We start from the raw sequence: 57,671 nt of genomic DNA, 5'->3' as shown, positions 1-57,671 counted from the left end.
TTGGTATAGCCATACAGAAAATAATGATAGCCTTTTCGCCCAACGTTATAAAGCTGATGGCTTAGCTTATGGTACAGAGTTTCAAATCAGTTCAGCAACAGGAGGCAGTCAAGGAATTCCCACAGCGATAGGTTTAAATAATGGTGGTTTTGCACTTGCGTGGAGTGAAAACAATAGTATTTATACTCAACGTTATCAAACTGATGGTTCACTTGATGGTTCAGTTTTTAAAGTGGCATCGGCAAACGCGCAGTGGTTACCAAGGGCACCTGTTATTAGCAGTTTAAATAATGGGGGGGTTGTTATTGCTTGGTTAATGGATAAAGAGGATTGGAGTGAGTCTAAAGTTTTTGCTCAAAGTTTCAAAGCAAATGGTTCAGTTAATGGAGATGCATTTTTAGTTAATACACGTTCACTTAGCTCTCCAATGGCGTGTGTGATCAGTACACTTAATAATGGAAATTTTGTTATTAGCTGGAGTAGTTATTTTGAAGTGTCGGATACTTTTGGTGTTTCTGCTAAATCTTATAATGAAAATGGTTCAATTATTGATGAGGAATTTAATGTTAACTCAACGGTTGGTTTACATATGTTTCCAGCGATAAGTACATTGGATAATGGAGAGTTTATGGTTATTTGGCAAACGCTTGATGCATTATCAAGCATTTCAGTTCGTCGGTTTGTTCCAGCCCAAGCATCTGTAACAGTATCATTACCTTAGCGTTTTAATTGTTTAAAAACACCTCACCTAATATGAGGAGGTGTTTTTTTAACGAAATTTGAAAGAGTTATTTTGTGTTTGCCATACACCCAGGTTATTTATAGATTGACTGGCACTGGTGACCAGCGTGGCTCATATACTGTGAGTTCACCGATAATAACCCCTTCATTATTTGTTTCTTCACTTACTCTCGCCATGCCTGACTTTCGATTTTCATCACCGACTTCAAATATCATAAAGTGACCATCAGGTGAGATCGCAGGCGCTGATACTTCATGTGTTATGCCTGAAACATATAATTGGCGTACTGTTTTTTCTGAAAAATCAAAATAAGATAAATCAAGAAAAGTGAGACGTTGACCTTCAAAATCGAAAATAGGTTGATCTTTATTTTCAGCAATGAGTTTATTATCAATACCGCTTGCTTTAATAGTGTACACATGGGTATAGGAAATATCGTCTTCATCATATCGCCAAGTTTTGCTATACGCCAAAACAGGTAAACCATCATCGGATGAAATTTTAGGGTTCCAGTTTAGTTCTTCATACCAAAATTGCTCTTGTGCAGGTGAGCTGACTAAGACAGTCATATCTGATTTTGTTATTTGATTTCCTTGTGACCAAATATCTTCAGCGGATGACATATCTATTATGTATATATCGGTGTGAAATTGCGTTAAGTTATCATTGTTATCGCCTAAATTTGAATTACCATTCATTATTGAAATCGCGAGATAGCGACCATCAGGAGATACAGCAAGAGAGCGTACATCTTCACCAAATAAAGACAATTGCTCTAATTCTTTGGTTTCAATATTGACTCTAAAAGCTTCCCATGCACTGTGTGCTGGACCTTTAGCACTCGAAAAATAGACATATTTAGCCTCTGGGCCCCATGAAACATAACCTGAAACTGGTCCGCCATCGGCAAGTTGGGTCACTTGTGTGCCATCTGGGTTCATCATCCATATTTTTGAGGTATCTCCATAGGCAATTTTATAACCTGTATTAGCCGCACTGGCTGATTGCAATATTTCATGGTCACTGTCGCTTCCTCCTGTGTTAGTACCAGTGCCTCCATTAATCATAAATTTAGTTGCATGATATTTTCCATTGGGTAAAACACGTGCAAGTGCATAAGATGGATTAGTTAAAATGCTATAAACACTTGGATCTTTCATTTCAACTTTTTCTTTTGTATTAAGTGTCCATTCATGACTAATCTCTTCTAATCGACCAGTGAAATTTTGTGCCCCAAGAATCGATGTCAACGACCAATAAGTATATTCAGTTATCATGCAGCTATAATCGCAACTTTTGTCTTTGTAGCTATACCAGGCGTTTTCAGGGTAATTGTCTGGCATACTTTCAAATTGTCCACCACGGGCTATATCCATGGCATCAGCTATAGCTGAGTTGGATTTTTCACCAAATATCTCAGGGTAAACACCAGCATAGCCGACGTGGGTAATTAAATGTAAAACTTCTTCTAATGTTGCATCAAACTCCCCAGATCCAGCACCATCTGGCTTAATTTCATCAACTAATAAATCTTGATATGCATCGTTTGGTTTGAGGTTTTTTGTAGCTGACTCGAATGCTGCACTATTGCTTGCCATTAACAATGTTGCACCTTGAGCTAGCATTTTATCAACTACAGCTTGGTTGTCAGCTATGCCATTTTCATCATTATCTAGGTATTGTGCCATCACATTAGCTGCGTGAAGCATAGCTTCTTTTGAAGTACCCAAAGTACCACGTATGGGAATGTTAAATACTTGTGTATACAGAGGGAAAACTGTCAATAAATCATTGTTTTTCACTGTTGTTGGTGCCGTCACTTCTTCGGTTGTTCTACTACTATCACTATTACACCCAGCAAGCCAACCGCTCATAAAGAGTGCAAAAAGGCTAGCTGACAATGGATGCGTTTTTGTTAACTTCATAAATTCTCCAAACATGATTAATTCATTTTATATAGAGCACTTATTATTAATGAAAAACGCCATGTTTCGGGTAAGCTCACGTAAGCAAGTGTAAGCTGGTTATATGATTTAAATTCAATTGCTTAGCGTAATTTGTTGACTCATTTAAATGATTGAACACTTAATTTAACCACTTAACGATTGTGTGCTTACTGGCTCTTACAAACACCATTGGTAAGTTTTTATACACTAAGCTCACTTTGTAAAATAATGAGCGTTTATTTATGGGAATTGATAATAAGATATTGAGTGTAATTTTTGTTGCGAGTTTTATCAGCGCTTGCGGTGGTAGTAAGACTAGCGAAAGCGCTGCTATAGTTTCACCTAGCCAAGTAATAGCGCCTATACCAACAAAAAATACTTTGGGTATTTCATCCGTACCAGAATCATTAAAAGCGATTTATACCCGGGCATTAAAGTTTGATCGTTATACTAAAGTTGATACACCAAATGGCGGATCGATTCATATTATTGCTCAAGATGGCATTACTGAGAATCAAATTGTTAGGTCTCGTGCCATATTACAGCATTATTTGAGTGATTATCCTGGCTCTATTTATGGGGCTGATAAAAGCGCAATCGCAAATAAAATGGCACAAAACAATGCAACCTTGTTATTACTTAACGGTATTGATGATGGTACTAATCCCGCATCAAATTTAGAAGGGCAACCCTTATATTATGGTGAGATGCAAGTGGAAGGTCATACTTGGTATATAAATCAAGACTATAGTCATCGAGATGCATCTTTTGAAGAAATTTTACATATGGTGCATGACACAGGTATTGGGGTTGATCAAAGTGAAAGTTTTGATGGCGTATTAGCTGAGTTTCAGGGTGAAATCAGGGCTGCGCAAATTAATGCTTTATCAAGCAATTTATGGGGCTTAAATGCCAGCGAGTGGATAGCTGAATTAACGACTGAAAATAGCCTAACACAAGAATACTTAGCTGCAATAATCGATGTTTATTATGGGTTATGGGGTGCTGATAGGCAAAGCCAAACTCATGGTATGAATGAATTGTATGTTGCAAAAATGCGACCTGATATTGTGACTGAAGATCCACAAGGTTATGCAATTATGGATAATAAATTTTTTCATCCTTATTTGACCTATAACGCACGTATAGATGAAAATTTTATGGGTGATTTTAGTTTATCGTTCAATTTATCATTACCCTATACACATCATTCTCAATATCTTAAAGATGTGACTCTTACAGGAGTTAAACAGAGTAATGTCATTGTTAACCAATTTAATAACAGGATCACAGGTAACGCTGCAATTAATACAGTGATATTCTCTGGACCATCATCTGAGTACCAAATAAATAACGACAACGGCAATGTCATTGTTGAAGACATGCGAGATAATCGCGATGGCTTAAATAGATTAATAGCAATTGAAAAAATTCAGTTTACTGATACAACACTTGAGACATCAAGTATTTAAGTTTTGTTGGCAATAAAAAAATGTTGTATTAGAAATTTATTTTACGAGGTTTAACTGAATATTAAAGTTGTTAGCCTGAAGGCCAAGCCACAGCTATAAATTTGTAGGTAAGACTTTGCCTACGAGGATGTAAGTATTAGAGCAATTGCCTGCAGTCTTACAAGGTATAACAAATTTTAAAATTGTTAGCCTAAAGGCCAAGCCACAGCTATAAATTTGTAGGTAAGGCTTTGCCTACGAAGATGTAGGTACTAGAGCAATGCAGGAGCAATTACCTGTAGCCTTACAAGGTATAACAAATTTTAAAGTTGTTAGCCTAAAGGCCAACCCACAGCTATAAATTTGTAGGTAAGACTTTGTCTACAAGGATGTAGGTCCTAGAGTAATTGACTGCAGTCTTACAAGGTATAACAAATTTTAAAATTGTTAGCCTAAAGGCCAACCCACAGGTATAAATTTGTAGGTGAGGCTTATGGTTTATTTATTTTTAGTCATAGCACTAAGTACTTGGTCTTTTCTGATGAATTTGTGATACAAAACGGCTCCTATATGCAGTGTTAGTAAAATAAAAATTAGTTTTATGCCTAATTCATGTACTAGGCGTAAGGTTTCAAAATATGTTTTATCAAATCCTGAAACTTGTGTTTGGCTTAAATTAAAAGTGCCAAATAGTTTTACGGGTAACTCATGCGCTCGAGCTGCTAAATACCCGCTCAAGGGAATTAATGCCATGCAAAAATACAAAGCAATATGCACCACTTTCGACACATTTTTTTGCCATTGATTTAAATCATGTATGGGTCGCTTAGATTTTATGATAAACCTTTTACTCATACGCATAATCAATAAAATACTAATAACTGTACCTATGCTAGAGTGCCCAATTAACATGACCATATGTTCATCAATAGATGTGATACTGGCAAAACCTTCTACGGCAAAAAACATCAAAAATATTAAAATGGCCATGAGCCAATGTAATATTTTATAGCCCAAATCATAGTGACTTGGCGAGCTTACTTTATAATTATGCTGATTCATTACAACTTCTCCTTTACTAAGTTGTACAATTATATTTGTTTGGTATTATTTAATAATCACCTATTTTTATACAAGACTGTTTTATATGCAGAACAATGATCTAAACCAAATTCGTATCTTTATAAAAGTAGCCCAGCTGAAAAGTTTCACTAAGGCTGCAGAATTTTTAGGAATAGAAAAATCAACGGTAAGTTCAAAAATAAGCCAGTTAGAAAATAGATTAGGCATTAGATTATTACAGCGAACGACACGATCAGTTAGCATGACTGAAGCTGGTGTGGAGTATCTAGGCTACTGTGAGCAAGCACTACACACGTTACAAATGGGCGATAATTACATTGCAGAATTGAGTCATACGCCAACAGGTCGACTAAAAGTATGCGCGCCTCATAATCTTATTGATTTCATTATGGGTATTGTTATCACACCATTTTTACAGGAATTTCCAAAAGTAGAATTAGAAATAATACAGTCAAATAAGTCAATTAGTTTAATAGAAGATAATTATGATGTTTTAATTCAATCTCAAAGCGAACAAGTTGCAGATAGTAGTTTTGTATATAGAAAAATATATCATTCTGAATGGATACTTGTCGCTAGTAAAGAGTTCATTGAGCTGCATGGACTTGCAAAAACACCTGATGAACTGAAACTTCTGTCTAGTGTCGGTTTAGCTCAGACAGAAGGAAATTTCCGGCTCAATAATAAAATTAGCTGGAATAATGAGGTATTAAGTTTAAAACATCGGTTTTCTATCAATAATATGACAAGCATAATACTGGCAATCAAAGCAGGGTTAGGTTTTGGTATTGTGCCAAAAAAAATGGTTAGTAATGAAATGAAACAAGGGATCTTAATTGAAATTAACGATAAAATTAAAGTTGAACCTTCATCACTTTATGTTGTATATCCAACTAGAGCAGGGCAGCCAGAAAAAACAAAAGCATTTGTTGAAGCGCTAGTGAAGTGGGGAGATAGTAGAAAATAATTTTTAAACTATGTGGTTAATCGTGATACTGAAAGTGATTTAAAAACGATAGTTTAAAAAGCTCTAAAATTAGTTTCTTTGAAAGAGCCAAAAAGATTATAGTTAAAATTTAAGTCAGCTTAGTAAAGAATAAGTGTAATGCTGTTAGATCACACTTATTAAAAATTTCTATAGTATTTAAGTGTTTGCTAAATATACTCCAACTATTGATACCAACGGTTTTGGTAGGCTTTACTGCCAAAAATAACATTGGCTTTAGCTTCCAAAGCCAATTTGGGGTTGTGTTCTTTTGCTTTAAGCTGTTTTTGTAGATATGCAAAATGTAAAGGTGCTTTTTGTGGTTGCAGTATAGTGACTGAGTCATTTTTCATATACGCAAAGTTTTTATCATATTGCATCATAGCTCTGAGCTTATCTTTGGGAATATCTGTTGTCATGTCATGACCTAACATAGGCGTTCTTCCACTGGCACCAATTAATGATAATAGTGTGGGGGCTAAATCGATTTGGCTTATTAGGCGAGAATCGTTTCTTGGTGTAATATTTTCACCTAAGATCACACCAGGTATTTTGAAATGCTCTATGGGGACTAAACTTGCGCCTGCAACCCTTGAATCGTGATCTGCAACAACTAAAAAAATAGTATCTTTCCAGTAATCAGACTTTTTAGCTTTTTCTAAAAACTCTCCCAATGCATAATCAGCATATTTAACGGCATTATTTCGAGTATTTTTTTCATCATCATAAAGCGTTATTTTGTCATCGGGAAACTCATAAGGGCTGTGATTTGAGCTGGTAAATATTAAACTAAAAAAAGGCTGTTTTTGTTTGGCTAGTTTATTCAATTCAATATGTGCTTGATCATATAAATCTTCATCAGATGCGCCCCACGACCCTTTAAAATCAATTTTATTGAAACTTTCTGAGTCGACTATTTCTTGAATACCATTGCCTAAAAAGAAGCGCTTCATATTATCAAAGTGACTTTCCCCGCCATAAATAAATTGAGTATGGTAGCCTTTGTTTGCTAAAAAACCTGCAATTGTAAAAAAGTTTTCTTGTGATTTATCAAGCTTAACAACTGAACGGGCGGGTGTTGGTGTAAATCCTGTGATCACAGCTTCTATACCACGTACCGAGCGAGTTCCTGTGGCATATAAATTTGTAAAATTCCACCCCTCACCCATTAAATTATCAAGATTTGGTGTTAATGGTAATCCACCTAAAGCGCCAACATAACGAGCACCAAGGCTTTCTTGTAATAATATAACTAAATTTTTGGGTTTTCCTTGATAACTGGCTTGGCGATAAGATGAAGTTGGATGTCTCTTATCTTTAAATTGTGTCTCAGTGAATACGGTTGAGTTTTGTACAAGTGAAATTACTTTTTCATTAGACATTTTGCCATAATATTCTTCGCTAGATTGCTCATTCAGCATATGTTTAATGGCGCATGCAACTGAGTAAGTTGAATTTAAAGTTAAATCATTCAGTAAATGATCGGTTGAAAAGGCCATCATAGCTGGATTTAATGGTCTATGGCCTAAAGATGAGCGAGAACCTGAAAATATTAGGATCACCACTAAGCTTGTTGATACACATTTAAATAAAATTGTTGTTTGATAGTGTGCTTGCCAATGTGATTTAAAAAAATGAGTTGAAAACTTATAAACTGAAAATAAAGTGAGTGAACTTAATAATATCTCTATTTTATAACCCGTCCAGAGCATTGATAAAACCTCTTTTGGATAAATTATGTATTCAATAAATAACCTGTTTGGTCTGAGATCATATTCTAATATAAAGGTAGGGGTGATCACTTCCATGTACATTAAAACTGTGATCATAGTGATCAACCAGATACGTAAAAACCAATAGAGTAAGCTTTTTCCTTTATTTAAGAACATTATAATTGTGCTTAAAATGACAGGAATGACTAATAAATAACTTATGCTAGATATATCGACTCTTAATCCGTTTATAAGTATTTTAAATCCGTCATTGAATGTGCTAATGCGCTCAGCTTGCCATATCATGAGTGAAACACGACATATAGATAAAGCGACAATAGCAAGTATAAAAAAACATACCATAGTCCAAAGCGGGCCAAGCTGATATTTAAAAATGCTCAGTTTAGAAAAAGGACTTTTGATAACTTGTTTAACGATGTTTTTCATAGCAAGAGACCCCAAGTCTGAACAACTAAAATAAAGCCGAACATGGCAGTAATAATGAATCTATAACGCTGTCGTACTTCTTTTATAATTGGTTGATGGTGTATTTTAATATAAGAAAATATAAGTGATGGGAGTAAACCTATGCATATAAAGTAGGTAGTTAACTCTTTGTTAAAATAAGATAAAGTGCTAGCGGAACTGGGAGGGAATGTATTTTCAATGGTGACATAATTACTAATTAAACTGTCATTAATTCCAATATAAAACAGTAAAGATAAAATAAGGTATTTTGAAATCAAATGAGGTTTAAAAGTTTCATCGAATAAAAACAAAGTGAAAATAAATAAAATTAAAAAGGACAAAAACAGTGGCACTGAACATAAAAATATAACTTTATATTGCTCGGTTGAAACAAATGGATGACCAGAACTGCTCAAGAAAAATAAATTTAATACAACAGTATAATAGAGCGTAGTTAAAATAATGGGCTTATTGGTGGAAATACTGCTGGTCAAAATATTTGAATTAATTGTTTGCGTTATCAAGCTAATCATCCCATTTTTAATTTGAAGTAGATGTTAGTGTTTGTTTCTTAGGAAACTCTTAACATCAGGTATTTTTTCAGACTAACAGGGATAAATGACTTACAAAGTAAGGCTGTGTAAGTGAAAAATTGGCTATGTAAGCAGATGTAAGCAAGTCTTATATTAATGAACTTTTCTAAGTAAAATCAGTCGTGATTTGGAGGTATGATGAAAAAAATTAAAATATTGATTATTGAAGATGATGCAGAAATATCTCGTCTGACGGCCATGTATTTAGAAGTAGAAGGTTTTGAAAGTAAAATTGTAGATGATGGTGAAAAAGCGCTCGCTACTATTAAGCATTATTTACCCGATTTGATTATTCTAGATTTAATGCTTCCAGGTATGACAGGCATTGAAATTTGTAAGCAATCAAGGGCGTTTTATCAAGGTCCAATATTAGTTTTAACGGCTTGTGACGACGATGTAAGTGAAGTGAGTTTATTAAAATTGGGTGCTGATGACTTTTTGACAAAACCCTTAAAGCCTCATGTATTGGTTGCAAGAATTGAAGCTCTGATGCGAAGATCAAAACCAAATATGCCAATAGATGTTCATACAGGTCATAGTAAAATACACATAGATCAAGCAAGTCAGCAAGTCATTTTTGAAGAAAAAGAGCTGATATTAACGAGCTCTGAATATGAAATGTTGGTATTACTAGAAAGAAATATTGGCAATATTGTATCTAGGGCTGACTGTTGCCAAGCTTTAAGGGGCATTAACTATGATTTTAATGACAGATCTATTGATATGCGTATTTCAGGGTTAAGAAAAAAACTAAATGATGATCACATGCCCTATAAAATAATTACAACAGTCAGAAATAAAGGATATATGTTATTTAATGGCTAATATTTCTCCATCATTATTTACCCGTCTATACATCAGTATTATTTTTGCTGTTGTAATTAGTATTATGCTAACGCAATATTTTGTTGACGGTTTATTTGAACAAGATGCAATTAACGATTTTGTCAGAGATACTGACTATATATACAATGAATTAAAAAAACAGGTTGAGAACGACCCAAGTATCAATTATCAAAATCTGAATTCTAATTTCCCTTTTGCAGATGAATTCATTATTAGTTGGCGACCTTTTAAACCTGCATTTTTACCATGTATAGATTGCGAATTTTTAGGTGAAGCTGATGGCATTAATGTTTATCAACTTGAAAGCGATAGGTTACGGGTTATTTATCATTTCCCTAAAATAAATGCACTTTTATTTATTTCAGACAAAATGGAACCACAGCTTTTTTCACCAGAAAATGACTCTGATATTGATGAAATTGCAGGGTTAAATGTAGAAGAAATCGCATTTTATTTATTTACAATTATTGTATTGTTGGTGATAGCAGGAACAATTTATTGGCCTGTTCGTCAGTTACAAAAACAAATTAATGCTTTAGTTGATGTTAACCACCTATTTGGCGCTGGCGAGCTTAATGTAAGAGCGCAAGAGCAGTTAACTAAGCCATTAAATGAATTAGCATATAGCTTTAATGTCATGGCAAATTCGATTGCTGATACAGTGAAAGAAAATCAAATATTTGCCCAGGCTGTACCTCATGAAGTTCGTACGCCACTAAGCAGAATTCAATTGGCTGTAGGATTATTGAGGAAAAAAAATACGAATAAACAGGCAATGCAGCTACTTGAAAATATCGATACTTACATAGATGATATAGATGAACTGATTAGTCAGGTTGTTTCTTTTTCAAAGCTCAACTCTGTTATTGATGAAAATGGCGCTGACTTATATCAACGCATTAATTTTTCAGCCTTTATTAAGTCTCGATTAAACGCTGTAAAATTAGATGAACTCATAAATATTCAAACATCACTTGATGAATCGCTAGAAATAACAACAAACCCAATATATTTACGTTTATTAATAGATAACCTGTTAAAAAATGCCATCAATCACGCAAGATCTCAGATAATGGTTTCATTGTGCATGATAAATGACAAGGTTAAAATATCGATTGAAGATGATGGCCCTGGAATTCCAGCTCAATTTACGGAAACGATTTTTTTTCCTTTTGCACGTTTAGATAAAAGTAGAAGTCGTAAAACAGGAGGCTTAGGCTTAGGTTTATCAATTGCAAAAGCAGCGAGTAAAAGAATGAATAGTGTTTTGTCTGTAGAAAACAACCAAAACGGAGGAGCAAAATTTAGTTGTAAGTTTCATTAGAGCCAGTTGTTCTTTGAAGAAAAGAGTCGGAAAAGCTTATGAATACTGATCCTGAAGAGGTTGAAGTGTTTCGAATTCGCTTTAACCCATCTAATTATTACAGTTCAAAAAAGGTTTGGCTGATAACATGATGTTGATCAGGCCTTTGGTATTTTTATATCGATAACTCTTTGACTGTCAAATTGTTTTATATCAACGAGTCAATGATAAATCGTTAATCAATTATTTTTACTTACCTTTTCTATCATGCTGATACATAGCACTTATCACTACATACAACGCGTGAGCGATAATACTTTATACGCTTGAATTAAAGTTAAACGCATTGAGTTCTATGATGAGGTGTTCTATATAAACTATAGAGTCCATCGAATTTCATTAAATATGAAATAAAGAGGCGTCATGTCTAACTGTTTACATCTTGCTATTCCTGCTGGCGATTTAAAAATAGCTAAAAAGTTTTATTGTGATGTATTTGGCTGTAAAACAGGTAATAGTGAAGAAGGGCATTGGGTGGATATCGATTTTTGGGGTAATGAATTAACACTTCATCAAAGTGATGAGCGCTTGCCTAAAATACGACATGATGTAGACATGGGGGCCGTGGCGGTTCCTCACTTTGGTGTACATTTACCAGAGAAGGAATTCCAAGCTTTAAAGCAGCGCATTGAAGAAGCTAATCTTACTTATTTAGATAAACCTTATCGTCGGTTTGTGGGGAGTAAATATGAACAGGAAACATTTTTCATTGAAGACCCAAACGGCAATGTGCTTGAAATGAAAACCATGGTTAATCCACAAGTATTATTTGAAGTTGATTGAACAGGTTTTAGTGTATTATTGTCCTCAATGTATCAAGCTTGATTAAGTCTGACTATATTCATATTTTTTCTAATTAACTTCTATAGTTATAAAGTATATGGCTAATATTGTTAAATCTTGTAGGAGTTAAATCTTGTTAAAATTGATATTTTTATCTTTTTTTTTAATTAGCTATAGCTTAACCGTGTTTGGTGAAACAATTGTTTGGCAAATGAATCATGCGCCACCGGCTACGATAGTGGAGGGAAAATATAAAGGAGAAGGTTTTTTAGATTTGATTTTAAAGCAACTGATAACAGCATTACCACAATATGAGCATCAAATTATAGTAAGTTCTATGGCACGTTCGATATTTGAATTACAAAAACAAAAAAATGTTTGCTTACCTGCTTTGTTTGTTACAAATAAAAGAAAAGAATTTGTATATTTTTCAAAAGCATCAGTTGCACACCCGAGTCATAGAATTGTTTTCAATCGTAAAATAAATCTTTCACAAAAAAATGAATTGTCATTACGCGGTTTACTTGAAAATAAAACCTATGTACTTGGACTTGATAATGGACGTTCGTTTGGCAATAAAATAGATGGTATTATCACTCAAAAACCTTATTTAGATAATGTATATTTCTTCAGTTCTGAGTCACCTAACAGATTGTTACATATGGTAAAAAAGGGCCGGGTTGATTACACAATAACGTACCCTTTTCAAGTGTCATATTATAATAAGTATAATGATTTCAATATCGATGAATTTAAGATATTTAAAATATCGGGTGCTAAGAAATATGTTACTGGGCAAGTTGCTTGCCCCAAAACAGTATGGGGCAAAAAAGTGATTAAGGATATTGATATCGTTTTAAAAAAGTTAAAGCCTACAAAAAATTATTATCAGGCCTTAAGTAAATGGTGGGAAACTGAGGCTCATTCTGATGATTTTATAAAGTATTATAATGATGTCTTTCTAGAAAATTAATATGAAATGCGTGGTAATGCGGGTTGTTAATAATAAACCCGTAGTGTGATTAATGGAAAAACTTTGATAAGTAACAATGATTAAGCCAACCTGTTGATTTAATTGTAAAAACCAATCAAAGGCAAGTGAGGGTAATGTATTGTTCTTGTTGTTTATCTCATATATCCTAACTAGCCTAAAATTATGTTTGTGTTTTTAATTGTGAATTATTTTTTATTTTTTATTTTTTATGTTTTATTTCTTCTTTTCTTATTATTCTATTTACACCTGTACATGCAGCCACTTTTGTTTATGTAGGTAATGCCACTAGTAATGAAATATCAATCCATCAATTAAATCCAACAAATGGAGATTTATCTTTAGTTAATAAAATAAAAATACCGGGAGTGATTGAGCCTGGGATATCATCACCTATGGTTATCAGTCCTGATCAATGTTTTTTATATATCGTTTCTCGAGGGAAGCCTTATATGATCAGCAGCTTTAAAATTGATGCAATGACGGGAAAATTGAGTCATATTGATAATCAAATGATGAACGCTAATATTGCTTATATATCCATAGATCTGACTGGACAATATTTAATAAGTGCTTCTTACCCACACCATAAAATTATTGTCAATCCAGTTTCTAAAAATGGTGATATTTTAAAACACCAATATACCTTAAATGGCTTCCCAAATGCGCATGCTGTTCTGATAGATAAAACTAATCGATATGTACTGGTCCCTACTTTAGGGGATGATAGGGTTTATCAATTTGAATTTAATGTAAATTCAGGAAAAATGAAATTGAATGATCCACCTTATATTGATTTAAATAAAAATAGTCTCAAAAAAAAAGTGGGGCCACGACACATTGTATTTCACCCTAATGGTCAATATATTTATGTTATTGGCCAGTTTGATGCCTCAATTCACCTGTTTGATTTTAATCCAAAAACGGGTGTTCTGAATGAGAAACAGAACATCTTTACGCTCCCAGTAAAATACAAATACAAACGTAAAGCTGCGGCAGATATTCATATAACACCAGATGGTCGATTTATTTATAGTTCAGACCGAGTCTCAAGTACGATATCAGGATTTGAAGTAGATGCTGAATCAGGCTTTTTAACGTCAATTGAAGTGATTGAAACTGAAAAAAGTCCGCGTGGATTTAACATCGACGCATCGGGCAAATACCTGCTAGTGGTGGGGGAGCTTTCTAATGAAATGTCTATCTACAGGATCAATAAAATATCTGGAAGACTTATTAAATTAAAAAGCTATTTAATGGGAATAAATCCAAACTGGGTTGAAATAGTGACTTTCCCATAAAATACATTAATGGAGACTTAAACATAAGTTTAGCAATTATTTAAAATATACCACTGAAAAGCATTAAGCTAAAATGACATAGAAAAAATGAGCGAGTAGTTTCTTTCTACTTGTGGCATCACAGAGTTATGAAATCCGCCAGAACGCACTAAATTACCATTGGCATATCTCGCTAAATTTCCTTTTTCGTCTAAGGAGACGTCCCCAGAATTTGCTTGTACTAATCCTGGATGGTAATACGCTGTGTTAAATAAGTTATTGACCGCGAGATCAAGTCTGATGTTCTCAAATTTAATGCCAATATTGGCATTAAAAACCATATAACTATCTAGTTTAATTCCATCGGCTCTGAGCGGGTTTCTTAAATAAAGTTTACGTTCACTCACATAGTTGCCTCGAAAGTTTAGGTTAATCATTTTGTTAAAAGGAATATTTAAACCTAAATTGATTTTATGTGGCGCTATATCACCCAAGTCCTCATCGACAGAACGGCATTTGGGGTCATCATCAGAAAACTCACCTGAAGTACAATTATCCATACCAGATCCAATCCAAGCAGCAATATCGTGATCGTAGGTAATATTACTTTTTACCTCAGTAAAAGTATAATTTAAATAGGTTTTAATTTTTGGTGCGCCATTGATAAAATTATTAAACTTATATTGGCCGCGATACTCAAAGCCTGTTATATCGCGTTCACCTGCATTTTCAGCTTCTTCTTTTATTACATTTTTATAGTTGGCATAATAAAGAGACGTTTCGTGTAACCAGTTATTGGCCTGATATAACCAAATAAGCTCTAAATTTTCCATTTCTTCGGGTTTTAAATCTGGATTTGCCCGCTTTCCATTCCAACCTCCGTACACAGCGCTAGGTCCTGGCTCCTGAAAGGCTGTACTATAAATTAGCTTAATCGTATTTTTGTTAGAAAAGTGGTAAATGGCTGATAAACGAGGCTTGGTAAAACTGCCATATTCACTGTTTTTATCCCAGCGTATTGCAGCACTATATCGCCATTCTTCTATATCCCAAGTCACTTGGAGATAACCACCTTTATCATTGGTACGGATTAAATTATCAGCCGGCATTTCGGATAAGGTGCCCGGAATTATAGGCTGTGGTTCGGTAGACGTTGAATGATAAACGCCCTCTCCTAAACCTTCAGGGCCCAAGTTATGCGCATTAGAGGATGAACAAAATGCAGATGACCAATAACCACAAACATCAAAAGCTTTAGTGAGTTCCTTGTTCTCATATTTTAACCCAGCGAGAATACTTAAGTTGTCGCTTGCTTGATAGTCCCAATCCTGACGTAACTTCCAGGAGTTACTTAATACGTTCCAATCAGAAATACTGACGTACGAAAAGCCTTCCATGTTGGTATTCCAGTCGGCAGTCGCTTCGGCCCAATTGCCATAACGTCGATCATCACGCTGTCTGATAAAGGTTTTAGATAATAATTTTGGAGTGAGTTGTTTATGGTATTTTACATACCATTGACTAATCTTTTTTGCCCATATCGCGTTAGGTTGCCCTTTGTCTAAAGCGAATTTTAGACCGTATCCATTTTGAGTGTGCCAATAGTTGATACCAAATGTCAGTTTTCCGAAGTTTAACTCTCCGATGATGCCTTGTTCCTTATCCATTGAGGTATAGTTGCCATAAGGAGTATTTAAGTGCTCTCTTTGTAAAACGGATCCCCAAATCGCCGGATCATTTAGGAATTCGGATCGTAAATATCCCCAGGTAGGAAAGTCTTGAAGGTTAGGTCCATCACTCTCAATAAACTTAGCCGAAATTGAATAACTCAGTTGATCCATTTTACCCCCTGCAGCCATATCAACAGCAGTAGTTGAAAAGCTACCGGCTTGGATATTGTACTTAAAGTAGGACTCTCCTATGTCCAGCTCTCTAGCGTCCCGAGTAATTATATTTACAATACCTGAAAAGGCATTAGGTCCATAAATAGCGCCCGCTGGACCATATAGCACTTCTATTCTTTCTATATTTGTTAATGGTAATTGGCGATTTTGGGGGAAGGCCTGGCTCCATAATTGGTTGTTAATGACCCCGTTAATCATAAAGAGCGTTCTTTGGGTGGTCGGCGTTCGATAACCACGTTGATAACTGATAACTCTATCGTGGCCATAACTTTTGATATTGTCGAAACCAGGTAAGTCTGTAAGTATCTGGCTTAGATCGGTATAAGCTCTATCATGAATATCTTGTTCGGTTATAACAATCATAGATGCTGCAGCATCACGTAATGACTCTTCAACCCCTGAAGCTGAGGTGACTTTAGTGCTAAACAACTCTTCTAATGAAAGAGCAAAAAGGTCTTCTTTGGCCTCTTGTGCAGATACAAATGATGCACAAGTGATAAAAATTAAAAATGAACTTGAAATTAGCAATCGAGTATATTGCTCGAATTTCAGCATTGTGGAAAAACACGGATTTATTTTTGTTACAGCGATATCTTTCATTCTTAAGTGTCTTTTATGTGAGTTTGAGAAAGACGTCCTTTCAGTTTTACTGACTTCAAAAATTTTTTTTGCGTATCATTTAATATAGCTGAGAATAAAAACATCACAAATATATAAGTTAATTATGACTTATAAAAAATTAACGATGGATGAATTAATAATAAAAACTGAAATCAAAAATACACGGGTAATAACAATGTGTTACGCTATCTTTTTCTTAATAAATACCTGATTATCGTTTTCAATTTATTTTATAATTTTTGTATCGAAGTTAGATGTTGTATGCAATCAGCTCAATATATCAGTATTATTTTGTTTCAGTTATTGAATGATTATTCTATTAAGCGTTAAGATGGTTTTGATGCTGAAATTGAGCACGATACTATTAAGGAACCCCCGTTTTTATATGAAAGATAATCTGAGTTTACAAGAAGCACAAAAAGTGATTTTGTTAAGCCAAGGGGTTCATAAATCACATCAATTAGGAAAAGGTAAAGAAGTAACCTATCAGGTTATCGAAGCTATCAATTATGTTCAAATTGATTCAATTTCAGTCGTTGAACGCGCTCATCATCACAGTATTTGGAACCGTGCAGAAAATTATGATCCTATTCATATAGCACAGCTCTTAGAGGATAAACACATTTTTGAGTACTGGTCTCATGCAGCATCATATTTACCTATGAAACACTATCGCTACAGTTTGCCAAGAAAAAATGCGATCACACAAGGTGATATGCATTGGTTCAAAAAAGATAAAAAAAGCATGTCGCATGTTTTAGAGCGAATTAAATCTGAAGGTCCTCTACAAGCTAAAGACTTTAAAGATCCTAGAGAGTCTAAAACTGGATGGTGGGATTGGAAACCTGCAAAAAAAGCGCTTGAACAGCTATTTATGCAAGGCGATCTCATGGTCGTTAAAAGGCAAGGTTTTCAAAAGGTATATGATCTTACTGAACGCGTACTTCCCTCTAATATCGATATTAGCACACCGAGTGAAGAGGATTATCTTCGGCACTTAATTATTAATTATTTGAAGGCAAATGCAATTGGTACACCTGGGCAAATTGCGTACTTGCTCAAAGGGATTAAAACGTCTGTAAAAAAATATTGCATGCAAATGGAAGAAGATGGTTTGTTAATAAGTGTGACAGTCAATAAGCAATCTTATTTTTCTTTACCTACCATAACTCATTTATTAGAAAAAAAGTTAAGCCGAAATAAAGTAAAAATATTATCACCTTTTGATAACCTCATTATACAACGTAAAAGAACTCAGGATCTTTTTAACTACGAGTATCAAATTGAATGTTATGTTCCAGAAAATAAAAGAAAAATTGGTTATTTCAGCTTGCCTCTTTTATGGAATGCAAGGTTCTCAGGTCGAATGGATGTAAAAATGGATAGAAAAGTAGGAGTTTTGAATATTCTAAATCTCCATTTAGAAACTGAAGAAGCAGAAGAGTTTATACTGGACTTGAAAAAAGAGCTCGATAAGTTTTTATCGTTTAACAATGGCTCATGTATCAATGTGATTAAAATAACCAGTAAAAATACAAAGTTAGCTGATGCTCAGGTTAAAAAATTCACAGCTATATTAATCGCTTAAATTCTTTATCTAATTGTTAAGCTTATATCGTAAATTTTGACTCAGTAGTAGAGGCTTTAGATAAGCTAAACAAGAGTATCGCAATTCAAAAGTCGGCATTTCACTTTGTGAAGTAAAGTGTAAGTCATTCATTTCACTATGAGTTACTTACACTTAAATACATTTTTAAAGCGGCTTATTACAATTATTTAAATGTACTAGATAGGTGGTGTAACTCATTAACGCTCTGAGTTACTTTCTCACCTAATATATTAACTTCAGAGACAACTTCTGTATTTTGATAGGAAATATCTCTGATTTGACGCACACTTTCACTGATTTGATTACTAACTACACTTTGCTCTTCAGTTGCCGTTGCAATTTGAGCGGTTAAGTCATTCAAGTTGTTCATCACTATAATGACATCCTGCATTTCTTTGTTTGCTTCGGTCGACAGGGTTTGTGATTGTAAAGCTTTGTTTTGACTAGCAAGCATAAGCTGTTGCCACTGAGAAAGTGTTGTTTGTAAACCTACAACAGAATCTTGAATTTGTTGTGTTGCCTCTTGAGTTCGACTAGCTAAAGACCTCACCTCATCAGCTACGACTGCAAAACCTCGACCTTGTTCCCCTGCTCGAGCAGCTTCAATGGCAGCATTTAAAGCCAGTAAATTTGTTTGGTCGGCAATGCCTTGTATCTCACTCATTATGTTTGATATTTGTGTGACATCAGTCACTAAAGAGTCCGCTTTACTTGCCGCTTCCCCAACTTCCTGTGCTAATGACGTCGCGCTTTGGTGCGTATTTTCAATCACGCCAATTGTATGTTCACAGCGTTTTTGAACATCATTTACATTTTCAAAAGCGGTACTGGTATTTTGGCTTACTTCTTCAATTGTGGTGCTCATTTGAGTGATAGCTGTTGCTAATTGATCTAAATGAGAGTTTTCTTCTTGAAGACTATTGATGGCAATAGATGAATTACGTTCTAATTCGTCGGCAATGTTTTTTAATTGTTCACTTTGATCTTTGGAGCGTCCTAGTATCGTGGTCACTTTTGCTTGTAATAAATGCCTTGGATAATCAAATAACCCCGCCAATCCTTTTCCTGAAAAAATCAGTCGAGAAGGGCTGTCGTAAGTGTGTGAAATATGTTTTGAGAAAGCACTTAAAGGCAGTGAAATATTAGCAAATAATGCAAAAATGCTCATGCTAAACGCAATGAGTAAAAATGTTGGGAGAATACTGTGTGTTAATGAGTACATAACAAAGGCAAAAAACGAGGTTAAAATGATTGATATTAAACTTCTATTTTTGCTACTTAATGAAAATTGAGATTTACCTTGGTTAATTTCATTATAAAGGGTATTTGCAGCAGTGACATGCTTTGTATCAGGCTTATTTCGAACTGACTGATAGCCAATGACTCTATTTGATTCATATACTGGCGTGACATAAGCATCCACCCAATAATAATCACCATTTTTACATCTGTTTTTTACCATGCCTCGCCAAGAGTCTGAGCGTTTTAGTTTAGTCCATAAATCAGCGAATGCTGCTTTAGGCATATCAGGGTGACGGATAAGGTTATGGTTTCTCCCCAGTAATTCTTCTTGAGTAAAACCTGAAACGTTACAAAAGTGATCGTTCACATATGTGATCACACCTTTTAAGTCTGTTACTGATACGAGTTGTTCATTAGCTGAAAAATGAACTTCTTTATGAGATGAAGCAAGCATGCTTTTAGCTTATCCTTTTAAAATACTTAAATAATGTGTTTAGACATATAAAACTGCAATCAAAAAAATATTAAGATTGTTTAATGAAGAGAGTACTCTATCAAAATATGAGTGCTGTTATGATAAATACATTGGTGAAAAAATGTTCTAAATAGTCGTTTAAGGTACTATTTTAAATCTATTTTATAATTTGGTATATAGTAAAAACAGATTAACAGGGGTTCTATTTAAAAAAACATGACTTTTGGCACCTACTTTCACTTTGGTTAACCGATATTATTTTCCTGTACTTTCAAACGTCATTATTAATACAGGATTTTATTATGCTTAATACTTTTATTAAAAAAACATCTCAACTTGCTATCACAAGCCTTTTAATATCAGGTTTATCATCGGTTTCTATTATTGCATTGTTATCCAGTAATGTGATGGCTGCTGAACTAACAATTAATGTGAAAGACATTAATATTAATGAAGGGCATTTAATGGTGGCTTTATTTTCAGGAAGTGAGTCATACAAACAAAATAAAGCAGGGTGGTCGTCAATGTTAAAAGTCAATGGCGAACACGAAGTTCTTAGTTTTAAAGACTTACCCAATGGTGAGTACGCACTTAAGCTTTTTCATGATGAAAATGATAATAAAAAACTAGATTTAAATATGCTTGGTATTCCTAAAGAAAATTATGGTTTTAGCAATAATGTAGGACGTTTTGGTCAACCTAGTTATGAAGAAGCCCGATTTTTAGTGAAAGAAAATACGAATATTGAAATTAATTTATTTTAATATCAATATAATATAGTTTAAAGTGGCTTTGAGTCACTTTTATTTAATAAGTAGTATCATGAAAGGTTTTTTAAATTTAGTTCAAATGAAAAAAGACTGGTTATTGCATTTTTCAGGTGTTTTAACTTGGTCATTAATTTCTTATATTACGCTAAAAGAATTTAGTTTTGGCTTTGACTTTATTTGGCGGGCGATTGCGCTTTTAAGCTTTTTATTATTATTTGTAACAACGCACTCTACAAATGATTTTTATAGTCGACTCCAAGTTAAGGTCTCAATTGTTTTCCAAGTATTGATTGTGCTTTTCTTGATTTACTTTGGAAAATATCAAGTAGCCCCTATTTTATTATGTCTAATCGCAACTCAGTTACCAGCGATATATAGTCGCTTTAATGGAATGATATTTATACTCGCAATTAATATTAGCTATTATATTGTTATGACATTTTCGGATCCTAGTTTTAGTATATTTACAATTTTCACATTTGCTTTATTACAGGTATTTGCATTTTCAACAATTGAAATTGTTTTAAGAGAAAAACATGCAAAAGAAGAAATAAGCGCAATAAATCAAGAACTTTTTGCAACTAGATTTATGTTAAAAGAGTCGACTAAAAAGCAAGAGCGTTTAAGGATTTCTCGGGATTTACACGATATTTTAGGCCATCAATTAACGGCTTTATCCCTTAATTTAGAAGTAAGTATGCATAAAGTGCCTAGCGAGCATAAAGCGATGTTGGCACAAAATTTAGAACAAGCAAAAGCGTTATTACACAATGTTAGAGGTGTTGTAAAGCAAATGAGAACACAAGATCAATTTGATTTAAATGCGGCTTTAATTGATTTGTTTGAACAACTCCCTAAATGTCGCCTTATTATAGAAAATGAATTTAAGGTGAATTCTTTAGGTTTGAAATATCAGTTAATGTATTGTTTACAAGAAGGAATAAGCAATGGTTTAAGGCATGGTCATGCTACAGAGTTTTCATTAAAAAATAACTCTGTGGGTAATAAGCTTGAAATTCTATTGATTGATAATGGACGAGGAAATAGTGAGCTCAATGCTGGGAGTGGCTTAATTGGCATGAATGAAAGGTTGGCAGACTTTAATGGTGAGGCATTATTAACGTCTAATTTAGACGGTTGTATTTTAAAAATAAAGGCAGATGACAGTTATGATTAAGGTTGCATTAGTAGATGATCAGCTTCTTGTACGTCAAGGCATTGCTGGTTTATTGGCGATCAGTGATGATATTGAAGTTATTTGGCAAGCCGATGATGGGGAACAAGCATTCGTTGAAATAATAAAAACCCCTCCAGATGTTTTATTGTTAGATATTAGAATGCCAAAAATGAACGGCATTGAACTGGTTAAAAAATTAAGGGCACAAGGTAATGCACAACCTGTGCTTATGTTAACAACATTTGATGATAGCGAGTTATTTATGCAAAGTTTGCAAGCAGGTGCAAATGGCTTTTTATTAAAAGATGTTTCTCTTGATAAGCTTGTTGATGCAATTAAAACGCTAGCAAGCGGTGGCTTTATCGCTGAACCTGTAGTGATGAAACAATTAGATCAAGGGCTTAATACAACAACAGAAATAGAAACCTTATCGGTCAAAGAGTTACAAATATTAAAACTGATGGCTGGAGGATTCTCAAATAAAGAAATTGCAGGTAGCATTTTTTTAGCGCAAGGCACGGTTAAAAACCATGTTTCGAGTATTCTTGCAAAACTGAATACTCGAGACAGAACACGAGCTGTACTAATTGCGATTCATCAAGGACTTATTTAGCTTAGTTAATCTATATTGAATTTTACGATATATAAAATATTTTTACGTCTCTATTGTAACTGGTAACCTTTTGTAAAGTATTGCTTTCTCCGTGTTCAGGTGAGTTAATAATGTGCCCTTAAACCGATATAAAAACGACGACCATTTTGATATAAAGCAATGGGAGCATATTGGTTTCTTTCATAAATATATGTTGTTTCATTATTTAAGTTAATACCTTCTAATACTAAAGAAAAGTGTGTATTTAAATGGTAAGTGAAATTGGCATCAAGCTGTCCAAAATCATCCGTGATTTGTTCACCTATACCAGTCGCAAACTCAGTTCTATAATTATAAGATAGCCGTGTACTAAAAGACTCATTCTCAAAATATCCAGTTAAGTTAAATGTATGTTTGGAAGTTCCTGGAACTGTATCAATTTGACTCTTGGTATTACGTGAGCCATCTACAAAAGTATAATTGGTTATAAAGCCTAAACCATATAGAAGCTCTTTTTGAAAATTGATCTCAAGACCTCTTAGCATGCCTCCTACACCATTAATTGGTCGGTCGATTGCCATTAATATGTCTTCATGAATTTCCTGATGACGTCTTATTTCGATAAATGAAGTTACGTCTTTACTGAATGTTGCAATAGAAAATATACCGGCATCTTCAAAGTACCACTCAAGGGATAAATCAAATTGATTTGCTCTGTATGGGTCAAGTGATGGATTACCGCCAAAGCCTTGGGCTTGAGTTACATTGTAGTTTGTAGAAGGCATTAAGTGATGGTATTGCGCTCTGGCCATAACACTTGCAGCTGAAAAACGTAATTGGAGATCAGTATTCAAATCAAAGTTGATATTTATACTTGGCAAAAAGTCATTATAATTTTTAGCTGTTGCTTGCCAAATAAAATTATCATTAATATTTTCGGGTGAAGCAATTCTTTTATAGGCAGCTGCTACTTGATGCGTATTTATTAATCTAAAACCTAAGTTTGCATTATAAAATGCTCCTTCTAAGTTGATTTTCGCATAAATTGCACTGGTATCTTCTTTGATATTAAAGCGACTCGATTTTTCATCAGCGCTAATAAAGTTGATATCTTGATATGCTTTATCTAAGAGTGAAGTATCTGCATAGGCATAATTTTTAAGCGTTGAATCATCACCTATATCGGATAAAAAATCTTTTGGCATTGCACCTGAAAAGTCAGATAAGGTCCAATTAAGTTGATTTTTAATATTGTTATAATGACCATTAGTTGAGCGTATTCGAATAAATTTTCGTTGGTGTTGTCTTAATTTCGTACCAAATTTGATTCCACTGATCAGGCTGTGATCAATAGGGCGCTCAAAATCAGCTTGTAAATATCCTTCTTGATCAACAGAGTCGAGAGAATCTTGTCTTACTTGCGATATAAACCAAGCGGATGCATTTGTTGGTGCAATATCATAAGTTGTTTTTATATTCTTATATTGACGTGTATCAACTGAAAAATCAGTATTAGCAGACCATTGAGAGGTATTATCTTCGCTTGTACCGCCATTGGCTTTAGTTAAACCTATTTGGTATTGATTATGCCAAATTGTATTTTGGTGACTTAATTCTAATGCTAAACTAAACGTATTTATTTTTGATGTACGCCAAATAGCCTCCATTGAAGTATTAAAAGGTTGTTCTGATCCATTATCGCTTGGTACTTTTGAATAAGTTGCCGATGCTAATGTGTTATCAATAATGTCATAATCACTGATATAACCTGAATGGGCAAAAACATTATTTGGCTGCCACAAAAAATTTTGATTTGTATTATCAGCATTTAATTCGGAATAAAGGCCTGTTAAATTAAAATGCCAATCTAATTTAGGTTGATATTCAATACTGAGTATTGCGCTGGTACGTTTTCTATTTTGTTGGAAAAGTGCAGAGCCACCACCACCAGGGGTCCAAATGTTGGTTAAGTGAGCCTTTTGATCTTTTGTTGGAATTAAGTTTCCCTGTGTATTTTTATGATAGTTTTCATTATGCCATCCCCAAGATTCTAGACCATCACGGCGTAGTGCTCGTTCTTGGTGGACAAATGAGATTAAAATGCCCAAATCACGGGTATCATTGTGCCAGTTATATAAAGAAGAAAATTGCGGGTCAAACTTTCTAGAAAGGTCGTTGTATTGATAGTGTAAGGTTGAAATAAACTTACCGTCATCTGTATTCAAGGGTTGGTGGGTTGTTATATTGATAGCGGCGCCTAAAGAGCCTTCATCTTGATCTGCCTGTGGGGTTTTAATGACTTCTAAAGATGACACCAGCTCTGCAGGTAGCATAGTAAAATTAAAACCTCGATTTGGTTGTGATGAAATCCACCAATCAGCAGAAGCAATATTTTGATTATTAAAATAGGTTTTGTTTTGCCCAGGGGTTGTGCCTCGTACACCGATACGTTTACCTTCACCCATTACACGTGTTAGTGAAATACCCGTAATACGTTGAAGAGATTCAGCAACATTTTTATCTGGAAATTTGCCAATATCTTCGGCGTTGATCACATCGGAAATTGAGCTTGCGGTACGTTTATCATTTAAAGATCTGACAACGCTGTCATAGATACCCCGAATTTGAATCGTTTCTAGTAGACTCGTAGAGGGTTTTTTGTGAAGTGTTTCGTTTTTAGTATTGGCATATGAAGGTTGATAAAATAGTATAAAAATCAAATTCATGAGGATTAAAGAGCATTTTATAAATGGTTTCATGGCCTTGCCTTTATTATTGTTATTTGAACTTTATACTGAACTTTTTATTTTTGATAATTATAAGTGCTTGTTTTTAATGTTAGTATTCATTGATATGAAAACAGAACAAGCATAAAATGAACTTTCACCCATAATACTCTGAGTTTAACTAATTAACCAGCTGATAACGAATGTAAATATTTTTTGAATATGCCAATTGAACTCTCCAACAAAGTCAAATTAAATGACATTGAAGTTGATTTTGCTGCTTTAAAAGTGCAAATCAATGAAGTTTGGTATGGTGTAGAAGCAAAACAAATTTTGTTATTAAAATTGTTAATTGATAACCGGGGAAAGGCACTCTCTCGTGACAAAATAATGCAAGAAATTTGGCCCGAGGTGATTGTAAGCGATAACTCTGTGAGCCAACTTATAACCCAGTTGAGAAAAACCTTACTGGATGATAAAGGCACGCCTACGTTTATAAAAACAGTACCAAGATTTGGTTACCAACTTATTGCGCAAGTGGAGGTGAAAAGGCAAACCTCAGTCTCGTCAACAAATAAATCAACTTTAGGCTTATGTTTATTAACAGGTTTGATTATAGGCTTGATGTTGAACAAGACATGGCAATTACTTTCACCTGACAAGTCACCTAAAAATAAATACCAATATCAAAGTAGATTAACTTCGGTACCAGGAGCTGAAGTTTTTTTAAGATATTCTCCTGATGGGCGATATTTGGCTTTTAGCCAAACAGACAGAAATAGAAGCCAAATGGATTTAGTTGTTTATGATGGAAAAAGCAAAGCCTTACATGCAATAAAAAACTCAGGTTATAGTGAACAGGCGCCTGTTTGGTCACCGGATGGTAAGTGGCTTGCGTATTATCGCCACGATCCTATTAGTTGCACTATTCGAGTAATGTCGGTTATTAATCCTGTAGAAACATGGCGTTTAAGTCCCGACTTTCATATGGCTGACTGTCAAGCTGGCTTTAGACGAAGCAAGTTACATTGGCCTGTGGCCTCGACCTTATATAGTAGTGAGTGGCATCATGGCTCGCCTAAATTAGTCGAAATAACGTTAAATGAACAGGGTTATCCAAAAGAGCTCAAGCGAAAGTTATATGAAGAGTTTCAACCGATTGAAATGGATTTTAATGCAAATAAAAATATGCTCATTGTTCAAAAGTCAGAGCAAGATTTCGAGTTAAGCAAGGTGAACTTAGTCGACAATAGCTCCGTAATATTATTGCGCTCAAAACAAGTTTTTTGGGGGCTAAATTGGGATTTAGAACAAACAGGGTTTTGGATAGGCAATGAGGCACTCAGACATTACCCTTCATCAGGTGAAAAGCGTGTTATTCATGAACCATCTGGCTTTATAGCTGACTTAGATATTAATCCAATTACTGGCATGATTGCACATAGTGAAGGCACAACAAGTGTTAATTTATATGACTTATCAGTATCGCCTTTTAAAAAACACAAAACGAATAGCAAGGTACAATTATCATCTTCTGCGCGTTTAGATGTACTTCCTGCAATATCAGATGATGGTTTACAAACGGCATTTGTCTCCTATCAAAGGCGAAGTTTAAATGGCTTTAGATATATTGAAATTTGGCTGAAACACAAACAAAAAAAAGCAGCTTCTGTGATTGCCAATTTACCTGAGAATATTACAGTGGATTATTTATTATGGTCGCCAAATGGGGATAATTTATTGGTCGCTGATACAGATCATAATGTTTATTTAATAAATACATTTTCGAAAAAGTTAGTGCCAATAATATCTGGATTCAAGGGGGTGGAAGAGATTGTGTGGTCTAAAAATGGTCGTAAGATTCACTATATGGCAAAAAATGAAGGCTCACAATGGCAAAATTGGTTATATGATTTGCAGTTGGCTAATAATCATTTAGAAGCAAAAGTGATATCAGAAGGCGTTAATAAACAGTCAGATGCCCTTTTAGCTATAAAAAAATTGAATCCTTCGTTTTCCGATTATAGAGCAAAAATTCACACATATTTAAGTGCACAAATAGATGATCCTTATATTTTAAATGCTTTACCTTCGTCTATTCATTTATATCGTCCAGCAATAACAGATGTTGGGATATATTATGTATTGAAACAAGGGCATAAACTCTTTTTATACCTTTACCTTTTTGATGGTCAAATTAATCAAGAGATCAGCCAAATTGGAGTATATGAGCATGATATTAATGTGCCGCTAACTGTTTCGAGTTCAAAAGATGCTAAGAATGTGGTTTATTCACGTGTAGAAGGTGTTGAAATGGACATAGTACTACACAGTAAAAAAACACAGTAAATACCTTTACCCTAAAACGCGATAACCTCTGCCTTTTAAACAGTTTCTAATGACGTGTTCTTTCTTGTGTTCGGCTTTTTGTCCCCCTCTAACTGAACCTGACACGGCACCAACTCCTGCACCTTGACCTACCGTTGTACGATTGCCAATGATAGCTCCTAATACAGCGCCTGTTACTGCGCCAACAGCACCTTGTTTTGCTGCAGCTTCACCAGTATTGACCTGGTTTGCATAGTGTTGACATTCAGATAAATCTCTTTCATAGGCCGCGATATCTATGCCTTTGGTATCAACTATGGGGGTTTTATTGGCGCAGGCACTCAGAAGAATGAAGCTTGTAATGGTGATTGTTTTTATGAACGCTTGGCTGGTTTCAAAATTGATATTATTCATGGTTTATATCCCAAATTCAATTAAGGAGAACTCTATTAAACTTAGTTCAGTGAAACTGAATGGTAAATGAATGAAAAAGATGTCAATGATTCTTTATATAAATTGAGTCAAGTTTGTATTCACTTCTATACTTTAATGAGTAAATAGCATTATCCATCAGGGCATATTGATTTTAAGTTTATCAGGCGAATAAATTAATGAAAAATATAACAAATACAGTTATTTTTGACATGATGTTTGGCCAAAACATTGTCCACCATGACACTATGAATGAGTTTGAAGTCGGCATTATTAACAGGATAGAAAACTTACTGATAGAGACAGAGAAAATTAACTCTTATATTTCTTCATTACCTGAAGTTTTTTCAGAATTAATGGTAGAGCTTGAGAGTGAAAAAACTGACTTTTTAAAAATAGAAGCTTTATTAAACAAAGACCCGATATTAGCTTCTAAATTATTGAGCCTAGCAAATAGTGCTTATTACAAACATACAAAAAAACCTATTGAAACCCTTGCTAAGGCTATTGCAGTACTCGGTTTGGATAACATTAACTGCATAGTGATCCCTTTATTAGTTAAGGGGATTTTTAGGGTGAACTTATACCATTTTAAATTATTTGGTTCTTTGATTTGGCAGCATTCGTTAGAAACCGCTGTACTTTGCAAGATGCTCAGCAAAGATGCAGATAATATAAGTCAGTTTCATTGTTACCTTATGGGGTTAGTACATGATTTAGGAAAAGTTGTTGTATTTGAGTGCATTAGCCAACAATTAAATGAAATTGATTCTTTTAGTTTTTTAGGAAGTAACCAATTTAAGCAAGCATTAGCAAAGCACTCACTATTATTATCCGTTGAAATTTCAAAAAACTGGCAATTACCAATTAAGATACAGGATTCACTTGAACAGCAAGTAAAAGGTGATGAAGATGTATTCAGTCATATACTCAGTCTTGCTAATAAAATAAGTGAAGCTAATTTATTAATTGAAAATAATAAATTGACTTTGGTATCTGCTATTGAAGAGATTTCAAATGAAAATATTAGTGAAGATCAAGTGACTTCATGTCTTAACAAGTTGATGGAACTCCCCCCTCTTTAAAAATGAGAATATTAAAACGCGTATGTTTTAATGTTAAATTACTGCCAGTGTTTTAAAATTTTATCTAATTGACCATTATTTTTAATAACTTGAATTGCCTTATTTATTTTATTTACACTTTCTTTTGAATGCTTAGCTCGGCTTAACATAATATAAATATTAGCTTGGTATATCTCTAAAGGGTGCATTTCAAATTGGCCTAATTTGATATTTTGTTTAATAAAAAACTGCATAGATGCGGTATCTGCAAGAAAACCATCAATGCGATTGTTAAGTAACATTTGTACATTTTGTTCTAAGTCAACAACGGAATTAATATGTGCGCGAAAATTATTATCTAGATATAGTTTTTGAAATTGTGGACCATAATAATATCCATCAGAAATCCCAAATTTATAATTACTTTTGGCAAGATCAGATAAAGAAGTGATTGTTATTTGATTAGTTGAGCCTCTTTTGACAAATAAACTCACTTTCTCAGTACGATATGCATGACTAAAATGCGCATATTTTTCTCTTTCTTTGCTATAAGAAGCACCCATAGTTAAATTGATGTCACCTGTACGAAGGTATTTTAAGGTTCTTCTCCAGGGGGTTTCACGGTAATTTATCGATAAATTGGCTTGTTTTGCAACCGCACTTAAAATATCGACATCTAGCCCAACAAGCTTTTGATCTTTACTGTAATAATTAAAAGGAGGATAAGATTTAAAGCCTACATTTAAACTTTTAGCTAAGGGGGCGTAGGTAACAAAACATAAAAATATAATAAATACTATCTTCATTGATTATTCCAATTTAGTTGTTTTATTTAGCTAAAAACTTATGTGAATATATATATGTTCATAGTATAGAAGTATTTTATTTTTTGGAGAATGTGTTTTTTAAAGTATTTTTATTATGCTAGAGGGAATACTGGAAAGGTCAGACCAGTTAGTGCATAATTATTTTTTATTGCTAGTTCTTTAAACGAACATAAATATGAATATACAACTCAATATGAAATTACATAAATTAGAAGGTTATATCCAGTCTATCTATTTAGTTGAATACCCAGATAAACTTTTATTATTAGATGGTTGTTGCAGAGCTGATATATCTGCTTTAGAAATATTTATAACTGATACATTGCAGCGTTCTTTTAGTGACTTAAAACTTGTCGTTGTTACGCATATGCATCCTGATCATGCGGGTGCTGCTCATAAGCTCAGATCATTAACTGGTTGTCACATTGCCACCTCTAATGTTAAGGGGCATTGGTATGCTGGTATTGAGGGTTGGCTTATGCACTTTACAGATATTTTACTCGCAAAATGGGTTGCCAAACGGCTGAATAAACCGATGAAACGAGTATGGTACTCAAGAAAGCTAAATGCGGATCATAAATTAGATGAAGGTGAAGCATTACCAGGGTTTGAGGATTGGGTTTCATTGTCAACTCAGGGGCATACAGATAGAGATATTTCTTTACATCATATTCCAAGTAATAAAATTTATGTTGCAGATTTAATGGTCACTGTAAAAGGACATTTCATTCCTCCATTTCCAGTGTTTTACCCTAATCGTTATAGAGCTTCTGTAAATAAAATCATTAATTTAAAGCCTAACAGCATTATATTAGCCCATGGTGGAGAAGTGAAACCGACAAAAGCGCAATACCAATATTTGTTATCAAAAGCTCCTAAAATACCTAAAACCCACTGGCGTTCAGTTAAGGCAAGAATAAAAAATACTTTAGCTAATCGTTCCTAAAGCTTAGAGATAAATTGATTAATACTTACAGTGGACACACCTCTGGACTCAGCTGAACCTAAGGCTAAACTTGATAATTTTTTTGCAAGTTCAAGTTCATTTTTGAGTAAATGGATCTTAGCTTTATTTAATAATAATTCAGGATGGGTATCGTCTAACGCTAACCCTTTTTCAATTAAATTAAGGGTATTTTGGGATATGTTTTTATTTGATATATATAGTGAGCTTAAATCTCTGATTGCGCGAAAATAATTTTGTTCGCTGGCTACCTTTAACCAAGCGATTGCTTTACTTTTATTGTATTCAATAAATTGATCGTTAAGAAGCTCTCTACCTAGCCTATATTGTGCTGGCGCAAATCCGTTTTGCGCAGCAAGTAATATCCAATTCATGCCTTTTTTTCTATCTTGTTGTGTATACTCACCACGTAATAAATTAGAGCCTAGGCGATACTGAGAGTTAGCAAAACCATTACTTGCCGATTTTAATAATAAATCTGATCCTGCATTATCTTGATGCCAATGATATTTTAATAAACGAGTTGCATTGTGTTCATCAGCACTCATCCAATTAGCAATGTAATATTGCACTAAAGCATTGCCTTGTTCAGCCTGTTCGATCAGTTTGTTAATTTTTGTTTGATATTGCTTTTGTTGGTTGGCAAAACTTTGTTTGTATCGTTTTCCTTTATAAGTTGTAAAATGATATAACAAAGATCGGTTGTAAAAAGTCGTGGCAATTCCTGCTTGTAAATAAGGTTGATATTGCCAACGACGTACAGCATTAACAATTGCACGATTAAAGGTTTTATTAGGATATGAATCTAATATTTCAATATCTTTAACGGCCCCATTATCATCTATGTCAAACTCAAGCCAAACCCAGCCTTCTAATCCTTTTTTGTAAGCTTGTTCAGGGTATTTTGCATCAACTGTATAGTGTTTTTTAGGAATTAACAGGCTGCTTTGTGTATCGTCAAAAATAGGTAATAATTGTTTCGAAAAAGTTTGGTAGGAATGTTTTTGGGCCAGTGTTTTGTAGCTTTCTTCGAGCGCTGTTTTATTCGCAACTTGAGTGGATATTAATGCCGCGTATTGGCTTGCATCGGATAAACCATAGTCGGCGGCAAGTAAAAACCAAGAGTGCGCTTTAATAATATTTTTATCAACGCCTTGGCCATGTAAATACATAACTGCAATGTTATAGATTGCATCTTTGTTGCCTAGTTTGGCAAGTTGACTAAATTGCTTAAATGCAAGTACATAATTAGCTTGGTGGTAATGTAAGCTTGCGGATAATAAGTCAGCTTTAATTCTGTTTGAAAACAGTATTAAACAACTAATTAAAAGCAATAATCTTAAATTCACCTGAGCTTAATATCCTAATAATAATTTATGGTTTTATATTGTAACTGAATGATTATGTGGAATATAGCTTAATTAACTTGAACATACATTTTGAAATAGAGTGACATCATTATTAAAAATAAAAAAGCAGTTAGCTAAAAACTAACTGCTAACCCTTGCGGGCAGGCAAGGGAGGCCATCCATATCAATGTCTTATACCTGTGTTAGCAAATGATATGACGGAATTAAAAGTTAAATCTAATACCAGCAACAAAGCGGCGACCGTCTGAGTAAACACCGGTTAGTGCTTGTTTAAGTCCCTTTTCTTGATAACTAAACGTATGTTCATTTGTTAGATTAATAGCTTCTAATACGAAAGCTAAATTTTCATTAATATTATAAGTGACATTAGCATCAACTTGGCCATATGCATCTATGTAACCAGGCCAATCAAAACCTGAGTCATAACCGCTACGATAATTGTAAGAAATTCGGCCACTGATTACTTCATTTTCATAATAAGAACTTAGATTAATCGTATGTTCTGAATTTCCTGGGATCGTAATGTCTTCACCTGTGGCATTTTTGGCTTCACCATCAACAAAGGTATAATTTGCAGATATACCAAACCCTTGATAAAGTTCTTGTTGAATACCTAGTTCTAACCCTTGTATCGTACCGCCTTTACCATTAACTGGTCGACTAATACGAACTTCAACCCCTTGGTGAACTTCAAAAGCGGCTGGTCTATCGATGAATGATTGAATGTCTTTGTGGAAAAATGCAGCTGAAAAAATACCTGCATCACTAAAGTACCACTCTATACCTGTATCAAATTGAGTTGCACGATAGGGGTCAATATCTGAGTTACCACCTGTGCCTGTTTGTGTCTCAAGGTTATATGAGGTAGATGCTGTCATTGAGTTATAATCAGGACGCGCCATAACACGTGCAGCAGCAATTCTAAGGACTAAATCATCATCAAGATCTATTGCAAGGTTCAAACTTGGTAAAACATCAAAATAGTCTTTATCTTTTACAATCCATACTTCATTACCAGATGCCCCTTCATAAGCTCCTGATGATTGTTGTGTTTGTACTAAACGTATTCCAAGGTTACCACGCATGCCTTCAACATCAATTGTTGCTTTAGCGTAAGCTGCTGTAATTTTTTCATTAATATCAAAGGTGCTCGCTTTTAAAATTTGATAATCCCAATCTAAAGCATCACCTTGTGTGCGTATTTTATTTGAATCTGTTATGGCATAATTTTTTAATGTACCAGAAGAGCCAATATCGGATTGATAATCTGATGGCATAGTCAATGAATAATCGGCTAAATTCCACCCTAATTGCGTTTTGGCATCTGTGGTATGTTTGGTATTAAAGCGGGAGTGATCTCTGTATTTCATGCCTAGCTTAATATTACTGAAAACAGAGATATCAATGTCACGGTCAAAGTCTAACTGAAAATAACTTTCATCATCTTTGGCATCATTACTGTCATAACGTAAAAAACCTAGATCCCAGTTTTTACCATCACTAGGGTCGGCGCTATACTGGGTTTTAATATCTTGGGTCGATGAAACATCATAACTGTGAACAAAGTTACCTTCCCAGCCTACACTACGATCTGCTGATGAACCACCACTGCCTTTTGTATACCCTAAGTGTAAACTTGAGCGCCATATTTCACCCTCATGATCGATTTTTAAATCATAAGATTTTGTTTTTAATTCAGAATTACGTACTTTGGTTTCATCAAGAATATTATTACCATCAGGTGATAAACCAAAAGTACCCGCAGTGGCCATAATGCCTGCTTTATCATGTTCAATTAAGGTGATATCTGTATACTCAGATCCGCCATATCCTGGAAGCCATAAGAAATTTTGATTCTCGTTGTTGGCTTCTAAAGTTGAATCTAGTGCATTGAAAGTAATGTCTAAAGTGTCAGTCGGACGATATTGTAGTGTTAAGTTAACTCCAGTGCGAATACGTTCTTGCAAAAACATTGCTGAACCACCACCACCTGAACTATATACATCTTCATGAACCGTACCATCAGCCATAGTGATATCACGTGAAGCCCAACTCCAAGCTTCAATGCCATCACGGCGCAGGTTTCTTTGCTGACGTACAACAGAAACTAATGCTCCGATTGTCTCTTCATTATTTTTCCAACTATACATGCCTGATAATTGAGGATCCGTTTCACCAGACACTTCACTATGCTGAGCAAGAAATGAGCCCGCAAGTTTATTTGATTCAAGGTCAAGCGGTTTACGTGTTTTGACTATAACCGTTCCGCCAATTGACCCTTCATCTATATCCGCTTCGGGAGATTTGTAAACTTCAAGCCCAGATACAATTTCTGAAGGTAACATAGTGTAGTTAAAACCACGACTGGCTGCAGAGTTAGTCCACCAGTCAGCAGAGCCTACGGCTTGGCCGTTTAATAAAGTACGGTTTTGGCTTTCGGTTGTACCACGAATACTGATCCGCTCTCCTTCTCCAAAGTTACGTGAGATAGAAACACCGGTAATGCGCTGCAATGATTCTGCTACATTTTGATCTGGAAATTTACCAATATCTTCAGCCGTTACGGCATCTACAACTGAAGTTGCATACCGTTTTGTATTGATAGATTTTACAACACTTCCTCTAATACCTCTTACTTCGATTACTTCTACTTCATCGGTTTTTGCATTTGTATTTTCTGCTAAAGCTAATGGTGAAAGCCCTAGACCAGAGCTTATTAATCCAATACTGATTGCTAAATGTAATTTACTTAGTTTTAATTGTGGCACTCTCATTCCCCTTGTTATTTTATAAGATAAGCAAGCGTTAGGTCATTAAATTATGGTTTTTTAATTTACCCTTTCTTGTCTGAAAACGACGAAAATCAAAACTAAAACTATGCTTGAAAATAATCGTATTAACGTTTGCGCTACTTTTTGTAACTTAAAATATGTGACGGGTCTTGAATTGAAGTGAAAAGTTGTGAAACTATAGCTTTGTTTGTTTTTTAGTTTAAAAAACAACTTGTTAAATTTCTTATTAGTTTTTAAATATCTGAATTTTTACTAATAAGTTAACCTTATTTATTACTTTTTTTTATTTTATTGTACCTTAAACGTGTTTTTTTAATTTAATTTTATATGTTTGTGTGATTTTTTTAAGGCCTTTACTACTAATATTGATAGCTCTAGAGTCGAGTGCTCTCTTCGCCCAATTTTTATCAAACATATCATTTAAAATCCATTGTCCTAAAGTGCCCGCTAAATGGTTTCGTCTTTCGCTCCAATCTAAACAAGATTTACATAAAGGGCGTTTTGATTTTTTAAGTGCTATAAAATCAAAGCCGATGGATTCGAAATAGCTTTGACCAAGTACAGTCAGTACGGTTTGTTCACCATTATCGATAATATATTTATGTTTGATCAGGGCATCATAAATTTTTACACCCAGTTCACCAGCTAAATGATCATAACAAATACGTGCTTGTCGTAAGCTTAAATCATTCGGGCCTGTTTTGACTCTTGCTTGAGGTAAATCAATAGAAATATTGAGCAGGGTTTCTAATAGTTGTGCAATTGATGCATTTTGTAGCTGAAAATATTTATGGCGTCCTTGTTTTCTCACTACTAATAATTGACCCTCTACCAATTTTGCTAAGTGACTACTGGCAGTTTGAGATGAAATATCAGCTTCTAGTGCCAGCTCTGTTGCTGTAAGTGCTTTGCCACCCATTAGTGCCGTTAACATTTTTGCTCGGGCATTATCACCTATTAAATTAGCAATAATAGCGATATTAGGTTCATTTGAATTGCTCATTTAATTCCATAGTACGATGTACATCGAAGCATCAATTTTAATAGACGTTAGACTGCCTGAAAACTAAATAAGAGGCAATCTTAATGCACAATGACAATCAAAAAATCACTTGTTTTATTCAATATAAAATTAACCCTTTTAAGATAAAAGAATTTGAGCAATACGCTAAAAACTGGGGAGAGATCATTCCACGGTGTGGTGGTGATTTATTAGGATATTTTTTGCCTCATGAAAGCACAAACGATATTGCTTATGGGTTAATTAGCTTTAATAGTTTGGCCGATTATGAAAATTATCGCGCAAGATTAAAAAATGATGACAAAGGCTTTGCTAATTTTTCAATGGCACAAGCACAGCAATTTATCATAGAGGAAAATAGATCTTTTTTAAAAATAATACCACAAACCTATAAACAAGCTGCTGGAGTCGTTAAATGATAGCCGTTATTTTTGAAGTAGAACCAAAAGCAATTCAAAAAAATCACTATTTAAAGTTAGCAGGGGAGTTGAAACACAATTTACAAGGTGTGTCAGGGTTTATATCAATTGAAAGGTTTCAAAGCCTAACAACGGATACCAAATATCTATCCCTGTCTTTTTGGCAAGATGAAAATGCAGTAAAAACTTGGCGAAATAATATATGTCATAAAAATGCACAAGCTAAAGGTCGAAATACTATTTTTGAAAATTACAGATTAAGAGTTGCCAGTGTTTTACGTGACTATGGCATGCATGATAGATCGCAAACCCCTGATGATTTAAAGGAAGAAATATAAATGCAGTTACTTAATTATTTAAACCAATATTTTTATACAAAATCACAGTTACTTGAATTAAGTGGTATAAATGAAGCTGACTTTAATACGTTTCAACAGAAAAAAATGATGCCTTTAGCATCTTATAAAATAGATTTATCTATAAGCGGTTACTCTTTTTTTGGTGATTATGATAACGCACAATGCACTGAATATTATGCTAAAGGTTATTTAACCTGGTTAGGTGAAATATCAGAAATTAAAGATGAAACGTCGGCAAAGTTATTGTTTACTGAGCGCTATAAGTCTCAATTAATACACTTAGCTGAACAAGGTTTTTTATCAAGCAATACAATGCCGGCGCAAGTGCTAAACAGCCATATAGCACAAGAGTGGAGCCATTTTTTAAAGGGTATTTATGGTTTATGTACACAATCAGGCATGCCTGAAGATATCGCCTCAAAAGAGCTTGCCGTGATAATCATTAACGAACTCATAATACATGGCGAGCTAAATATATCAGACTTATCAAAGCTTGAAAGTGCTGTTAATTTATTAGATTTATCTAGCGCATTATTTGCACCTCATGAGAGACTTCGAAGTTCAAGACATAAACTCATAGATCAGGTGCGCGAAAAATATCAATTAACTTAAAAAGGGGTCGGAGTGAATAAAACTAAAAGAAATCAAATTTGCTTAGTTATATAGCCCACTTTTAATGAACGCTTGGGTTAACATTTGATAAAGTGCATCAATATTTGGCCGTTCATTCATATTGTCAAATAAACTTGTGTGCACTTTAGCTTTTACCCGTTCAGTTTTGTTGCATACTTGGTAACATAAATTTACGGGTTTAATTAATTCATCTAATAAAACATCTATTAATATAAATGCCTGTGCTAATACAATTTTGCCACCCCCTTTTTTTAATATGACTCTTTGCGCTGTTCCGACAATTTTTTTGCCGTTTATATTGAGGTTATAGTCGCCATCACAGTATGAAAATTCAGTTGTGTGGGCCTGGCTTGTTAAGCCAAACTCTTCAAAAAAAGCGTTCAATACACTGCATAAATTTTGATAGGCTAAGGTAATTGAATAAGTCTTCTCAGTAGGCCAAGTATAAATATGAGATAAGTTAATTACTCCAGGGCATTGCGGTACAGGTGCGCCGCCTGTTTTTCGACAGAGCAATTGCCAATTTTTTTGCAATAATGCCTGTTTTAATTCATCAGATTTAGGCCATTTATTACCCGCAGGTAATACTAAGGTTTTGTTTTTAGCCTGCCATAATATCAGGCATTGATCGAGCTCGTCGTTTTGAACTTGCTTTAATAGTTGTGCTTCTTTTTCAAAAGCACTTTCTACTTTTATATGATTAAATCTTACCAGCTTATTGCGACTTTTATTCATTCTACTTATTTATTTTTAGCATTATTCAATTATGCGTTAGACTATACCTTAGCTTTTCTCTTTAACAATTTTATTTGTGATATAGGCATTAAAGATAAAAATATGACACAGATCCCAAGTAAGCTATAACTGTCTATTTCATCGTTGAAAAACCAATATCCCAGTAAGGCTGAAAATACTAATCCAGTATATTCTGCTGGGGCTAGCTTACTTGCATCTACAAAGCGTAATGCGGAAATAAAGAGATATGTCATTGCAATATAAAGTAGCGCTAAACAAAATCCAACAGAGATAATTTCAGTTTTAATCTGTGCTCCTTCCCATATAACTGCCGGTACTAACATAAACAGTGCAACTAAATTTGACCAAAATAATGTCACCATAGGGTGTTCTTTATTTGATAATTTTTTTAAACAAATACTATTTAATGCTGCAACGAGCGCACCAAAAAATGCGAGCAGTATATAGAGGTTGCTTTGCATAGGTTTAGTAATTAATAAAATGCCTATAAAACCAATAACAACAGATATATAACGCTTTAAATCTGGTTTTTCATTTAAAAATAGGTGGCTTAAAATAACAAGTAATATAGGAGATATATACATAGCAGCAGTGACTGTGATTAAAGATAAATGCATTATAGCGATTAAAAATGATGCGTTACCTAAACCTATCAATAGACCTCTGAATAAATGAATTTTAATAAAAGGGCTTAATTTAAAACCATCTATTTCTCTTAATATTAAAGGAAGTACTAATAATGATGCAAATAGTTGGCGATATAAAATTAATTGATAAACAGGTATGTTTACACCTAGCTGTTTTACTATTAATGTACCAAAAGCAACAATTGCTTCGGCAATTATAATGAGTGTAATTGCATGTTTAACCTGCATTTGAGGTTCCTTTCATTTCGAAAGAAGCATGTTAATCAATATTTTTAAGGTAAAACAGTTGCAGAAAATCACTAAAAAAGGCAATACAGATTTATCTAAGTATAAACTTATAAAATATGATATTTTGATGATGCGTTTCAATTAAATAATAAAATAATCATGAAATATAACAACAAGTTTATATTTGCTTTACTGTATTTAACATGCATGTTGAATGTAAATGCCCATGAAGTAGACTCCCACCATACAGCTGCTCATCAAATATCAGCAAAGGCAACATATTTAGGTAATGAAGCCGTGATGATACAAGGTGCAGATAAAAAAATTATATTTGATCCTTTTTTTCATAATGATTATAAAACTTATCAGTTAGTGCCTCAGAGTATTCGTAATGCTATTTTTAATGGTGATAAACCCTACGACAGTATAGACATTATTTTCATTAGTCATGCCCATGGCGATCATTTTTCGGCACAAGACATGTTACATTTTTTACAAAAACACAGGCAAACAAAAATGGTCGCACCGCAACAAGCCGTTGATGCCATGTTTAAATTAAAAGGCAGTGAAAAAATAAAAGGACAAGTGAAAGCCATCGCATTAAATTACGGTGATAAAGTTTGGCAGCGTAATATTGATGATATAAAAATTGAAGCTGTGCGTATTCCTCATGCTGGTTGGCCTGGCAGAGCAAATGTTGAAAATATTGTATTTAGAGTATCACTTGATGATAAAACAAGGGTTATACATATGGGAGATGCTGATCCAGATGATGCCCATTTCAAACCTTATAAAGAACACTGGCAAAAAAAAGTCACGAATACTGCATTTCCACCTTATTGGTTTTTTCTTTCAGAGCAAGGCAATGCTATTTTACAAAAACGTATTAATGCAAAAGAGCATGTAGGTTTGCATGTGCCAGTGAAAATACCCTATCAATTACAAAAAAGTGATAAATTATATTTTTACAAACCTGAACAGGAACATGCAATTACGCAATTGTAATGTTGTTAAAAGCTTATATAAAATTTAGCAGCATTGGTTCTTTTTCTCTGAGTAAGATAATGCTAATTTATTCAATCGTTTAATGTTTTTTAAAGGTAATGCTAAACTCAGCTCCACCGAGTTGTTTTGAATCATCAATCTTTAAAATTGCATCATGCCAAAGTGCTATTCTGGCAACGATAGCTAAGCCTATGCCGTAACCATGTTTATTTAAAGTATTGTCGCCTCGCGTAAAAGGTTTAAGTATTTCATGCCGCTTTTCCTTTATTATTCCAGGACCATCATCAGCAACTATTACAGATATTTCAGTTTTTGTTTGTTTAATGTCGACAGATATTGTTTTATTTGAATATTGTTGTGCATTACTCAGTAAATTATTAAATAACATGGTTAAATAATTAATATCACCAATAATAATAGCAGGCTCACTTTTTAGCCATTGTATAGTAATATCGGAACTTATTTTTGTATTTATACAATCAGATATTAAATTGTTAAGGTTTATGTCTCGCTTTTCTATTGTAACCATGGCTTGCTCTAAACGCGCATAATTGAGCAATACAGCAACAAGTTTTTCCATTTCATCAATATCTTTACTGATATGTTTTTGATATTTATCTCTCAGTTGTGGGTTTGTGGTTTCTTCTAGTGCCTCAATACCAAAACGCAGTCTAGCAAGTGGTGTACGCAAATCATGAGACACAGCATTACCTAATAACTTATTGTCACTGACTAATGTTTCTATGCGTTGTGCCATTTTATTAAACTCAACTTCAATATCGGTAATGTAAGAAGTTGAATTAATAGGGATTCGTTTTTCTAATTTCCCTTCACCAAAAGCTTTGGCTGTTTTTCGTAATTGTCTTAAATGTTTAATCAGTGGATAAAGCCAAATAAATAATATCAATAATATGGCAATATAAAATATGGCAGTGAAAGCCAGTTTTAATAAATTATTGTCATGTTTTTTAGTTTGCGCAGGTAAAGTGACAATGAGTATTTTATCTTTTTTTGGTAAAATAAAATGAATAAAAATACTGTTTTCGGATTCTAATGTGAGAGGTTCGCCTTGATAAAATTTTTTCTGTAATGATTCAGGTAAAGGAAAGGCATTTAAATTTAATAAAGTTACTTCAACTACATTTTGGGTTTGCCAATCATTGATAAACTCTTCAATGTTTGTTTGTTGATTTAAGGTTTTAGCTAAAATAGTTCCGAGTTCTTTATAGGGCTTTAATTCATCGTATTTATTATGTGACTGGTATTGAGAAAATAAATTATCTAATACCCAACCTAAACCTATGATAGAAAATATAACAATTAATATTAAAGAAAACGTGAGTTTTTTCATTTTATTATAAAGAGTATTACCAAGCGTCTTTTGCTAGCAAGTAACCTTTTCCCCATACTGTTTTTATGCGATAAGGTGCTGTTGCGTTGTCACCTAACTTTTTTCTTAAGCGTGATATTATGATGTCAACAGAGCGGTCAAAACCATCGTATTCAATTCCTCTGAGCTCACTTATTAATGATTGCCGACTTACTAGAGCGTTTGCATTTTTAGCTAATAACCAAAGTACATCAAATTCATTGGAAGAAAGCGCCACTGTATTACTTGATAAACTTATGGTGCGTGAATGAGAGTCTATGCATAATTCACCAAAATTGATGTTGTTTTCATCTGTACCGAGCTGAGTTTTGTTTATTTCAATCCGTCTTAATAGGGCCTTAATTCGAGATATTAAAACACGTGGTTTTACGGGTTTTGTTAAATAATCATCAGCGCCAAGTTCAAGGCCTAATATCTCATCCATTTCATGGTCTCTTGCCGTCATCATCAATATAGGACCATAATAAAAACCTCTAACGGCCTTACATACATCAAAACCATCTTTAACAGGTAGCATAATATCCAAAATAACTAAGTCGGGTTTATCTAATTCTATTAACTCTATCGCCATATCACCTCTATTTACAATTGTGACTAGATAGCCATGCTCTGTTAAATAGTCGCTAAACCATTCGGCCAGCGACATATCGTCTTCAACCAACATAATATGTTTAGTTGCAATCTCTGAGGTCAAAATAATCTCCAATTAAATTTTGAACGTGTTTTTGATTCATAGACCCAGGCAGCCAAAATAATATGTTTAGTGTCAAACTTTGTGATCAAAATAATCTCCAGCTAGACTTAGGGCGTGTCTTTGATTTGTAGACCCAAGCTACCAAAATTTGAGATTTTACTAGATCTTCATTTGATTCTTTAAGCCTTAAGGCAAAGTTATTACTTTCTTTAGATTGAAAATCAAAGCTATACTGACCACTTTCAGTATTGTTCCAGCATTTTAAAATTTGATTTCGAGTTGTATTTACGAGGCAATAATCATTGTTTTGAGCTTGCCAGCTAAATATTACTTCTAAATAACATGTTTGACCTTTATGTAATGCAATACAACTTTTGGGTGTGACTGTAAGCTCTGTTTTGTTGAAAAAACGATTCTCATCGGCAATAGCATTAACATTAACTAAAAATAATATAAAAAATAAAGGAAATAATTTCGTATTGAGCATTACTTGTCCTTTAAAAAACATAACTTATACTAGTTCTAAATGTTGTAAAGTCATTACCAGAACCACCGATAATTGGATCCGAGTTCAGTACAGCACCTGAAAATGAAATATAACGCGCGGTTGCCTTAAAAATCCAATCTTCTAATAATGGGTAAGTGGCACCAATTTCTGCTGTATATTTAAAACCAGACCCTACATCAAGAAGGCGCATATTATCTTTGTCAAAATCTATAATATTATAATTTTCTAATTCATTCTCACTTAGGCCATAATAATAGTTGTTTAATTTATCATCAGTATATTGTGCGCTTAATAAGCCATGAAAATTCCAATTTCTATATTGCCAACTTTGCCCTACTAATGCGGAAACAATATTCCCTTGGTGATTTCCACTGACATCATGCTCAAGCATTAATTGTATAATGGTATTGTCTATGTAGTGAGTTAATCGACCACCTAACATAGCATCACCTTCACTTTTTAGTGAGCAAGAGTTTGTAGAGTCAATATATACTTTACAACTTCCGCCTTTATGTCTTCTACTTAAAATTGTATCAAATGACCATTTCTCAGAATCTGAAAAATTATAACCAAGCGTGATTGGATTTGATATTGTTCCATGCTTTTCTGTAAAAGGGTCTGAGTTATCGCTAAATTGTTCAATAAAAAAACCGTTCCAGTTTAAATTTCCATTTATAATCCATCTAATTTCATCAAAATTTCCATATCGGCCTGAACCAGTAGACATTTCTACACCTACCTGTATAAAGCTATTATTAGAGGTGTTATTTTGAGCTGCACTTCTAATTGAATGCGATACATCTTCGGCTAAAAGATCATTTGAAAATGCTAATCCAGCTAATGAAATGGCTGTGACAATATTTAAAGATAGTTTCATGTTATTTATTTCCTTAATTTTTGAATTCCCTTTTATTATATTGAGCGATAAAAAATTTGACGTAACAAGATCCATCAAGTGTAACAAAGTGTAGCAAGCTGGATTACATTTTTTCATAAGTTGCAATAGTAGCAAAATCATAAATACGTTCAAACGGGGTTGTTAAAGTATAAAAAATGATATGACTATGAACTAGCCATATCATTTTGGGGATAATCTCTAGGGATGTTTATTAATAAAACTAAGCAGTCAGTTGTTTATTTGTTTGATGACTATGCTGCCAAAATAATAATGGAGCGGTAATAAAAATTAACAAAACAGCATACATCATTTGCCAACCTAAACCCCAGATAAGCATTAAACAAAATACACAGCTTAATAAAATTAATGGCCTATTTTTAGTACTCAGTAATCTAAAAGCAGCCAACATTGAGGCGAAATAAATCACAACAAAGACACCATTACACCAAGCGATTAAGTCTTCAATATTTTGTCCTGTTAGAAAAGTGACTATTAATACAAAAGCCATAATAGATAAAATAGCCATAAGCGCTCTGACGGGAACGTTATACTGATTTACAGTAGAAAAATAACTTGGTAATACACCATCATTACTAAAGCTCCAGACTAAACGTGCAACACTTGCGGTATATACGTTTACAGTAGCAAGGCCGCCAGCTATGCCTAAAATACCAATGATTTTTGCGCCGCTGAGTCCTAAATGCTCCCCTAATAATTGATTAAATACACCCACCATAGCCAATTCGGTATTTGTAGGTATGAACAATAATATCTGTGTACAGGCCAAGTAAATTAAACCGACTAAAATGGTCCCTATCATCATGGCTGGAATTAAATCTTTTTTAGGATTTTTAAAATCACTTGCCAGATGTGTCATAGCTTCAACGCCTAAAAAGCTCCAAAAAGCCAAACCTGCTGCTGCCATGATTAAGTTGACATCCATATTGGGAAATCTAGTTGTAACTTCTGAGTGACTTTGTAAGTTACCGATTCCAAACAATAAAACAACAACAGCAACGATGGCTAAGGTCAGTAAAAATTGTAGTTTTGCCGAAATTTTAATGCCGCGATAGTTTAAAGTAAACAATAAAAGTAAAACACTTAATTCAGTTAATAAGAGTGTGGCGCCAGTTAGTTGTATTAATGAATCGACAAATTGAAATGTCATTAAAATTGCAGCGGGCGCGCCAAGCGGTACTACAAACAAAAATATGAGACCTATGGTACGCCCTGCTATAGGACCAAAAGCTTGTTCTACAAAATATGCAGGGCCTGCAGCATGAGGAAATTTAGCTGCGAGTTTTGCGAATATAAGTGTCACAGGAATAATAGCCAAAGTAAGTAAAAACCAAGCAATAATGGCGCCTTGACCCGCAATTTTCAATGTCATTTGCGGTAAAATAAAGACACCTGTACCCAGCAAAGTGGTGGCCATTAAGCCTGCGCCTTGCCAGCGACCAATTTTTTTTGAATGATTGTTCATCGTCCTTTCCATCGAGGTATTGATAGGGTTAGTATAAGTGTCTATTGCTATACAATATGTCGTGGTTATATTTCAAAATGTGATTTAAACCGTCAAAGTGATGGTTATTTTGACTTTTTCCGTCACTATGTTTTTGTAGTACATTTTAAAAGCATTTAAATGGTGCTGGAATAGGAGAGGTAGTGGATAAATTTGATCAAGAAATTATAGCGCAGCTGAGAATAAATGCGCGAGCGAGCATATCAAGTATTGCTGAGTCTGTTAATTTGTCGCGTTCGGCAGTATCGGAGCGAATTAAAAAGCTAGAGCAAACGGGTATTATTCGTGGGTATCAGGTTTTATTAAGTGAGTCTCAAAAAGAAGGTGTGTCAGTTTATTTTGAAATTCAGCATCAATGTGCAAGATGTTCAGATATAGTGCATGTTTTTAAAACCATTCCAGAAGTGATCACATGCAGTGGCATTACTGGAGATATGGACCTACTTGTTTATGTGCAAGCAGAATCCATGCGGCGAATTCATGAAATAAGGGAATACTTAGATGCGCAAATTGATATTATTAAAATAAAAACGCATGTTGTCATGAGTGAATGGATAGATAACTAATGTCAGTAGCAGGAAATCACTAAGGTAGAAAATAAAGATAAAAACCAAAGGGAAATAAGTTTAGCTAAAGGGTCGGCTGTATTGATTTTTAAAGGGGGAGAAGATCAGCTTAAAGTCGTGAGCTTTGATTGCGATTTGAGTTAGGTACCTAGAATTTAAACAATTAAGAGCTGCATATATACAAGTGAATCTTAATGGCAGTGTTTATTTTGCTTTTAACGACTGTAAAAAGTTGGTTTTCATAAAGAAGTTTTAAAATATTTATTCTTGATAACTTATCCTTATTGAGCACTAACCAAATTAAATTGGCATGAATGCTCAGGTAGAAATTTTAAGCCATTTTAGGAGTTGATAAGTAGGCTTTGTGGGACTTTTGTAATGGCTAAAGATATGTGGAGAAGCTTTACTCCTATCCTTAAGCTATTTTTACAAGTTAAGTCAAGTTAATAAGAAAGATCATTTACAGGGTCTCTAATGATATAAATATATGCTTTTATAGTTTATGTAACTTTAGCAATATAAAGGGACCCAATGTCCCTAAATGAAATTAATAAGCTTAAAATTGATATGCTAACGTTACCTTATAGTTTCGGCCAAGTTCACTCGGATCACTCGCTTCACTGGCTGGAGCGCGTAAATATCTTTCATTTGTCAGATTATCTACACCTATATTAACTTTTAGACCAGATAGAAAATCACGTGCGTTATAACTGGCGTTTAAGTTATAAACAGTATAACGACTCGTACCATAACCTGCATTTAAATAGTTTTCAGGTAATCTTTGCTGTTCACTATAGTTCAGCATCTGGGCACTTAAATTTAAACTTTCAAATAATTGATAGTTTAAATTTAGGCTTATCTTATTGGCAGGAGCTTCTGTATAAGGTTGTTTATTATGATCAATAGATCCTAAGAAAAAATTGGGCATGCCATAAGCGTTCATATCTATTTTAGAATAACCAAGATAAGCATCAAATTTTTCAAATGTATAACTAAGTTCAGCTTCCCACCCGATACTTTCAAGACGTCCAATATTTTTAGCACTATAATCACGATGAGTCGCAACTGGAATTCCATTTACTGGTTTAGGGCCAGGAGACCCCTGTTGTTTAGCGCCGTTTTCATTTAAGTAATACATAAATGGTACGTTATCAATAAAGTTATCTATTTTATTGTTAAAATGAATTAGCTTAAACGCTAAGTTATCAGCAAAAGAAATATCTTGCCAAAATAGTCCCAAACCTGTTTCAAGATTTTGAGATGTTTCAGGCTTTAAATCGGGCTGTGGTTCCTGATAGCAGATCTTACCGCCAATATGACATCGCCAATCATCTTTTTTGTATAGTTCCTGAACCGAAGGTGCTCTAAATGCTTCTGCGTATTTAATATATATATTAATGTTGTCAGATGCTTTAAAAGTAAGCCCCAGTTCATTTGAAAGCTCGCCATCTTTATTATTATCGTAATTAGTATAGGTGCTATTGCTACGCTTAAAGGTATCAAAACGTAAACCGGCTGTTACAAGTACTTGTTCATTAAAAAAATTAGCCTGATCTATCACTGAAAAAGAAAGATTTTGTGATTTACTATCGCCATAAAATGTAGAAATTTCAGAACTTGAAGCATCGGATTGTTTAAATTTTTCATTTTCATAGTTAACCTCAATTGCTAATTGATGATCTACTATTCCGCTAAACTGTGATAAATTCGCTAAACGGATGTTATAACGCTCGGTACTGCCTTTACTTAAATTTGTAAAGTCACTTTTATTTTCACCTTTTAGGATATAACCAAGAGTATTTTTTTCATAATTTTTATCTGAATACACTAATTGTAAGTCGAAATCGATTAAATCATTATCAGGTTGATAAACATAATTGCTCATTAACTCTATATAATCATTATTAAAATCTTCTGATAAAGTTGGATAACGAATACCATAACTCTGATCTTGTCGGTATGGCTGGTCTTTAGACTGTGTTCTAGCCCAATCAACTTTAGTTTGCAAGCTATGCTCTGGCATAAAATACCACGTATTTTTTAATGTTAAGTTAGTGCGAGAAGCATTATTTTTAATTTTTGTTAATTTAGCGGAATCCTCTATTGCATCATCTTCTGTATCTTGGGATTTATTTGGAATAACATCAACATCTGAAAAAGACACTTTACTAGCGTGAAATACAGTATCGCTTATATCATTTAAATTAAATAAAGAGGTTGAAATACTGTTTGAGTCAGAGACTGATTGATGCAATATTTGTGTTCGAGCTCCAAATCCATTCTTACTGTCTAAATAATCACTGGCATCTTTAGTGACTAATCGAATACTACCGCCAATAGCACCTGAACCTACAGTAAGTGAGTCGGCACCACGTAAAACAAGTACCTGTTTCACTTGTGACGGGTCTAAACTTAAACTGTTTATAGCAGCAATATTACTTGTGCCATCTGATTCGGTTTTACGTTTAACATTATCAATTGATACATGAATGCGTTCACCATACAAACCACGTATTGAAGGTTGTGAAGAGAGTGGAGTGACACTACCGCTTAGTTCAACTCCAGGTAATTCTCGCAGAATTTGGCTTAATTCAGCTTCTTGATTACGTTGTATCGTTTTATCTGTAATTGATGATATCGATGAAGCTACATCTTTGCTTAAAATTGAGATTTTATGGCCAAAGACTTCAATATGTTCATTTACAGTTTGTTTTGAAGTGTTTTTGTCTTTGGCTAAAGCAGGCGTATGTATTGCTAAAAACACAGAAATAAATAACGAAGAGGGTACAAGTTTCATAAATAATCCATATAAATAAAAATGAGAATCAATTGCATCTTTATGTTGCGGCGATAGAGTAAATGAACTAATATCAAAACGCAATAGCTAATAGTGTTTTGATATAAGGTGTTTATAGCCTTTAAAAACAGTGTATTATGAAGTTTTTGTAAATTAAACAATGTAACATGCAATGGATTGTTCTAAAAATAGAAATAAACAAGGTGATAGGAAAAATAATGAAATACTGTTTTAAATTGAGTGTAGTTATAGGTTACTTATTGATGTTTGGTATTAATGTTTATGCCAAAGAAATTAATGGTGGAGCAGATATGAGTAAGTTAACTCCTATATCAAAAATATTAGCGACACCTGAAAATTATTATAAACAACCAGCTACCATATCAGGGACAGTGGTAAAGGTTTGTAAAAAACGAGGCTGTTGGATGCAGCTAGCAACAGATAAAGCATATGAAACATTAACAATAAAAGTGCCTGATGGTGAAATGGTATTTCCAATGACTGCAATGGGAAAAACAGCCTATGCAACAGGTACACTAAAAGCCATTGAAATGTCTTTAGAGCAAACAAACCAAAGATTAAAAATGAAAGCAATGCCAGCTGTTACAAAACCTATGACTTTGTATCGTTTTTCACCGACGGGAGTAACGATAGTTGACTAAAAGCAAGTCAATTAAGTGGTTTAATTTAAATCGCAGTTTACATAGAGATATTGGATATTTTTGTATTGGAATGACTTTAGTTTTTGCCATATCTGGCATAGCACTCAATCATATTCATCAGTGGAACTCTAACTATAATGTCACCCAGAAAAAAGTTAAAGTTGAATTTTTAGAAACTAAAATAAAGCAATCAAATTTTGAACATAGCTTGTTAGCTGAACTAAATGAACAAGGCATTATAAAAGCACGTTTTTGGCAAGATGAAAATACACTTAAGTTATTCATTAAAAATAAAACTCTGTTTGTTCTGCCCAAACAAAATCTTATTATAATAGAAGAAATTAAACCACGTTTTCTATTACGCAATCTTAATTTTTTACATTTAAATGAAGCTAAAAAAGCATGGACGTGGTTTTCAGATTTTTATGCTTTATTGCTTATATTTCTAGCTATTTCATCACTGTTTATGGTTAAAGGTAAAAAGAGCGTAACGGGAACGCGAGGTTTTATTATATTGGCTGGTTTTATCGCTCCGGCAGGGTTTGTATTTTATTATGCTAGTTAAATTATTGTAAAGACAATGTATTAATAGCGAGTGCTTTTTTGCACGCTTTACCTTGTTCCTTAAAAATTAAGGATGTATAGTCAGCAATGTACGAAGATACTCGTCGAAAAAAAGGCGCATATTATTTTAAAATCGTGCAAGCCGTTTATACAAATATTATATGCAAAAAGGAATTCGCAATTGAAACTTGGAAAGTTAGTCGTTTTTATTACATTTCTTATGTCGCAAGTAGGTGCTCAAGCAGCAAGTGATTTTAACCTTGGTATCACGTCGGTTGAATTTATAGATGAACAAAGGACCTCATGGGATGGAAAAAGTAAACGACCTATATTAACCCATATCTTTTATCCCACGACTGATACAAACGTGAAGCCAATATTATTAGGTGAGCCAAACAACGCACTTTTTAATGCAGGTAACGCTGTGATGAATGGCAAAGTAACCAATCAGAATAAACGGCCATTAATCATTATGTCCCATGGCACAGGTGGCTCAGCTTTACAAATGTTGTGGATTGCTGAAACACTCGTTAAAAATGGTTACTTGGTGATAGGTGTAAATCATCATGGAAATACTGCAGCTGAAGAAAAAAAATATGCTGAAGGTTACAAGTTATGGTGGGAGCGTTCACAAGATATTTCTGTCGTATTAGAACAATTATCTTCGCATAACATCTGGGGACCCGCTGTTGACCAAAATAAAATTGGTATGATAGGGTTTTCACTAGGGGGATATACTGCATTGTCATCAATAGGTGGCATTACAGATAAAACCCTTTTTACGGCATTTTGTCAAAGTCCTGATAAGGACTTTACCTGTAATGCACAGGTAGAGTTTTCAGATATTGATAAAGCGTTTAATAAGGTTAAAAATTCGCAGAGAGTGAAAGAGTCTTTATTAAGAGAACATGACTCGTTTAAAATCGATGCAATAAAAGCAGCGTTTGTGTTAGCTCCTGCCGTGGTTCAAGCAATAAATAAAGAAAGTCTTAAAAATATATCTGTGCCTATCTCAGTGGTTGTTGGAAGTATAGATCGAATTGCACCAGCTAAAACCAATGGGAAAGTAGTATCAAAACTAATGGGTAACTCCCAATATAGTGAACTAGAAAAAGTTGGACATTATACTTTTTTATCTAATTGCACTGGCTTAGGTTTTAAGTATCTAAAAGAGTTGTGCGGTGATCACAAAAGTATCGTACGTGACAAAATTCACAGTGATGTTAGCCAAAAAGCGGTAGATTTTTTTGACCGTGTGTTCGTATATAATACACATCTGAGCCAGATCACAGGCAATAGGTAATACTATTTTATTTGGCTGCGGAAGCAGTCAATTTTAAATTAATTTTGCTTGGAACAGGTAAAAAGGAATTAGTTGAGAATTCACCTTTTGATAAATATTGGGGGATTGGTGCCAACGGCAAAGGAAAAAACCGCCTCGGTATGCTGCTCGTACAACTAAGAAATGAGTTGAAAAATGATAAAACCTAACAAAGTAATGTTCTGGAGTTGTATGTGCTGCTGCGTTATGAACTAAGGAAAGGTGTAGTGAAATATTTAAGTCTTTTGATTTTATCTGTATTTTTATTTGGATGTGCACAAGGTCGATTAGATGTACTTGATAATAATGGACAAATAGTGGGTTCTTGTTCCGCTGATTTTAATTTCCATTGGTATGGGGCGCAGCATTCAGTCAATTATATCCTGTATATCTGCGCTAAAGAGCACATTGAGAATGGGTTGAGGGTTTCTGATAACTCAATTCTAGTTAATGATTATACAATTCCTAAATCTCCCAAGGGTAACTATTGGAATAAAAATCTAGCAAAGCGGCAGTTTTCTAACGATTTAATATCAGAAGAAAAACTAGGCTATATATTAGCGCATGTGGAATACCAATATTGGATGAAATTAAAAAATGCGAAAGATAAATTGTCTCAGTCAGTGATTAATCAAGTTGAATATGACAGGCTTGTAGAAAAAGCTAAAGTAGAGTTAGAAGGTATATAAGTAACAGCAGGTCAATTATGCTATGAACGCAAAGTGCTTGGTTTTAGCCCTTTTGTCGTTCATTTTAGCCAAACTATATTCATCTCATTTTAAGGCGTAATGTGCCATTAGGAGCAGCCTCATTGCTAATTAAATCAGTCATCTGGATGCTCGGTGCGTTAACGTCATTTTGTTTAATGGCTGTTGGAGCTCGTGAGTTGAGTGGTCAAATTGGTACATTTCAGCTCTTATTCTTTCGCAGTGTAATTGGCCTAGTAGTCATGTTTTTAGTTATCGCCAGCATGGGAAATATGAAGCTATTTCGCTCCAGTCGGATTGGTTTGCATGGGGTGAGAAATATCTTTCATTTTGCTGGTCAATATGGGTGGTTCGTAGGTATTGGGCTCTTGCCTTTAGCTGAAGTGTTTGCCCTTGAGTTTACGGGGCCATTGTGGACTGCTTTAATTGCATGTCTTTTTTTGAATGAAAAATTCACCGCCAAAAAACTCATTTCTATCATGCTGGGTGTACTTGGTGTTATCGTCATCGTGCAGCCAGGTATAGAAATAATTAATTACGCGTCTTTTATTGTGTTAGGGGCTGCTATCTGTTTTTCCATTGCATATGTTTCAACAAAATCGCTCTCTTCTACGGAAAGTCCGTTAACGATACTATTTCTAATGTGCTTGCTTCAATTACCTGTAGGCTTGTATTTTTCATTATTAAATTGGCAAAACCCAGTAGGTATACAGTGGTTATGGATAACAATTATCGGTATAACCGCATTATCGGCGCATTATTGCATGACTAAAGCAATGCAATGCGCAGAGGTTACAACTGTTGTAACAATGGATTTTTTTAGGCTGCCGGTAATTGCAGTTGTTGGTGTCGCATTTTATTCTGAGAGTTTTAATATAACATTGATCTTTGGGTCGTTGCTTATGCTCTTAGGAAATCTATCAAATATGTACGTTTCTAAAAACAAAAACGCGAGTAAGCATTTTATCAAACGTGCATGAGTAGGCCTTTCTCTTAAAAAAGCTCTTAAAACACTACTGCGACTTATTCTGAGCTAGACCCTATTTCGAGTCTTTATTTAAACTGAATGATTGAATCCCCGTATTTTTTATAAAATGCCAATTATCAAAAACGATAATTTTTTTTGGGAGGCGGACCTAAATAGTCGTTGGCTAATTTAGAGTTTAAAGTCATTTAGGTGTATATTGTTTCATTATTTCATAAATATTTTTCATATGTTTAGTGATAACTTATACCTTTCATGTTACTGATATAGCGCATTTATAAGGTGCCATCTTTTTGCCACAATTCATCATAATTTGAACATTGATCCAATAATGTTTATGCGTATACTCCCTGCAACAAACTGAAATCGTATACAGTGAATTCGAGCAACTTTTTGTTTTAAATATTTACTTTGAAGCTGTTCACCTTATGAAGAAAAAGTGAGTATGATATTTTGAAAAAATGTAATTTTAAGACTTACCCTGCTAAGTACCATTTTTTACTGTTTACATTTATCATCAGTATTGCCTCAGTTTTCAGTGTAAATGCTAATACGATAATAAAAAAAATTGAAGAACAAGAACGTCAGCTTGGTGCGCGTATAGGTGTTTCTATTTATGATGTCACAGATAATAAACTATGGCACTACAACGGCAATACTCGCTTTCCTTTGATGAGCACTTTTAAAGTACTCGCCTGCGCTAAGTTACTTTTTGATGTTGAAAAAGGGCTGCAATCTTTTGATACTTCTACGGTTATAACTAAAAATTCACTTATTGAATGGTCACCGGTAACCAAAAATATGATTGGTGAAAAAATATCACTAAAGCAAGCATGCTCTGCGACTATGAGCATGAGTGATAATACGGCTGCTAATATAGTACTAAATGGGATCAAAGGACCAAAAGTTTTAACTCGATTTATGCGATCTATTGGTGATGACGTCACGCGATTGGATCGCATTGAACCTGATTTAAATGAAGCACTTGATGGTGATAAAAGAGATACCACGACCCCTAATGCGATGGTGAAAAGTTTACATACATTGCTATTTGGTGATGCTTTATCTCAAGCTTCAAAAACTCAGTTAAAACAATGGATGATAGATAATAAAGTCACTGGTAAATTATTACGAAAAGTACTTCCTCAAAACTGGTCGATTGCTGATCGTTCAGGTTCAGGTGGTTATGGTTCTAGAGGGATTACAGCTGTTGTTTGGTCTGATAAACGAACACCTCTTATTATAAGTATTTATTTAACTCAGACAGAAGCATCATTTTCTCAACGTAATAAAGCAATTGCGAATATAGGAAAGGAAATTTTCACTGTCTATAATAAGTAAACCGAGCAAGTAATTTAAACAGGCCTTAAATAGTTAGTTTGTACTTTTTTGCTAATTTAAATCTACTATTTCTATCTGTTTACTAGGGGTTATCAAAATTTGATTTAATTTTAACCTATTATGTAAGTGGCGTGATGTTTATTTTACCGGATAAAGCACTGTTATTATAAACAACAACTTTGAGGCTATTACGGTATTAGCAGTCAAAATACCTACTGAGGTTTAAAGCTGCTGTGTCGCAAGAGCTGGTGTTTAGGAAGTGAAACCTAATGTCACAAAGCTTAATAAAGGGTGTAGATAGGTCTCATATAACAACTTTTCTAGCTGCACTTGAATTTCTATCGTACTAGAGTGAATTATAAACCACCTACTATTTTTAGGTCATACGATAATTGACTTATTCAGATGTTGATGTGAAGACATTAAAATATATGCTTTTAAGTTGGTCGCTGTACAAAATTTATTCAAAGTAATAAAAAGCTTATTACCACATGTTTGTTATGCTTAAGATAGTTTTTATGGCATTTAAGTTTAATTACAATTACCTGGTAAACGTTGATTTAAAATTATCAGCTCTAAGATTATAAATAAACTAATATAAATATACGTATTTTAAGCTAAGAGTTTATCGCACTTGTATAAGTTTTTTTTGAATCTTTTTACACTCGTATTATGCTTCTTTTCAATTTCATTATTTGCGAATACTTGGCAACGTTTTTCAACGCCTTTTAATGATAAATCAGTGTCAATAGGAGCATATAATAATGGCTGTTTATCAGGCGCTAAGGCTTTGCCAGAGAGGGGGTTGGGGTATCAAATTATCAGAGCGTCACGAAATCGTTTTTATGGCCACCCAAATTTAATTCAATTTATTGAAAAATTAGCTGAACAAACCCATAACATGGGTATTAAAGACTTATTAATCGCTGATATGTCTATGCCAAGAGGAGGGAATTTCATTTCAGGCCATGCCAGTCATCAAACAGGGTTAGATGTTGATATTTGGTTAAAATTGGCTGATAAAATTTTATCAAAAGAAGCACGTGAAAATGTATTGAAATTAGATGTGGTAAACCAAAAACAATTCTCGATTAAACACAATAACTGGCGAACAGAACATGTAAAAATACTTGAATTAGCAGCTAAAAACCCAAAGGTTGCACGCATATTTGTTAACCCTGTTATTAAACAACAGCTGTGCAATATGTCATTGTCTGATAATGCTTGGTTGAGAAAAATCCGCCCTTGGTGGGGCCATACTTACCATATGCATGTAAGGCTTGCTTGTCCTTTAGGGAACCATTTATGTTTAAACCAAAAACAGCCTGAGGTAGGTACTGGCTGCAATGCGTTAGCATGGTGGAGGCGACAAATGACACAACCAGTTGTAGTTAAAAATAAAAAGCGAAAGAAAAAAACGGTTAAAATAAAACCCATACAATGCAAAGTTTTATTAGCTAACTAAGCTTGTTTATCTGTGTTTTTTTCACCTTAGTTTTAATTTCCCTTTTTATTAATAAATTTTGAATTAATAAGGTGATACAACCGGCGATTATACCCCATAAAGCAGAGCCTATCTGCCATAAAACTAAATCAGATGCCGTCACTAAAAAAGTAATGATAGCAGCTTCAGATAAAGCCGGTTTTTCTAATGACTTTTTTAAGCTGGTGGCAATGGTTGAAAATAATGCAATGCCAGCTAATGACATGATTAATGCATTAGGTAAGGCTTTGAATAAGTCTATTAAACTGGCACTGGCTAAACCCATCAAAATATAAAAAACACCGGCACAAACAGTAGCCCAATAACGTTTGCTTTTATCATTATCAACATCTTTATTCATGCAAATTGCAGCACTGATCGCAGCTAAATTTATGGCATAACCACCAAATGGTGCTATGAGCATATTAGTGAAGCCTGTTATGTTTAGAGTTGAAGAAATGGGGGGGGGGTATTCATGTGCTTGCAATACCGCAATACCCGGTAGATTTTGTGATGCCATAGTGACAATAAATAAGGGCAAAGCGATGCTCATTGAAGCTGCAATATCAAATTCAGGCTGAATATAATGAAATGTACTGAATTGCCATTCAAAGTTATTTAAGTTAATAAGTTGGTATTGCCAAGAAAAATAAACACCGACGATTAAAACAATCAGCATGGTAAATCTGGGAGTTAAAACCTTTGCAATAATATAAGTTGTTATCATCATAATGATAATAAATGTTTGTTGTGACATTAAATTAAAAACATCAATTCCAAAGTTAACAAGAACACCCGCAAGCATCGCATTAGCAAGTTGATATGGAATATGATGCATTAGCTTTTCAAATATGCCCGTTATACCACATACAAATATAAGAGCAGCAGAAACTATAAATGCGCCTGTTGCTTGTTCAAGACTGAACCCTTGACTACTTGTAATAAGTAAAGCTGCACCAGGAGTTGACCAGGCAATTAATATTGGTATTTTATAAAAAAGAGATAAAGCAATTGAGAGCACGCCTAATGACAGACCTAATATAAGTAACCAACTTGAAACCAGAGCAGCATCACCACCTAAATTAATCACCATTTGATAGATAAGCGCAACACTACTGGTAAATCCGACTAAAATAGCCACAAAACCTGCGGTGATCCGGCTTAATATATTCTGTGTTTTTGTCATATTAGCCTCTTAATAATAGTTTGTGCGTTAAAACGCACGAGACTAAATTAACATTGTATGTTATAACGCACAAGTGTTTTGTCCAAAGGTCAAATTAATAAATTATTTATGAATGAAGCAAATCAAAAGAAGCGTATTAATGAATATTTGGCTGATAATTTAAAATTAGCTAGGTCCAAACAAGGTTGGAGTTTAGATGCGTGTAGCGTAAAAACAGGCGTTTCTAAGGCTATGCTTGGGCAAATAGAAAGAGGTGAGTCTAGCCCGACTATTTCTAAACTTTGGCAAATTGCAACGGGATTTAAATTGCCCTTGTCGTATTTTTTAACGGAACAAAAAAAATCTGCTTTTGAGTCAAATTCAAATTTATTAAATACGCAAGCTAGCATTAGCGTTGTTACATTATTTGGTTTTGACAAAGCAACTAAAATGGAAACATTTGAAATTACACTGAATCCAAATCATGAGCATATTTCAAAGCCTCATAATAAAGGTGTCGTGGAACATATCATAGTGATTGAAGGTGCAATGGAGTACTTTTTAAATGATGTTTGGTGTGTATTAAATACAGGTGAAATACTTAAATTTGATGGTGATCAAATTCATGGCTATCGAAATATAAATGAGCAGGCTTGTAAATTTCATAGTGAAGGTCGGCGTACCCGCACCTACAATAAACCTAAACTAATCGTTAGCCTATAACCCAATTTAAACTTGGGAGAGCATTATGGCCAGGCGAACACTCGAAGATTGGCAAACCATTATTGAAGCGCAGTTGGCCAGTGGCCTGACAATTGTTAAATACTGCGAACAAAATAAAATAAATCCAAAAACCTTTAGTTC

Annotated in this window: 51 protein-coding genes (1 of these 51 running past the window's edge); 30 read left to right on the top strand and 21 right to left on the bottom strand. The window is 34.1% G+C overall.

The features are described from left to right. Positions 1 to 721 carry the 3' portion of a hypothetical protein gene (locus BM088_RS15520; RefSeq protein ID WP_091986154.1) on the top strand. The gene continues 614 nt to the left of window position 1, outside the view, so the window shows 721 of its 1,335 coding nt (coding positions 615-1,335); its start codon lies off the left edge, out of view; its stop codon occupies positions 719 to 721. Positions 722 to 819: 98 nt separating this feature from the next. Here the strand turns inward: BM088_RS15520 and BM088_RS15515 are convergent, their stop codons facing one another. Then, the gene (locus BM088_RS15515; protein WP_091986150.1) at positions 820 to 2,667 is read right to left on the bottom strand and encodes a TolB family protein; all 1,848 of its coding nucleotides are present in this window, start codon (positions 2,665 to 2,667) and stop codon (positions 820 to 822) included. 263 nt (positions 2,668 to 2,930) lie between these two features. Between BM088_RS15515 and BM088_RS15510 the strand changes: the two genes are divergently transcribed. Further along, positions 2,931 to 4,160, top strand: coding sequence for a hypothetical protein (locus BM088_RS15510; protein ID WP_091986146.1), 1,230 nt, complete (start codon positions 2,931 to 2,933; stop codon positions 4,158 to 4,160). Between the two features lie 477 nt (positions 4,161 to 4,637). Here the strand turns inward: BM088_RS15510 and BM088_RS15505 are convergent, their stop codons facing one another. Continuing rightward, positions 4,638 to 5,201, bottom strand: a complete 564-nt coding sequence (locus BM088_RS15505) for a cytochrome b (protein ID WP_091986141.1) — start codon at positions 5,199 to 5,201, stop codon at positions 4,638 to 4,640. 85 nt (positions 5,202 to 5,286) lie between these two features. On the opposite strand from BM088_RS15505, the gene BM088_RS15500 reads away from it, so the two are divergent. Beyond that, positions 5,287 to 6,189, top strand: coding sequence for a LysR family transcriptional regulator (locus BM088_RS15500; protein ID WP_091986138.1), 903 nt, complete (start codon positions 5,287 to 5,289; stop codon positions 6,187 to 6,189). A gap of 203 nt (positions 6,190 to 6,392) precedes the next feature. Here BM088_RS15500 and BM088_RS15495 read toward each other — a convergent pair whose 3' ends face one another. After that, positions 6,393 to 8,366: an LTA synthase family protein gene (locus BM088_RS15495; protein WP_091986134.1), complete on the bottom strand. Its 1,974-nt coding sequence runs from the start codon at positions 8,364 to 8,366 to the stop codon at positions 6,393 to 6,395. Beyond that, entirely contained in the window at positions 8,363 to 8,920 is a 558-nt protein-coding gene (locus tag BM088_RS28125; RefSeq protein ID WP_091986130.1) for a phosphoethanolamine transferase domain-containing protein, read from the bottom strand. The genes BM088_RS15495 and BM088_RS28125 overlap by 4 nt, the downstream gene beginning before the upstream one ends. 198 nt (positions 8,921 to 9,118) lie before the next feature. Between BM088_RS28125 and BM088_RS15485 the strand changes: the two genes are divergently transcribed. The 5 genes from BM088_RS15485 (at position 9,119) to BM088_RS15465 (ending at position 14,264) form a co-directional block, all read left to right on the top strand. Then, positions 9,119 to 9,805: a response regulator transcription factor gene (locus BM088_RS15485; RefSeq protein ID WP_091986125.1), complete on the top strand. Its 687-nt coding sequence runs from the start codon at positions 9,119 to 9,121 to the stop codon at positions 9,803 to 9,805. Then, complete coding sequence (locus tag BM088_RS15480) at positions 9,798 to 11,150, top strand: sensor histidine kinase (RefSeq protein ID WP_091986121.1); 1,353 nt, start codon at positions 9,798 to 9,800, stop codon at positions 11,148 to 11,150. Before BM088_RS15485 ends, BM088_RS15480 begins: the two co-directional genes overlap by 8 nt. 402 nt (positions 11,151 to 11,552) lie before the next feature. After that, complete coding sequence (locus BM088_RS15475) at positions 11,553 to 11,972, top strand: VOC family protein (protein WP_091986117.1); 420 nt, start codon at positions 11,553 to 11,555, stop codon at positions 11,970 to 11,972. Between the two features lie 133 nt (positions 11,973 to 12,105). Further along, entirely contained in the window at positions 12,106 to 12,945 is an 840-nt protein-coding gene (locus BM088_RS15470; protein ID WP_177208068.1) for a TIGR02285 family protein, read from the top strand. Positions 12,946 to 13,160: 215 nt separating this feature from the next. Then, positions 13,161 to 14,264, top strand: a complete 1,104-nt coding sequence (locus BM088_RS15465) for a beta-propeller fold lactonase family protein (protein ID WP_091986110.1) — start codon at positions 13,161 to 13,163, stop codon at positions 14,262 to 14,264. A 68-nt stretch (positions 14,265 to 14,332) separates the two neighbouring features. On the opposite strand, the gene BM088_RS15460 is transcribed toward BM088_RS15465, so the two are convergent. Next, positions 14,333 to 16,747, bottom strand: coding sequence for a TonB-dependent receptor plug domain-containing protein (locus tag BM088_RS15460; RefSeq protein ID WP_091986106.1), 2,415 nt, complete (start codon positions 16,745 to 16,747; stop codon positions 14,333 to 14,335). A 406-nt stretch (positions 16,748 to 17,153) separates the two neighbouring features. On the opposite strand from BM088_RS15460, the gene BM088_RS15455 reads away from it, so the two are divergent. After that, the gene (locus BM088_RS15455) at positions 17,154 to 18,356 is read left to right on the top strand and encodes a winged helix-turn-helix domain-containing protein (protein ID WP_091986103.1); all 1,203 of its coding nucleotides are present in this window, start codon (positions 17,154 to 17,156) and stop codon (positions 18,354 to 18,356) included. A gap of 184 nt (positions 18,357 to 18,540) precedes the next feature. Here BM088_RS15455 and BM088_RS15450 read toward each other — a convergent pair whose 3' ends face one another. Then, a complete protein-coding gene (locus BM088_RS15450) occupies positions 18,541 to 20,073 on the bottom strand; it encodes a methyl-accepting chemotaxis protein (RefSeq protein ID WP_091986099.1) in 1,533 nt (510 codons plus the stop codon). A gap of 323 nt (positions 20,074 to 20,396) precedes the next feature. Between BM088_RS15450 and BM088_RS15445 the strand changes: the two genes are divergently transcribed. From BM088_RS15445 to BM088_RS15435, 3 genes are read left to right on the top strand one after another with little or no spacing between them, the layout of a single operon-like run. Beyond that, a complete protein-coding gene (locus tag BM088_RS15445) occupies positions 20,397 to 20,858 on the top strand; it encodes a DUF2141 domain-containing protein (protein ID WP_091986097.1) in 462 nt (153 codons plus the stop codon). A gap of 58 nt (positions 20,859 to 20,916) precedes the next feature. After that, positions 20,917 to 22,041: a sensor histidine kinase gene (locus BM088_RS15440; RefSeq protein ID WP_091986094.1), complete on the top strand. Its 1,125-nt coding sequence runs from the start codon at positions 20,917 to 20,919 to the stop codon at positions 22,039 to 22,041. Beyond that, entirely contained in the window at positions 22,034 to 22,654 is a 621-nt protein-coding gene (locus BM088_RS15435) for a response regulator (RefSeq protein ID WP_091986091.1), read from the top strand. The genes BM088_RS15440 and BM088_RS15435 overlap by 8 nt, the downstream gene beginning before the upstream one ends. Positions 22,655 to 22,758: 104 nt before the next feature. Here the strand turns inward: BM088_RS15435 and BM088_RS15430 are convergent, their stop codons facing one another. Continuing rightward, positions 22,759 to 25,392, bottom strand: a complete 2,634-nt coding sequence (locus tag BM088_RS15430; protein ID WP_245763837.1) for a TonB-dependent receptor — start codon at positions 25,390 to 25,392, stop codon at positions 22,759 to 22,761. A gap of 189 nt (positions 25,393 to 25,581) precedes the next feature. Here BM088_RS15430 and BM088_RS15425 point away from each other — a divergent pair, with 189 nt between their 5' ends. Further along, complete coding sequence (locus BM088_RS15425) at positions 25,582 to 27,708, top strand: winged helix-turn-helix domain-containing protein (protein ID WP_091986087.1); 2,127 nt, start codon at positions 25,582 to 25,584, stop codon at positions 27,706 to 27,708. Between the two features lie 6 nt (positions 27,709 to 27,714). Here the strand turns inward: BM088_RS15425 and BM088_RS15420 are convergent, their stop codons facing one another. Continuing rightward, complete coding sequence (locus tag BM088_RS15420; protein ID WP_143085090.1) at positions 27,715 to 28,101, bottom strand: glycine zipper domain-containing protein; 387 nt, start codon at positions 28,099 to 28,101, stop codon at positions 27,715 to 27,717. Positions 28,102 to 28,298: 197 nt separating this feature from the next. Between BM088_RS15420 and BM088_RS15415 the strand changes: the two genes are divergently transcribed. After that, positions 28,299 to 29,204, top strand: coding sequence for an HDOD domain-containing protein (locus BM088_RS15415; RefSeq protein ID WP_091986079.1), 906 nt, complete (start codon positions 28,299 to 28,301; stop codon positions 29,202 to 29,204). A 38-nt stretch (positions 29,205 to 29,242) separates the two neighbouring features. Here the strand turns inward: BM088_RS15415 and BM088_RS15410 are convergent, their stop codons facing one another. Further along, positions 29,243 to 29,989, bottom strand: coding sequence for a substrate-binding periplasmic protein (locus tag BM088_RS15410; RefSeq protein WP_091986073.1), 747 nt, complete (start codon positions 29,987 to 29,989; stop codon positions 29,243 to 29,245). 214 nt (positions 29,990 to 30,203) lie between these two features. Here BM088_RS15410 and BM088_RS15405 point away from each other — a divergent pair, with 214 nt between their 5' ends. After that, the gene (locus tag BM088_RS15405) at positions 30,204 to 30,956 is read left to right on the top strand and encodes an MBL fold metallo-hydrolase (protein ID WP_091986226.1); all 753 of its coding nucleotides are present in this window, start codon (positions 30,204 to 30,206) and stop codon (positions 30,954 to 30,956) included. On the opposite strand, the gene BM088_RS15400 is transcribed toward BM088_RS15405, so the two are convergent. The 3 genes from BM088_RS15400 to BM088_RS15390 form a co-directional block, all read right to left on the bottom strand. Then, positions 30,953 to 32,323: a TonB family protein gene (locus BM088_RS15400; protein WP_091986070.1), complete on the bottom strand. Its 1,371-nt coding sequence runs from the start codon at positions 32,321 to 32,323 to the stop codon at positions 30,953 to 30,955. The two genes, BM088_RS15405 and BM088_RS15400, sit on opposite strands and share 4 nt — an antisense overlap. A gap of 224 nt (positions 32,324 to 32,547) precedes the next feature. Further along, a complete protein-coding gene (locus BM088_RS15395; protein WP_425439319.1) occupies positions 32,548 to 35,112 on the bottom strand; it encodes a TonB-dependent receptor in 2,565 nt (854 codons plus the stop codon). A gap of 322 nt (positions 35,113 to 35,434) precedes the next feature. After that, positions 35,435 to 36,139 carry an ArsR/SmtB family transcription factor gene (locus BM088_RS15390; protein ID WP_091986063.1) on the bottom strand — a complete coding sequence of 235 codons (705 nt, stop codon included), beginning with the start codon at positions 36,137 to 36,139 and terminating at the stop codon, positions 35,435 to 35,437. An 83-nt stretch (positions 36,140 to 36,222) separates the two neighbouring features. Between BM088_RS15390 and BM088_RS15385 the strand changes: the two genes are divergently transcribed. The 3 genes from BM088_RS15385 to BM088_RS15375 are packed head-to-tail and all read left to right on the top strand — an operon-like array spanning position 36,223 to position 37,547. After that, complete coding sequence (locus BM088_RS15385; RefSeq protein WP_091986059.1) at positions 36,223 to 36,576, top strand: NIPSNAP family protein; 354 nt, start codon at positions 36,223 to 36,225, stop codon at positions 36,574 to 36,576. Beyond that, positions 36,573 to 36,914 (top strand): antibiotic biosynthesis monooxygenase family protein, encoded by a 342-nt coding sequence (locus BM088_RS15380; protein ID WP_091986055.1) that lies wholly within the window; start codon positions 36,573 to 36,575, stop codon positions 36,912 to 36,914. The genes BM088_RS15385 and BM088_RS15380 overlap by 4 nt, the downstream gene beginning before the upstream one ends. Beyond that, positions 36,915 to 37,547 carry a DUF6058 family natural product biosynthesis protein gene (locus BM088_RS15375; RefSeq protein ID WP_091986050.1) on the top strand — a complete coding sequence of 211 codons (633 nt, stop codon included), beginning with the start codon at positions 36,915 to 36,917 and terminating at the stop codon, positions 37,545 to 37,547. A gap of 42 nt (positions 37,548 to 37,589) precedes the next feature. On the opposite strand, the gene BM088_RS15370 is transcribed toward BM088_RS15375, so the two are convergent. Then, complete coding sequence (locus tag BM088_RS15370; protein ID WP_091986047.1) at positions 37,590 to 38,303, bottom strand: lipoate--protein ligase family protein; 714 nt, start codon at positions 38,301 to 38,303, stop codon at positions 37,590 to 37,592. 41 nt (positions 38,304 to 38,344) lie between these two features. Further along, a complete protein-coding gene (locus BM088_RS15365; RefSeq protein ID WP_091986044.1) occupies positions 38,345 to 39,199 on the bottom strand; it encodes a DMT family transporter in 855 nt (284 codons plus the stop codon). A gap of 159 nt (positions 39,200 to 39,358) precedes the next feature. Here BM088_RS15365 and BM088_RS15360 point away from each other — a divergent pair, with 159 nt between their 5' ends. Then, positions 39,359 to 40,204 carry an MBL fold metallo-hydrolase gene (locus BM088_RS15360; RefSeq protein ID WP_091986040.1) on the top strand — a complete coding sequence of 282 codons (846 nt, stop codon included), beginning with the start codon at positions 39,359 to 39,361 and terminating at the stop codon, positions 40,202 to 40,204. A 79-nt stretch (positions 40,205 to 40,283) separates the two neighbouring features. Here BM088_RS15360 and BM088_RS15355 read toward each other — a convergent pair whose 3' ends face one another. The 5 genes from BM088_RS15355 to yjeH form a co-directional block, all read right to left on the bottom strand. After that, positions 40,284 to 41,555, bottom strand: a complete 1,272-nt coding sequence (locus BM088_RS15355) for an ATP-binding protein (protein WP_091986036.1) — start codon at positions 41,553 to 41,555, stop codon at positions 40,284 to 40,286. Between the two features lie 16 nt (positions 41,556 to 41,571). Then, a complete protein-coding gene (locus BM088_RS15350; protein WP_091986222.1) occupies positions 41,572 to 42,258 on the bottom strand; it encodes a winged helix-turn-helix domain-containing protein in 687 nt (228 codons plus the stop codon). A gap of 115 nt (positions 42,259 to 42,373) precedes the next feature. Beyond that, a complete protein-coding gene (locus tag BM088_RS15345; RefSeq protein WP_177208067.1) occupies positions 42,374 to 42,775 on the bottom strand; it encodes a DUF3019 domain-containing protein in 402 nt (133 codons plus the stop codon). Positions 42,776 to 42,785: 10 nt separating this feature from the next. Continuing rightward, positions 42,786 to 43,673: a MipA/OmpV family protein gene (locus BM088_RS15340; protein WP_177208066.1), complete on the bottom strand. Its 888-nt coding sequence runs from the start codon at positions 43,671 to 43,673 to the stop codon at positions 42,786 to 42,788. Between the two features lie 241 nt (positions 43,674 to 43,914). Further along, positions 43,915 to 45,177 carry an L-methionine/branched-chain amino acid transporter gene (yjeH, locus tag BM088_RS15335; protein ID WP_091986025.1) on the bottom strand — a complete coding sequence of 421 codons (1,263 nt, stop codon included), beginning with the start codon at positions 45,175 to 45,177 and terminating at the stop codon, positions 43,915 to 43,917. A gap of 182 nt (positions 45,178 to 45,359) precedes the next feature. On the opposite strand from yjeH, the gene BM088_RS15330 reads away from it, so the two are divergent. Then, entirely contained in the window at positions 45,360 to 45,782 is a 423-nt protein-coding gene (locus BM088_RS15330; RefSeq protein ID WP_091986021.1) for an Lrp/AsnC family transcriptional regulator, read from the top strand. Positions 45,783 to 46,338: 556 nt separating this feature from the next. On the opposite strand, the gene BM088_RS15325 is transcribed toward BM088_RS15330, so the two are convergent. Beyond that, positions 46,339 to 48,579 (bottom strand): TonB-dependent receptor domain-containing protein, encoded by a 2,241-nt coding sequence (locus BM088_RS15325; protein WP_091986018.1) that lies wholly within the window; start codon positions 48,577 to 48,579, stop codon positions 46,339 to 46,341. 218 nt (positions 48,580 to 48,797) lie between these two features. Between BM088_RS15325 and BM088_RS15320 the strand changes: the two genes are divergently transcribed. The 8 genes from BM088_RS15320 to mepA all read left to right on the top strand — a co-directional run bounded on the left by BM088_RS15320 (position 48,798) and on the right by mepA (position 55,624). Beyond that, positions 48,798 to 49,241, top strand: coding sequence for a DUF4920 domain-containing protein (locus BM088_RS15320; RefSeq protein ID WP_177208065.1), 444 nt, complete (start codon positions 48,798 to 48,800; stop codon positions 49,239 to 49,241). Further along, positions 49,234 to 49,806, top strand: coding sequence for a PepSY-associated TM helix domain-containing protein (locus tag BM088_RS15315; RefSeq protein ID WP_091986011.1), 573 nt, complete (start codon positions 49,234 to 49,236; stop codon positions 49,804 to 49,806). Before BM088_RS15320 ends, BM088_RS15315 begins: the two co-directional genes overlap by 8 nt. 180 nt (positions 49,807 to 49,986) lie before the next feature. Continuing rightward, positions 49,987 to 51,108 (top strand): alpha/beta hydrolase family protein, encoded by a 1,122-nt coding sequence (locus BM088_RS15310; protein WP_091986007.1) that lies wholly within the window; start codon positions 49,987 to 49,989, stop codon positions 51,106 to 51,108. 11 nt (positions 51,109 to 51,119) lie between these two features. Further along, complete coding sequence (locus BM088_RS15305) at positions 51,120 to 51,296, top strand: NADAR domain-containing protein (protein WP_218156533.1); 177 nt, start codon at positions 51,120 to 51,122, stop codon at positions 51,294 to 51,296. 24 nt (positions 51,297 to 51,320) lie between these two features. Further along, on the top strand, positions 51,321 to 51,815 hold the full coding sequence (locus BM088_RS15300; RefSeq protein WP_091986000.1) for a hypothetical protein: 495 nt from the start codon (positions 51,321 to 51,323) through the stop codon (positions 51,813 to 51,815). A gap of 101 nt (positions 51,816 to 51,916) precedes the next feature. Continuing rightward, positions 51,917 to 52,813, top strand: coding sequence for a DMT family transporter (locus BM088_RS15295; RefSeq protein WP_245763836.1), 897 nt, complete (start codon positions 51,917 to 51,919; stop codon positions 52,811 to 52,813). Between the two features lie 458 nt (positions 52,814 to 53,271). After that, positions 53,272 to 54,159, top strand: coding sequence for a class A beta-lactamase (bla, locus tag BM088_RS15290; protein ID WP_245763835.1), 888 nt, complete (start codon positions 53,272 to 53,274; stop codon positions 54,157 to 54,159). 649 nt (positions 54,160 to 54,808) lie between these two features. Further along, positions 54,809 to 55,624, top strand: coding sequence for a penicillin-insensitive murein endopeptidase (gene mepA, locus BM088_RS15285; RefSeq protein ID WP_218156532.1), 816 nt, complete (start codon positions 54,809 to 54,811; stop codon positions 55,622 to 55,624). On the opposite strand, the gene BM088_RS15280 is transcribed toward mepA, so the two are convergent. Beyond that, on the bottom strand, positions 55,617 to 56,828 hold the full coding sequence (locus tag BM088_RS15280) for a benzoate/H(+) symporter BenE family transporter (protein WP_091985993.1): 1,212 nt from the start codon (positions 56,826 to 56,828) through the stop codon (positions 55,617 to 55,619). The genes mepA and BM088_RS15280 overlap by 8 nt on opposite strands. 108 nt (positions 56,829 to 56,936) lie before the next feature. Between BM088_RS15280 and BM088_RS15275 the strand changes: the two genes are divergently transcribed. Continuing rightward, positions 56,937 to 57,530, top strand: a complete 594-nt coding sequence (locus BM088_RS15275) for a helix-turn-helix domain-containing protein (RefSeq protein WP_091985989.1) — start codon at positions 56,937 to 56,939, stop codon at positions 57,528 to 57,530. 25 nt (positions 57,531 to 57,555) lie between these two features. Continuing rightward, positions 57,556 to 57,671: IS66 family insertion sequence element accessory protein TnpA (tnpA, locus tag BM088_RS28120; protein ID WP_425439320.1), on the top strand; the 116-nt coding region annotated here is incomplete at its 3' end.

Source organism: Pseudoalteromonas denitrificans DSM 6059 (assembly GCF_900112265.1).
Lineage (GTDB): Bacteria > Pseudomonadota > Gammaproteobacteria > Enterobacterales > Alteromonadaceae > Pseudoalteromonas > Pseudoalteromonas denitrificans.
This window is presented reverse-complemented; position numbering and strand designations above follow the sequence as displayed.

Bases quoted from the DNA above. Each gene is read 5' to 3' on its own strand.
- BM088_RS15515 (WP_091986150.1), bottom strand. From the start codon at position 2,667: ATGAAGTTAACAAAAACGCATCCATTGTCAGCTAGCCTTTTTGCACTC.
- BM088_RS15510 (WP_091986146.1), top strand. From the start codon at position 2,931: ATGGGAATTGATAATAAGATATTGAGTGTAATTTTTGTTGCGAGTTTT.
- BM088_RS15505 (WP_091986141.1), bottom strand. From the start codon at position 5,201: ATGAATCAGCATAATTATAAAGTAAGCTCGCCAAGTCACTATGATTTG.
- BM088_RS15500 (WP_091986138.1), top strand. From the start codon at position 5,287: ATGCAGAACAATGATCTAAACCAAATTCGTATCTTTATAAAAGTAGCC.
- BM088_RS15495 (WP_091986134.1), bottom strand. From the start codon at position 8,366: ATGAAAAACATCGTTAAACAAGTTATCAAAAGTCCTTTTTCTAAACTG.
- BM088_RS28125 (WP_091986130.1), bottom strand. From the start codon at position 8,920: ATGATTAGCTTGATAACGCAAACAATTAATTCAAATATTTTGACCAGC.
- BM088_RS15485 (WP_091986125.1), top strand. From the start codon at position 9,119: ATGAAAAAAATTAAAATATTGATTATTGAAGATGATGCAGAAATATCT.
- BM088_RS15480 (WP_091986121.1), top strand. From the start codon at position 9,798: ATGGCTAATATTTCTCCATCATTATTTACCCGTCTATACATCAGTATT.
- BM088_RS15475 (WP_091986117.1), top strand. From the start codon at position 11,553: ATGTCTAACTGTTTACATCTTGCTATTCCTGCTGGCGATTTAAAAATA.
- BM088_RS15460 (WP_091986106.1), bottom strand. From the start codon at position 16,747: ATGAAAGATATCGCTGTAACAAAAATAAATCCGTGTTTTTCCACAATG.
- BM088_RS15455 (WP_091986103.1), top strand. From the start codon at position 17,154: ATGAAAGATAATCTGAGTTTACAAGAAGCACAAAAAGTGATTTTGTTA.
- BM088_RS15450 (WP_091986099.1), bottom strand. From the start codon at position 20,073: ATGCTTGCTTCATCTCATAAAGAAGTTCATTTTTCAGCTAATGAACAA.
- BM088_RS15445 (WP_091986097.1), top strand. From the start codon at position 20,397: ATGCTTAATACTTTTATTAAAAAAACATCTCAACTTGCTATCACAAGC.
- BM088_RS15440 (WP_091986094.1), top strand. From the start codon at position 20,917: ATGAAAGGTTTTTTAAATTTAGTTCAAATGAAAAAAGACTGGTTATTG.
- BM088_RS15435 (WP_091986091.1), top strand. From the start codon at position 22,034: ATGATTAAGGTTGCATTAGTAGATGATCAGCTTCTTGTACGTCAAGGC.
- BM088_RS15430 (WP_245763837.1), bottom strand. From the start codon at position 25,392: ATGAAACCATTTATAAAATGCTCTTTAATCCTCATGAATTTGATTTTT.
- BM088_RS15425 (WP_091986087.1), top strand. From the start codon at position 25,582: ATGCCAATTGAACTCTCCAACAAAGTCAAATTAAATGACATTGAAGTT.
- BM088_RS15420 (WP_143085090.1), bottom strand. From the start codon at position 28,101: ATGAATAATATCAATTTTGAAACCAGCCAAGCGTTCATAAAAACAATC.
- BM088_RS15415 (WP_091986079.1), top strand. From the start codon at position 28,299: ATGAAAAATATAACAAATACAGTTATTTTTGACATGATGTTTGGCCAA.
- BM088_RS15410 (WP_091986073.1), bottom strand. From the start codon at position 29,989: ATGAAGATAGTATTTATTATATTTTTATGTTTTGTTACCTACGCCCCC.
- BM088_RS15405 (WP_091986226.1), top strand. From the start codon at position 30,204: ATGAAATTACATAAATTAGAAGGTTATATCCAGTCTATCTATTTAGTT.
- BM088_RS15390 (WP_091986063.1), bottom strand. From the start codon at position 36,139: ATGAGCAATTCAAATGAACCTAATATCGCTATTATTGCTAATTTAATA.
- BM088_RS15385 (WP_091986059.1), top strand. From the start codon at position 36,223: ATGCACAATGACAATCAAAAAATCACTTGTTTTATTCAATATAAAATT.
- BM088_RS15380 (WP_091986055.1), top strand. From the start codon at position 36,573: ATGATAGCCGTTATTTTTGAAGTAGAACCAAAAGCAATTCAAAAAAAT.
- BM088_RS15375 (WP_091986050.1), top strand. From the start codon at position 36,915: ATGCAGTTACTTAATTATTTAAACCAATATTTTTATACAAAATCACAG.
- BM088_RS15370 (WP_091986047.1), bottom strand. From the start codon at position 38,303: ATGAATAAAAGTCGCAATAAGCTGGTAAGATTTAATCATATAAAAGTA.
- BM088_RS15365 (WP_091986044.1), bottom strand. From the start codon at position 39,199: ATGCAGGTTAAACATGCAATTACACTCATTATAATTGCCGAAGCAATT.
- BM088_RS15360 (WP_091986040.1), top strand. From the start codon at position 39,359: ATGAAATATAACAACAAGTTTATATTTGCTTTACTGTATTTAACATGC.
- BM088_RS15355 (WP_091986036.1), bottom strand. From the start codon at position 41,555: ATGAAAAAACTCACGTTTTCTTTAATATTAATTGTTATATTTTCTATC.
- BM088_RS15350 (WP_091986222.1), bottom strand. From the start codon at position 42,258: ATGTTGGTTGAAGACGATATGTCGCTGGCCGAATGGTTTAGCGACTAT.
- BM088_RS15345 (WP_177208067.1), bottom strand. From the start codon at position 42,775: ATGCTCAATACGAAATTATTTCCTTTATTTTTTATATTATTTTTAGTT.
- BM088_RS15340 (WP_177208066.1), bottom strand. From the start codon at position 43,673: ATGAAACTATCTTTAAATATTGTCACAGCCATTTCATTAGCTGGATTA.
- yjeH (WP_091986025.1), bottom strand. From the start codon at position 45,177: ATGAACAATCATTCAAAAAAAATTGGTCGCTGGCAAGGCGCAGGCTTA.
- BM088_RS15325 (WP_091986018.1), bottom strand. From the start codon at position 48,579: ATGAAACTTGTACCCTCTTCGTTATTTATTTCTGTGTTTTTAGCAATA.
- BM088_RS15320 (WP_177208065.1), top strand. From the start codon at position 48,798: ATGAAATACTGTTTTAAATTGAGTGTAGTTATAGGTTACTTATTGATG.
- BM088_RS15280 (WP_091985993.1), bottom strand. From the start codon at position 56,828: ATGACAAAAACACAGAATATATTAAGCCGGATCACCGCAGGTTTTGTG.
- BM088_RS15275 (WP_091985989.1), top strand. From the start codon at position 56,937: ATGAATGAAGCAAATCAAAAGAAGCGTATTAATGAATATTTGGCTGAT.